Annotated in this window: 52 protein-coding genes and 2 pseudogenes (1 of these 54 running past the window's edge); 35 read left to right on the forward strand and 19 right to left on the reverse strand. The window is 72.5% G+C overall.

Features of this window, described 5'->3' with window-relative positions:
* Together ACFVXJ_RS28200 and ACFVXJ_RS28205 are read left to right on the forward strand one after the other, a co-directional pair.
* A pseudogene (locus tag ACFVXJ_RS28200) lies at positions 1 to 117 on the forward strand (IS5/IS1182 family transposase); the annotation flags it as partial.
* 80 nt (positions 118 to 197) lie between these two features.
* Complete coding sequence (locus ACFVXJ_RS28205; RefSeq protein WP_389665903.1) at positions 198 to 1,148, forward strand: UbiA family prenyltransferase; 951 nt, start codon at positions 198 to 200, stop codon at positions 1,146 to 1,148.
* Positions 1,149 to 1,215: 67 nt separating this feature from the next.
* Here ACFVXJ_RS28205 and ACFVXJ_RS28210 read toward each other — a convergent pair whose 3' ends face one another.
* The gene (locus ACFVXJ_RS28210; protein ID WP_389665905.1) at positions 1,216 to 1,920 is read right to left on the reverse strand and encodes a LuxR C-terminal-related transcriptional regulator; all 705 of its coding nucleotides are present in this window, start codon (positions 1,918 to 1,920) and stop codon (positions 1,216 to 1,218) included.
* A 367-nt stretch (positions 1,921 to 2,287) separates the two neighbouring features.
* Between ACFVXJ_RS28210 and ACFVXJ_RS28215 the strand changes: the two genes are divergently transcribed.
* Together ACFVXJ_RS28215 and ACFVXJ_RS28220 are read left to right on the forward strand one after the other, a co-directional pair.
* Positions 2,288 to 3,550 carry a serine hydrolase domain-containing protein gene (locus ACFVXJ_RS28215; RefSeq protein ID WP_389665907.1) on the forward strand — a complete coding sequence of 421 codons (1,263 nt, stop codon included), beginning with the start codon at positions 2,288 to 2,290 and terminating at the stop codon, positions 3,548 to 3,550.
* Positions 3,551 to 3,617: 67 nt separating this feature from the next.
* A complete protein-coding gene (locus ACFVXJ_RS28220) occupies positions 3,618 to 4,109 on the forward strand; it encodes a GNAT family N-acetyltransferase (protein WP_389665909.1) in 492 nt (163 codons plus the stop codon).
* 118 nt (positions 4,110 to 4,227) lie between these two features.
* Here ACFVXJ_RS28220 and ACFVXJ_RS28225 read toward each other — a convergent pair whose 3' ends face one another.
* Positions 4,228 to 5,907 carry a bifunctional 3'-5' exonuclease/DNA polymerase gene (locus ACFVXJ_RS28225; protein ID WP_389665911.1) on the reverse strand — a complete coding sequence of 560 codons (1,680 nt, stop codon included), beginning with the start codon at positions 5,905 to 5,907 and terminating at the stop codon, positions 4,228 to 4,230.
* 379 nt (positions 5,908 to 6,286) lie between these two features.
* On the opposite strand from ACFVXJ_RS28225, the gene ACFVXJ_RS28230 reads away from it, so the two are divergent.
* From ACFVXJ_RS28230 to ACFVXJ_RS28240, 3 genes are all read left to right on the forward strand, one after another.
* Complete coding sequence (locus tag ACFVXJ_RS28230; RefSeq protein ID WP_389665913.1) at positions 6,287 to 7,459, forward strand: DUF2786 domain-containing protein; 1,173 nt, start codon at positions 6,287 to 6,289, stop codon at positions 7,457 to 7,459.
* A gap of 131 nt (positions 7,460 to 7,590) precedes the next feature.
* Positions 7,591 to 9,642 (forward strand): FUSC family protein, encoded by a 2,052-nt coding sequence (locus tag ACFVXJ_RS28235; protein ID WP_389665915.1) that lies wholly within the window; start codon positions 7,591 to 7,593, stop codon positions 9,640 to 9,642.
* 140 nt (positions 9,643 to 9,782) lie between these two features.
* The gene (locus ACFVXJ_RS28240; protein ID WP_190185982.1) at positions 9,783 to 10,028 is read left to right on the forward strand and encodes a DUF397 domain-containing protein; all 246 of its coding nucleotides are present in this window, start codon (positions 9,783 to 9,785) and stop codon (positions 10,026 to 10,028) included.
* A 119-nt stretch (positions 10,029 to 10,147) separates the two neighbouring features.
* Here ACFVXJ_RS28240 and ACFVXJ_RS28245 read toward each other — a convergent pair whose 3' ends face one another.
* The gene (locus ACFVXJ_RS28245) at positions 10,148 to 10,636 is read right to left on the reverse strand and encodes an ATP-binding protein (RefSeq protein WP_389665917.1); all 489 of its coding nucleotides are present in this window, start codon (positions 10,634 to 10,636) and stop codon (positions 10,148 to 10,150) included.
* A gap of 374 nt (positions 10,637 to 11,010) precedes the next feature.
* Between ACFVXJ_RS28245 and ACFVXJ_RS28250 the strand changes: the two genes are divergently transcribed.
* The 5 genes and pseudogenes from ACFVXJ_RS28250 to ACFVXJ_RS28270 all read left to right on the forward strand — a co-directional run bounded on the left by ACFVXJ_RS28250 (position 11,011) and on the right by ACFVXJ_RS28270 (position 15,844).
* Positions 11,011 to 11,889, forward strand: a complete 879-nt coding sequence (locus tag ACFVXJ_RS28250) for a helix-turn-helix domain-containing protein (protein WP_389665918.1) — start codon at positions 11,011 to 11,013, stop codon at positions 11,887 to 11,889.
* Positions 11,890 to 11,981: 92 nt separating this feature from the next.
* On the forward strand, positions 11,982 to 13,439 hold the full coding sequence (locus tag ACFVXJ_RS28255; RefSeq protein ID WP_389665920.1) for an aldehyde dehydrogenase family protein: 1,458 nt from the start codon (positions 11,982 to 11,984) through the stop codon (positions 13,437 to 13,439).
* Between the two features lie 116 nt (positions 13,440 to 13,555).
* Positions 13,556 to 14,098, forward strand: a pseudogene (locus ACFVXJ_RS28260) (DinB family protein).
* Positions 14,099 to 14,181: 83 nt separating this feature from the next.
* A complete protein-coding gene (locus tag ACFVXJ_RS28265; RefSeq protein WP_389665922.1) occupies positions 14,182 to 14,940 on the forward strand; it encodes a MerR family transcriptional regulator in 759 nt (252 codons plus the stop codon).
* Positions 14,941 to 15,136: 196 nt separating this feature from the next.
* A complete protein-coding gene (locus ACFVXJ_RS28270; RefSeq protein WP_389665924.1) occupies positions 15,137 to 15,844 on the forward strand; it encodes a VTT domain-containing protein in 708 nt (235 codons plus the stop codon).
* Between the two features lie 86 nt (positions 15,845 to 15,930).
* Here the strand turns inward: ACFVXJ_RS28270 and ACFVXJ_RS28275 are convergent, their stop codons facing one another.
* Both ACFVXJ_RS28275 and ACFVXJ_RS28280 read right to left on the reverse strand, forming a co-directional pair.
* Positions 15,931 to 17,571, reverse strand: a complete 1,641-nt coding sequence (locus tag ACFVXJ_RS28275; protein WP_389665926.1) for a threonine/serine exporter ThrE family protein — start codon at positions 17,569 to 17,571, stop codon at positions 15,931 to 15,933.
* Positions 17,572 to 17,779: 208 nt separating this feature from the next.
* Positions 17,780 to 18,274, reverse strand: coding sequence for an inorganic diphosphatase (locus tag ACFVXJ_RS28280; protein WP_030031597.1), 495 nt, complete (start codon positions 18,272 to 18,274; stop codon positions 17,780 to 17,782).
* Between the two features lie 162 nt (positions 18,275 to 18,436).
* Here ACFVXJ_RS28280 and dacB point away from each other — a divergent pair, with 162 nt between their 5' ends.
* The 6 genes from dacB (at position 18,437) to folE (ending at position 26,101) form a co-directional block, all read left to right on the forward strand.
* Positions 18,437 to 19,861, forward strand: coding sequence for a D-alanyl-D-alanine carboxypeptidase/D-alanyl-D-alanine-endopeptidase (gene dacB / locus ACFVXJ_RS28285; protein ID WP_389665928.1), 1,425 nt, complete (start codon positions 18,437 to 18,439; stop codon positions 19,859 to 19,861).
* A gap of 50 nt (positions 19,862 to 19,911) precedes the next feature.
* On the forward strand, positions 19,912 to 21,075 hold the full coding sequence (locus ACFVXJ_RS28290; RefSeq protein ID WP_389665930.1) for a zinc-dependent metalloprotease: 1,164 nt from the start codon (positions 19,912 to 19,914) through the stop codon (positions 21,073 to 21,075).
* A 285-nt stretch (positions 21,076 to 21,360) separates the two neighbouring features.
* Positions 21,361 to 22,470 carry a tRNA lysidine(34) synthetase TilS gene (tilS, locus tag ACFVXJ_RS28295; RefSeq protein ID WP_389665932.1) on the forward strand — a complete coding sequence of 370 codons (1,110 nt, stop codon included), beginning with the start codon at positions 21,361 to 21,363 and terminating at the stop codon, positions 22,468 to 22,470.
* Between the two features lie 69 nt (positions 22,471 to 22,539).
* A complete protein-coding gene (gene hpt / locus ACFVXJ_RS28300) occupies positions 22,540 to 23,100 on the forward strand; it encodes a hypoxanthine phosphoribosyltransferase (protein WP_136216392.1) in 561 nt (186 codons plus the stop codon).
* Positions 23,101 to 23,340: 240 nt separating this feature from the next.
* The gene (gene ftsH, locus ACFVXJ_RS28305) at positions 23,341 to 25,371 is read left to right on the forward strand and encodes an ATP-dependent zinc metalloprotease FtsH (RefSeq protein ID WP_389665934.1); all 2,031 of its coding nucleotides are present in this window, start codon (positions 23,341 to 23,343) and stop codon (positions 25,369 to 25,371) included.
* Between the two features lie 121 nt (positions 25,372 to 25,492).
* Positions 25,493 to 26,101 carry a GTP cyclohydrolase I FolE gene (gene folE, locus ACFVXJ_RS28310; RefSeq protein WP_389665936.1) on the forward strand — a complete coding sequence of 203 codons (609 nt, stop codon included), beginning with the start codon at positions 25,493 to 25,495 and terminating at the stop codon, positions 26,099 to 26,101.
* Between the two features lie 42 nt (positions 26,102 to 26,143).
* Here the strand turns inward: folE and ACFVXJ_RS28315 are convergent, their stop codons facing one another.
* From ACFVXJ_RS28315 to ACFVXJ_RS28340, 6 genes are all read right to left on the reverse strand, one after another.
* A complete protein-coding gene (locus ACFVXJ_RS28315; RefSeq protein ID WP_389665938.1) occupies positions 26,144 to 26,632 on the reverse strand; it encodes a DUF3180 domain-containing protein in 489 nt (162 codons plus the stop codon).
* A 53-nt stretch (positions 26,633 to 26,685) separates the two neighbouring features.
* Positions 26,686 to 27,294, reverse strand: coding sequence for a 2-amino-4-hydroxy-6-hydroxymethyldihydropteridine diphosphokinase (gene folK, locus ACFVXJ_RS28320; RefSeq protein ID WP_389665939.1), 609 nt, complete (start codon positions 27,292 to 27,294; stop codon positions 26,686 to 26,688).
* On the reverse strand, positions 27,291 to 27,650 hold the full coding sequence (gene folB, locus ACFVXJ_RS28325) for a dihydroneopterin aldolase (protein ID WP_136216387.1): 360 nt from the start codon (positions 27,648 to 27,650) through the stop codon (positions 27,291 to 27,293). Before folB ends, folK begins: the two co-directional genes overlap by 4 nt.
* Positions 27,651 to 27,780: 130 nt before the next feature.
* Complete coding sequence (locus ACFVXJ_RS28330) at positions 27,781 to 28,224, reverse strand: nuclear transport factor 2 family protein (protein WP_136216386.1); 444 nt, start codon at positions 28,222 to 28,224, stop codon at positions 27,781 to 27,783.
* A gap of 28 nt (positions 28,225 to 28,252) precedes the next feature.
* A complete protein-coding gene (gene folP, locus ACFVXJ_RS28335; protein WP_389665942.1) occupies positions 28,253 to 29,122 on the reverse strand; it encodes a dihydropteroate synthase in 870 nt (289 codons plus the stop codon).
* A 213-nt stretch (positions 29,123 to 29,335) separates the two neighbouring features.
* Positions 29,336 to 31,192 (reverse strand): phosphatidylglycerol lysyltransferase domain-containing protein, encoded by a 1,857-nt coding sequence (locus ACFVXJ_RS28340; protein ID WP_389665944.1) that lies wholly within the window; start codon positions 31,190 to 31,192, stop codon positions 29,336 to 29,338.
* Between the two features lie 153 nt (positions 31,193 to 31,345).
* Between ACFVXJ_RS28340 and ACFVXJ_RS28345 the strand changes: the two genes are divergently transcribed.
* Positions 31,346 to 32,455, forward strand: coding sequence for an alpha/beta hydrolase (locus ACFVXJ_RS28345; protein WP_389665945.1), 1,110 nt, complete (start codon positions 31,346 to 31,348; stop codon positions 32,453 to 32,455).
* A 148-nt stretch (positions 32,456 to 32,603) separates the two neighbouring features.
* Here the strand turns inward: ACFVXJ_RS28345 and ACFVXJ_RS28350 are convergent, their stop codons facing one another.
* On the reverse strand, positions 32,604 to 33,566 hold the full coding sequence (locus ACFVXJ_RS28350) for an ABC transporter ATP-binding protein (RefSeq protein ID WP_389665947.1): 963 nt from the start codon (positions 33,564 to 33,566) through the stop codon (positions 32,604 to 32,606).
* 170 nt (positions 33,567 to 33,736) lie between these two features.
* On the opposite strand from ACFVXJ_RS28350, the gene ACFVXJ_RS28355 reads away from it, so the two are divergent.
* From ACFVXJ_RS28355 to ACFVXJ_RS28370, 4 genes are all read left to right on the forward strand, one after another.
* Entirely contained in the window at positions 33,737 to 34,465 is a 729-nt protein-coding gene (locus tag ACFVXJ_RS28355) for an ABC transporter permease (RefSeq protein ID WP_389665949.1), read from the forward strand.
* A gap of 3 nt (positions 34,466 to 34,468) precedes the next feature.
* Entirely contained in the window at positions 34,469 to 35,140 is a 672-nt protein-coding gene (locus tag ACFVXJ_RS28360) for an ABC transporter permease (RefSeq protein WP_389665950.1), read from the forward strand.
* A 107-nt stretch (positions 35,141 to 35,247) separates the two neighbouring features.
* Entirely contained in the window at positions 35,248 to 36,234 is a 987-nt protein-coding gene (locus ACFVXJ_RS28365; RefSeq protein ID WP_389665952.1) for an ABC transporter substrate-binding protein, read from the forward strand.
* 112 nt (positions 36,235 to 36,346) lie between these two features.
* Positions 36,347 to 37,414: a hypothetical protein gene (locus ACFVXJ_RS28370; RefSeq protein WP_389665954.1), complete on the forward strand. Its 1,068-nt coding sequence runs from the start codon at positions 36,347 to 36,349 to the stop codon at positions 37,412 to 37,414.
* Positions 37,415 to 37,449: 35 nt separating this feature from the next.
* Here the strand turns inward: ACFVXJ_RS28370 and ACFVXJ_RS28375 are convergent, their stop codons facing one another.
* The gene (locus ACFVXJ_RS28375) at positions 37,450 to 37,665 is read right to left on the reverse strand and encodes a hypothetical protein (RefSeq protein ID WP_389665956.1); all 216 of its coding nucleotides are present in this window, start codon (positions 37,663 to 37,665) and stop codon (positions 37,450 to 37,452) included.
* Positions 37,666 to 37,733: 68 nt separating this feature from the next.
* Entirely contained in the window at positions 37,734 to 38,876 is a 1,143-nt protein-coding gene (locus tag ACFVXJ_RS28380) for an NADH-quinone oxidoreductase subunit D (protein ID WP_361317676.1), read from the reverse strand.
* A gap of 31 nt (positions 38,877 to 38,907) precedes the next feature.
* On the opposite strand from ACFVXJ_RS28380, the gene ACFVXJ_RS28385 reads away from it, so the two are divergent.
* Together ACFVXJ_RS28385 and ACFVXJ_RS28390 are read left to right on the forward strand one after the other, a co-directional pair.
* Complete coding sequence (locus tag ACFVXJ_RS28385) at positions 38,908 to 39,399, forward strand: PH domain-containing protein (RefSeq protein ID WP_389665958.1); 492 nt, start codon at positions 38,908 to 38,910, stop codon at positions 39,397 to 39,399.
* The gene (locus tag ACFVXJ_RS28390; RefSeq protein ID WP_389665960.1) at positions 39,396 to 40,757 is read left to right on the forward strand and encodes a PH domain-containing protein; all 1,362 of its coding nucleotides are present in this window, start codon (positions 39,396 to 39,398) and stop codon (positions 40,755 to 40,757) included. The genes ACFVXJ_RS28385 and ACFVXJ_RS28390 overlap by 4 nt, the downstream gene beginning before the upstream one ends.
* A gap of 31 nt (positions 40,758 to 40,788) precedes the next feature.
* Here the strand turns inward: ACFVXJ_RS28390 and ACFVXJ_RS28395 are convergent, their stop codons facing one another.
* Positions 40,789 to 41,466, reverse strand: coding sequence for a response regulator (locus ACFVXJ_RS28395; protein WP_389665962.1), 678 nt, complete (start codon positions 41,464 to 41,466; stop codon positions 40,789 to 40,791).
* Between the two features lie 10 nt (positions 41,467 to 41,476).
* Positions 41,477 to 42,679, reverse strand: a complete 1,203-nt coding sequence (locus ACFVXJ_RS28400; RefSeq protein WP_389665964.1) for a sensor histidine kinase — start codon at positions 42,677 to 42,679, stop codon at positions 41,477 to 41,479.
* A gap of 107 nt (positions 42,680 to 42,786) precedes the next feature.
* On the opposite strand from ACFVXJ_RS28400, the gene ACFVXJ_RS28405 reads away from it, so the two are divergent.
* The gene (locus ACFVXJ_RS28405) at positions 42,787 to 43,821 is read left to right on the forward strand and encodes an SAM-dependent methyltransferase (RefSeq protein ID WP_389665966.1); all 1,035 of its coding nucleotides are present in this window, start codon (positions 42,787 to 42,789) and stop codon (positions 43,819 to 43,821) included.
* A gap of 101 nt (positions 43,822 to 43,922) precedes the next feature.
* On the opposite strand, the gene ACFVXJ_RS28410 is transcribed toward ACFVXJ_RS28405, so the two are convergent.
* The 3 genes from ACFVXJ_RS28410 to ACFVXJ_RS28420 all read right to left on the reverse strand — a co-directional run bounded on the left by ACFVXJ_RS28410 (position 43,923) and on the right by ACFVXJ_RS28420 (position 48,502).
* Complete coding sequence (locus ACFVXJ_RS28410; RefSeq protein ID WP_389665968.1) at positions 43,923 to 45,482, reverse strand: M28 family metallopeptidase; 1,560 nt, start codon at positions 45,480 to 45,482, stop codon at positions 43,923 to 43,925.
* A 207-nt stretch (positions 45,483 to 45,689) separates the two neighbouring features.
* Positions 45,690 to 46,814 carry a DUF5937 family protein gene (locus ACFVXJ_RS28415; RefSeq protein WP_389665970.1) on the reverse strand — a complete coding sequence of 375 codons (1,125 nt, stop codon included), beginning with the start codon at positions 46,812 to 46,814 and terminating at the stop codon, positions 45,690 to 45,692.
* Positions 46,815 to 47,377: 563 nt separating this feature from the next.
* Positions 47,378 to 48,502 (reverse strand): threonine aldolase family protein, encoded by a 1,125-nt coding sequence (locus ACFVXJ_RS28420; RefSeq protein WP_389665972.1) that lies wholly within the window; start codon positions 48,500 to 48,502, stop codon positions 47,378 to 47,380.
* 109 nt (positions 48,503 to 48,611) lie between these two features.
* Between ACFVXJ_RS28420 and ACFVXJ_RS28425 the strand changes: the two genes are divergently transcribed.
* From ACFVXJ_RS28425 to ACFVXJ_RS28465, 9 genes are all read left to right on the forward strand, one after another.
* A complete protein-coding gene (locus ACFVXJ_RS28425) occupies positions 48,612 to 49,631 on the forward strand; it encodes a Rossmann-like and DUF2520 domain-containing protein (protein ID WP_389665974.1) in 1,020 nt (339 codons plus the stop codon).
* A complete protein-coding gene (gene panC / locus ACFVXJ_RS28430; RefSeq protein ID WP_389665975.1) occupies positions 49,628 to 50,638 on the forward strand; it encodes a pantoate--beta-alanine ligase in 1,011 nt (336 codons plus the stop codon). The genes ACFVXJ_RS28425 and panC overlap by 4 nt, the downstream gene beginning before the upstream one ends.
* Entirely contained in the window at positions 50,635 to 52,377 is a 1,743-nt protein-coding gene (locus ACFVXJ_RS28435; protein WP_389665977.1) for an L-aspartate oxidase, read from the forward strand. The genes panC and ACFVXJ_RS28435 overlap by 4 nt, the downstream gene beginning before the upstream one ends.
* Complete coding sequence (gene nadC / locus ACFVXJ_RS28440) at positions 52,374 to 53,363, forward strand: carboxylating nicotinate-nucleotide diphosphorylase (protein WP_389665978.1); 990 nt, start codon at positions 52,374 to 52,376, stop codon at positions 53,361 to 53,363. Before ACFVXJ_RS28435 ends, nadC begins: the two co-directional genes overlap by 4 nt.
* 3 nt (positions 53,364 to 53,366) lie before the next feature.
* Positions 53,367 to 54,176: a type III pantothenate kinase gene (locus tag ACFVXJ_RS28445; RefSeq protein ID WP_389665980.1), complete on the forward strand. Its 810-nt coding sequence runs from the start codon at positions 53,367 to 53,369 to the stop codon at positions 54,174 to 54,176.
* Positions 54,177 to 54,328: 152 nt separating this feature from the next.
* Positions 54,329 to 54,520, forward strand: coding sequence for a DUF397 domain-containing protein (locus ACFVXJ_RS28450; RefSeq protein WP_361317642.1), 192 nt, complete (start codon positions 54,329 to 54,331; stop codon positions 54,518 to 54,520).
* Positions 54,521 to 54,592: 72 nt separating this feature from the next.
* Positions 54,593 to 55,252: a hypothetical protein gene (locus ACFVXJ_RS28455; RefSeq protein WP_389665982.1), complete on the forward strand. Its 660-nt coding sequence runs from the start codon at positions 54,593 to 54,595 to the stop codon at positions 55,250 to 55,252.
* Between the two features lie 76 nt (positions 55,253 to 55,328).
* Positions 55,329 to 55,496 carry a hypothetical protein gene (locus tag ACFVXJ_RS28460; RefSeq protein WP_361317638.1) on the forward strand — a complete coding sequence of 56 codons (168 nt, stop codon included), beginning with the start codon at positions 55,329 to 55,331 and terminating at the stop codon, positions 55,494 to 55,496.
* A gap of 108 nt (positions 55,497 to 55,604) precedes the next feature.
* Positions 55,605 to 55,904, forward strand: the 5' portion of a protein-coding gene (locus tag ACFVXJ_RS28465; protein ID WP_389665984.1) for a BlaI/MecI/CopY family transcriptional regulator. Its footprint extends 132 nt past the window's final position; 300 of the gene's 432 nt are visible here — the first part of the coding sequence; it begins with the start codon at positions 55,605 to 55,607; the stop codon falls past the right edge of the window.

Raw genomic sequence — 55,904 nt, forward strand, 5'->3', positions numbered from 1 at the left:
GTATTCGCCCGGATGAAGACCTGGAAGATCCTCCGCGACTGCCGCCTCAAGGGCGACGGAGTCCACCACGCCATGCTCGGCATAGCCCGGATGCATAACCTCGCCCTCGCCGGATAAACGAGCGGCCCACTCACGGCCCACGACGTCAGAGCCGCCCCGAAGATCATTTACGGGACAACCCTTAGGCTGCGGCCGTGATGAATTCCGCCGCTTACCCGAGCCTCCCCGTCGCGGCTCGTATGACGGGGCTCCGACGGCATACCGCGGCACGGACGGCGCGTCTGTGCTGGGCCGAGGCACGCCCGTCGGTACAGCTCGTCTTCCTGCTGCGGTTCGCGGTCGGGACGGTGTCCGCCCCGGGGCTGCCGCAGGCCGCGGGCCGGGTCGTGCTCGGCATGGCGGCCTGGTGGTGCGCCGTGGCCTGCGCGTACCTGCTCAACGGGGTGACCGACGTCCGCGAGGACCGCGCGAACGGCTCCCGGCGGCCGATCGCCCGGGGCGACCTCCCGGTCCGGACCGCCGCGGCGGTCACGGCCCTGCTGGCCGTCGCCGCGCTGGTCCTCGGAGGCCTCGCCGGGTCCGGGGTGTTGGGGTGGGTGGTGGGTTTCCTGCTGCTCGGCTGGGCGTACTCGGCCTCCCCGGTGCGGGCGAAGGAGTCGAGCGCGCTCTGCGCGGTGGTGGTGTTCGGTCTGGGCGCGACCTCGTACGCGGCCGGGGTCGCGGCGGCCGGTTCCGGGTGGACCGCGACCGGAGCGGTGTTCGGCTGCGTGATGGCGGCCTGGATGGCGCTGGTCGGCTCCGTGGTCAAGGACCTGGGCGATGTCGGCGGGGACGCGGCCGGTGGGCGGCGCACGGTGGCGGTCGTCCGGGGGGTGGCGGCGGCGCGGGCCTTGGCCGTGGCGGGCGCCGTACTGGTCGCGGCGGCCGGCGCCGCGGCGGCCGCGGTGTGGGCCCCGCTCGCACTCGTGGGGACGGTGCCCGTGGCGGCCGGGGCGGTGTGGGTCGTGTTCCGGGTGGTGCGGGACGGCCGGCGGAAGAGCGCCGGCCGCGAGCAACGGCGCGGCGCCTACCGGGCGTTCATGGTGACGCAGTACGTCGCGAACCTGCTGATGCTGGTCGCGTTCGGCGCCGCGCTAGCCGCCGGGTGAGCCGCGGGCGCGGGAGGCACGACCGGGTGGGGTGTGGCTTCGTGCGCCCGGTTCCGGTGCCGGACGGTCAACCCTGGCCCGGGAAGGCCTTGTTCAGGGCCTGCACCCGGGAGCCGGCGCCGAGCTTGCGGTACGCGTTGTGCAGATGGCGCTTGACGGTCGCCTCGCTGATCTCGAACCGGCGGCCGATCAGCCGGTTCGTCAGTCCCGCGCGGACCGCCTCCAGGATCTGCCGCTCCCGCAGCGTCAGCAGGTCGAGGGCTTGCGCGTCCGGAACGTCCGTCGATACGTCGGAACCCCGATCGGGCGCGGCGGCCTCCGGGGCGGACGGCCGCTGTGCCTCCTCGTAGCCCCGGATGCCCTGGTACAGCCGGCTCCCGGCAGCGGCCCGGAAGGCGGTGCTCACCGTCTGCGCCGCCGTGTGCCGCTGCTCGGCCGCCACCAGGCCGACGGCTTCGCCGACGGCGAGCTGCATGGACTGCCAGAGGACCTCCGCCGCCCGCACCGACTCGGACACCGGTACCTGCTGGACGACGCGATGGGCTCCGAGCAGCCGGGAGTACTCGCGGACCCCCGGGGGCTCCGCGTGCTCGCCGGCCTCCAGGGCCTGCGCGCACTCGGACACGATGTTCTCCGCCTGATGGCGGCACTGCCGCCAGATGTCCTCGCGGGACACCAGTGGGCTGCCGAGTCGTCCCAGCGCCGTCCGGTACGCCTCGATGATCTCGGGTGTGGCAGCACGGAGCTGCTGGGCAGCCGCCTGATGACCCACTGGTGTCTCCTTCCGGCCACGAAGCGTCGTGGCCGCCCGTCCCGGTGACGCTCTGGCGTGTGATGGCGTGGGGCAAGCTAACACCCGATCGGTGCCCCGGAAAGAGAAGATCCACTTGGTGGGATCGGGGGTCACCGCGCGTAGTCGTCCCTGGCTGTGATGCCGGGGGCGAGTCGCCCCTACTTCTTCGAGCCGGCCACCCAACGGCCCGCCGCCGGCCCACCGTTCGCGGGTTCGACCGATGGTCTATGGCATGTCGGGCGCGGCCAGACCCGGCGAGCCGGTGGCTGGTTCCGGTCGCCGGGGCAGGGGTGGCGGGCTAGGTTGGGTTGGTGGTGCTCGGGGGTCTCGTGGTAGGAGGCCAGGCATGACGAAACGGTGGCGCGGTGCGGCGGTCGGTGCGGCCGCGGTGGGGCTGGTGGTGGTACCGCTCGGAGTGAGCGCCGGTTACGCCTGGGATACGGCGGCTTCCCCGGCGTCCCCCGCTTCCCCCGCTTCCGTGACGCGTACGACGCCTCAGCCGTCGCCCTCGGCCTCCTCGGCGTCCGACGAATTCGCCCAGCTCACCCCGGCCGTGACACGGCAGTTGGACGAGGCCGTCCTGAAGGTGATGAAGGAAGCCAAGGTCCCCGGGGTGATCGTCTCCCTCTCCGCACCCGGCAAGGGCACCTACGAGCGCGCCTTCGGCGTGGCCGACAAGGCGACGGGTGCCCCGATGAGACCGAACCTGAACATGAGGATCGGCAGCGAGACGAAGACGTTCACGGTCACCGCCCTGTTGAAGCTGGTCGACGAGGGCAAAATCGGGCTTGACGACCCCATCGACAAGTACGTCGCCGGGGTTCCCAACGGCCACCGGATCACCCTGCGTCAACTCGCCGAGATGCGCAGCGGCCTGTTCAACTACTCGGCGGACCCCGGCTTCTACAAGGCGCTGACCACCAACCCCCGGCGCGCGTTCACCCCGCAGGAGCTGCTGGCGTACTCCTTCAAGCATCCGGTGATGTTCGCGCCGGGAGCGCAGTTCTTCTACTGCAACACCAATCTGATCCTGCTCGGGTTGGTGATCGAGAAGGTCAGCGGGGACAAGCTCTCCGACTACGTCCGAGACAACGTGATCGAACCCGCCGGGCTGCACCACACCCTGTTCCCCACCGGAGCGGAGTTCCCGAACCCGCACGCCCAGGGCTACACGAACCAGACGGCCTCCGGGAAGACGGAGGACGCGGCGGACTGGAACCCGTCCTGGGGTTGGGCCGCCGGGGCGATGATCTCCGACCGCGACGACCTGAGGACGTGGGCGAAGGTGCTGGCCACCGGCACCCTGTTGACACCGCAGACCCAGGCCGAGCGGTTGAAGGTCCTGAGCGCGGACAACGTCCCGGACTCCGGTTACGGGCTCGGCATCTTCAACGTCGAAGGGTGGATCGGGCACAACGGCTCGCTGCCCGGCTACGAGTCCCTCACCATCTACCTGCCCGGCCCGCAGGCCACGCTGGTGGTGCTCCTCAACACCGACATCACCTACCAGGGGTCCGAGCCCAGCACCCTGTTCGGACAGGCGATCACCAAGACGGTGACGCCGGAGCACGTCTTCGACCTGCCCGCCCAGCCCGTGACCGGCCACTGAACCCGCTCCCGCTCAACCGCTCCCGCCGAGCCCCCTCCCGCTGAGTCCCCTCCCGCACAATGGCCGCATGAACGAGGAGACGGTGAGACGGATGGACGAGCGGGACGACCGGTTGCGGTTGCGGGTGGCCGGTGCGGCGGACGTCGCGGTGGCCGCGGAGCTGTTCCGCGGCTACCTCGACTTCTACGAGGTGAAGGTCGACGACCCCGACGCCCCGGGCGCCTTTCTCGCCGAACGCATCCGGGGCGACGAGTCGCTGGTCCTGCTGGCCGACGTCCCGGGGGTCGGAACGGTCGGCTTCGCCCAGGTCTACCGGACCTTCGCGTCACTGCTGCTGCGACCCATGTGGATCCTCAGCGACCTGTACGTGGCCCCCTCGGGCCGTCGCACCGGCGCGGGCCGGGCCCTGCTGCGCGAGGTGCTGCGGCGGGCGGCGGAGGCCGGGGTCGCGGGCGTCCAGTTGGAGACGGCCTACGACAACCACATCGCGCAGGGGTTGTACGAGTCGGAGGGGTTCGTCCGGGAGGGGTACCACATCTACTTCCACGACCTCGGCTGAGAACGCGTGAGGCCGTGACGAACCGCCTGTGAATCAGGCGTGTTTCACGTGAAACATCCGGGCGGGACCCCTGGGAAGACCGCGACCGCCGGGGCGACCGCCCGGACGACCACCGGGCTCACTTCGCGTCGGCGTAGCACTCCACGACGGCGGTGCTGAACGGGAACCGGACCGGGGTGTCGCCGAAGGTGATCCGGCCGGCCAGATCACCGGCGGCGCGGATGGCGTGGGCGACGGCCTCGGCCTCATCGGCGGGGCAGTGCACGATCACCTCGTCGTGCTGGAAGAAGACCAGCTCGGCCCGGAGCCCGGCGGCGGCGAGGGACTGCCGCAGGGCGGCGAGCATCAGCAACGCCCAGTCGGCGGCGCTGCCCTGCACGACGAAGTTGCGGGTGAAGCGGCCTCGGGCGCGGGTGTCGGTCGAGGCGTAGCCGGGGGTCCAGGCGCCGTCCTCCCGGTCCTGCGGGATGCCTGCCTCACCGTCGTCCTCGGCGGCGCCGGCCGGGGGCGGGCAGGTCCGGCCGAGCCAGGTGCGCACCAGTCGACCCTCCTCACCCGCCTTCGCGGCGTCGTCCACGTACGCCACGGCGAGGGGGAACCGGCGGCGGAGCGCGGCCAGGTTCTTGAGGCCGTCTCCGGAGGTCTGTCCGTAGACGGCGCCGAGTACGGCCAGCTTGGCCTTGTCCCGGTCGCCGGAGAAGCCTTGGCGCGAGATGGCGGTGTAGAGGTCCTCCGGGCGGCCGGCCACCTCCATGAACGCGGGGTCGCGGGAGATCGCGGCGAGTACCCGGGGTTCCATCTGGTCGGCGTCGGCGACGACGAGGCGCCAACCGGGGTCGGCGACGACGGCCCGGCGGATCACCTTGGGGATCTGCAAGGCGCCGCCGCCGTTGGTCACCCAGCGGCCCGTCAGGGTGCCGCCGGGGATGAACTCGGGGCGGAAGCGACCGTCGTGGACCCAGTCCCCGAGCCAGGACCAGCCGTGGGCGGTGTAGATCCGGTACAGCTTCTTGAACTCGATGAGCGGGGCCACAGCCGGGTGGTCGAGGCCCTGGATCTCCCAGCGGCGGGTGGACTTGAGCCTGATCCCGGCCTCGGCGAAGGCCTTGATGACATCGGCGGGCAGCTCGGGGTGGACACGGCGGCCGAACGCGGTGGAGATCTGGTCGGTCAGCTCCGCGAGGCGCCGGGGTTGGCCGCTGCCGGCGTAGCGCTCGCCGAGCAGTTCGGTGAGCAGGGCCCGGTGTACGTCGGCCCGCCAGGGCAGTCCGGCCCGGTGCATCTCGGCGGCGACGAGGAACGCGGCGGACTCGGCGGCGGTGAGCAGGCGCGTGCGGTCGGGGTGGGCGGTGGCGTCGTGGCGTCGGGCCTGGTCGGCGTGGACGGCGATGAGCGCGTCGAGGGGGACGGGGGCGGGGCGCGGATCGAAGAGGGAGTCCTGCGTTCCGGGTTCCGCGGCGCGGGCCGGGGGGTCGGGCGGGACCGGCAACCCGCTCAGTCGGGCCCAGGCGGCCGCGGCGGAGCGGGGTTCGCCGAAGCGGCCTTCGTGGCGGAGGAGCAGTTGTTCGGCGTCCTCGACGTCGTAGCACCGCTCGACCCGTACGCCGGCGGTGAGGAGGCGGGGGTAGACGGCCGTGGTCGACTGCCAGACCCAGCGGGTGTCCTCGGGCGCGGCGCGGACCGCCTCGGCGGGGTCGCGCACGCGCAGGGGCGGGGGTCTGGTGGGGGTCAGGGGGGCGGCGTGCCACCAGCCGTCGGCGTCCTCGGCGAGGGCCCAGCGGGGGGTGTGCGCGGTCATGAGTGCGAGTGTCCCACCGGGGGGTGACAGTGGCGCTGCGCGGCTCCGGCTGCGCCGGGCTTTCGGGGCTCCGCCCCGGTCCCCGCGCCTCAATCGCCGGCGGGCTGGGTTTGTCCGGGTCCCGGCGGGGCTGGGGGGTGGGTGCGCCGGGGCGGGGGAGTTTGCGGGGTGCGGCGGTGTTGCGCTCCGCGGCCCCGGCTGCGCCGCACTTTCGGGGCTCCGCCCCGGACCCCGCGCCTCAATCGCCGGCGGGGCTGGGTTGGCCGAGCGCCTCAATCGCCGGCGGGGCCGGGTTTGCCGCGCGTCTCAATCGCCGGCGGGGCCCGGGTCGGTAGGGCCCCGGGGGGAAGGGGGTTGGGGGGCGTGCCAGGCTGAAGGGGTGAAAGACATCGTCGACCGCGCCTGCGGAGCCGCTCTCTATGCCCAGGACGACGCCGCGCTGGATACCGGGGCCTCGTTGCTCGCCGCCGACGGCGCACGCTGGAGCGGGGTCGCGGCGGAGTTGGTGGCGCGGGGGGAGACGTACGTACGGCAGGCGTGGGAGCGGGGTTGGCGGCCGGCGGACGTGCTCCGGTTGGTCCGCCGCGAGCTGGAGGAGCGGCACGTACGGATCACCGCCGACCTGATCGCGGCCGAGGCGCGCCGGTACGCCCGGCTGCCGGAGCGGTGGACGGACGCCGAGGTGTGGTGGTCGCAGGACGACCGCTACGGCGACCGGCTGGCGCAGCGCGAGAAGACGGACCGGTTCACGCTGGCGACGGCGGTGCTGGAGGTGTTCCGGCTGCTGATCCGGCTGCCGTCGATCGAACCCGTCGGCCCGCTCCCGGGCGATCCGACCGACCTCGCCGAGCACGCCCACATCGAGCCGCGCATGCTCGGCCGGATCCGCGCCCTGCTCGCCAAGGCCGAGGCCACCACCTACCCGGAGGAGGCGGAGGCGCTGAGCGCGAAGGCCCAGGAGCTGATGGCCCGGCACACCGTCGACGAGGCCCTGCTCGCCGCCGCCGGCGCGGGCGGGGGGCCGGCCCGGACGCCCGGCGCCTGCCGGATCGGTGTCGAGCCGCCGTACGAGGAGGCCAAGGCGGTCCTGCTCGACGCGGTGGCCACCGCCAACCGCTGCCGCGCGGTGTGGAACAGCGGCTTGTTCTTCTCGACGGTGGTCGGCTTCGAGAGCGACCTGGAGGCGGTGGAGCTGCTGTACACCTCGCTGCTCGTGCAGGGCACGGCGGCGATGACCCGCGCCGAGGCCGCGCAGCGCTCCGGCGGACGCAAGCGCACCAAGACCTTCCGGCAGTCCTTCCTGCTCGCCTACGCCAGCCGGCTCGGCCACCGGCTCGCCGAGACGGCCGAGCACACCGCCTCGGAGGCGCCCGCCAACCTGCCCGCCCTCGTCGCCCGCGATGTCGCCGTCACCTCCCGGGCCGAGGAGATGTTCCCGAAGACCACGACCACCCGCCTGCGCGGCGCCACCGACCACGCGGGCTGGGAGGACGGCACGGCCGCCGCGGACCGCGCCCATGTGGCCGGGCGCCGACACCCCCTCCCCGGCTGAGCCAACGCCTCCCCCGCCCCTGTCCTCCTCCGCCCCGGCCCTGTGTCTTTTCCCGCCCCCGCCCTGGCTGCCCCCGCTGACGTCCGCGCCGCGAGCCCGCCGGCCGAGCCCGCCCCGTTACGCTCGCTCCCATGAGCTGGCTCCGGGCGCTGAAGGACACCGCCCGGGCCGGCATGAAGGTCGAGCGGGCCCGGCTGGAGCCCCTCGTCGCCGTGCGCGCCGCGGCCGGGCTGGCGATCGTCATCGGGATCGGGTTGGCCCTGCTCGGGCCGGGCGCCGCCGCCAGTTCCGCCTTCGGGGCGTTCACCGCCGCCATCGCCACCTTCCAGCAGAGCTGGCGCCCGCGACCCGTACTGGCTCTGGCCTCCGGGCTGACCCTGGCCGTGTCCACCTTCATCGGCTACCTCGTCGGCTCCCGCGACACGCTCGCGTTCCTGGCCCTGCTCGCCGTCTGGACCTTCGCCGCGGGCATGCTGTGGGCGGCCGGCCCCACCGCCGGGATCATCGCGTCGGGCAACGTCGCGATCATGCTGGTCACCGTCACCCTGCCGACGTCCGTCCCGCAGGCCGCCGGACACGCCGCGGTGATCGCCGCCGGCGGTGTCGTGCAGGCGCTGCTCATCGTCCTGTTCCCGGTCCGCCGTTGGGGCGCCCAGCGTGACGCCCTCGCCGACGCGCTCGCCGCCGAGGCCGACTACGCCCGCCGGCTGCGCCGCGACCCGCTCGCCTCCTTCGACCCACAGCCCCTGATGAAGGCGCGGGACGCCGCCACCGTCACCGTCCGCCAGGCCCGCCGGCGGCCCGCCGAGCTGCACGGGGCGCGGGGTCTCGCGGAGCGGATCCGTCCGGTGTTGGCCTCGCTGGCCGACCCGGTGGTCGGGGCCCCCGCCGAAGGCCCGGCGCGGGAGCGGGTGTCCGAGCTGCTCGCCGCCGCCGGGGCGGTGCTCGACGCCGCCGCCCGGGCGATCCGGCACGGGGAACCGGTCCGGATTCCGGCGCCCGCCCTGTCCGTGCTGAAGTCCCCGGACCAGGGCGACCTGCTCCGGGGCGCCCCGCTGCGCGCCGCGCGCCGACTGGCCGCGCTGCTGGACGACGTACTGGAGACCGCCGAGCCCGGGTCCGGCCGGACCGCCGACCCGGGCGCCGCGATGCTGCGGCCCACGCTGCCCGCCCTGGTGCCGCTGGTGGTGAAGGCGGTACGGGCCGAGCTGCGGTCCGGGTCACCGGTGCTGCGGCACGCCGTGCGGGTCACGGCCGTCACCTGCGCGGGATACGCCATCGGTCGGGCGCTGCCCTTCGGGCACGGCTACTGGGCGCCGATGGCCTCCGTGATGGTGATGCGCCCCGACTTCTCCCAGACGTGGTCCCGGGCGGTGGCCCGCTTCGGCGGCACCCTCGTCGGGGTGTCCGTCGCCACCGCGATCGTGCGGCTCGCGCAGCCGGGGATGTACCTCTCCGGTCTGCTGGCCGTGCTCTGTGCGGGCCTGATGTACGCGCTGATGCGCACCGGTTACGTGGTGGCCCAGGCGTGTGTCTCCGCCTACGTGGTGTTCCTGCTCGGTATGGGCGGGCTGCGCTGGGACCAGACCGTGCCCGACCGGGTCGCCCTCACCCTCGTCGGCGGGGCCCTGGCCATGGCCGGGTACGCGCTCTACCCGGCCTGGGAGACCCCGCGGCTGCGCACCCGCCTCGCCGACTGGTTGGCGGCCGTCGGGCGGTACGCGCAGGCGGTGCTCACCCAGTACGCCGATCCGGGCGGCGCGCGGCGCGATGACGTCCGGCGGGCGCTGCTGGCCACCCGGGACGCGCGGATCGCCTGGCAGGAGGCGCTCGGTCGGGCGGAGGGCGAGCCGGTGCGCCACCGGGGGCTGTCCCGCGCGGCGGCCGACGGCGCGGCGGACGCCCTGGCCGCGCTGGGCCGGGCCGTCATGCTGCTGGAGGCACACATCCCGGACCGGGCCCACGCCCCCGTCCCGGGTGCGGCCGCGTTGGCGGCGGCGGTCCGCGCCGACACCGAGGCGGGCGCGAAAGCGGTGCGGGAACGGCGGGTGCCGGCGTGGGAGGAGGTGCGGGGCGTGCTCGCCGATCCCGGGTGGGAGGCCCAGGAGTCCGGGGTGCTGCGGGCGGCGGCACGACACGTGCTGGAGGCACTGGAGGAGCTCTCCGAAGCCCTGCGTGCCTGATCAGCGGGGGTGCGCGGGCAGCATTCGGCTGACGGGTGATCACAACGGCACCCTCCGTGCACGTGCATCTGCCCATGCAGCAGTGCTCGAACACAGCTATGATCCGGTGCAGTTGACATCTGCACTATCGGGGGCTTCCTGTGGACCACGCGTACAACGGGATGGCAGCTGCAGAACTCACTTCCTTGTTTGGGCTGACCTGGCAGAAGAGCAGACACAGCAATTCGCAAGGTTCCTGTGTCGAGTTCGCCAAACTGCCGGGCGGCGACGTCGCGATGCGCAACTCGCGCTTCCCGGACGGCCCGGCGCTCATCTACACGCCGGCCGAGATAGTGGCGCTGCTGCTGGGCGTCAAGGACGGCGAGTTCGATCATCTGGTCATCTGACCCGTCGATCGTCCGGAACCAGGTACAGCGCCATATCGGCCATGCACGTGCACCGGCCGGGATTGATCGCAGAGATCAATCCCGGCCGGCGGGCGTCTTCCGGTCGGCGCGCCGGCGCCTCAGTCGTGCAGCAGGAACAGCGCCCAGACGACCTTGCCGGTCAGTCGCCCCGCGAGCGGGTGCCAACCCCAACTGTCGCTGTACGAGTCCACCAGGAACAGCCCGCGCCCGGACTCCAGGTCGCAGTTCTCGTCGGTCCGCTCGGGCGAGAACGCGCCGCCGGGCCGGTCCTCGCTGGGGTCCCGCACCGCGCACACCAGCCGGGTGCTCCACCGCATCAGGTGCAGCCGTACCGGAACGTCCGGGTCCGGGGCCGTTGCCCGGGCGTCGTCCGGCAGGGCATGGCGCAACGCGTTGGTGACGAGTTCGGACACCACCAGCGACACGTCGTCGAAGCGTTGGTCGAGGCCCCACTGGGACAGCGTCGAGCGGGTGAACGAGCGCGCCCCGCGCACCGCTTCGAAGCGGGCGGGCAAGGCGCAGGAAGCGGACCCCGAGACGGCCGTGGGGTCGACCGGGGGCAGCCCCTGCCGTAACGGCTCGAGCATGGTCGATCCATTCGTCCCCATGCGAGGCACTCCCGGGATTCGCGGACGGAGCGGCGTCTCCGGCCAGAAAGAACTGCGGGGTGGGTCCGGCGCCGGCGCGAAGTGCACGCAGGTGCGCGGGGACCATCGTTCCGAATGCCGAAGCCGGATGCAAGGGCAGATGCACGTGCACGCGCCGGACCTGTCCCGTCCGTGATGGTTCTTGCTCATTTCTTCCTACGCATACTTACGGACTTATTTTCCGGGACGCCGGATTCCGTTACAGAACGAGTACGGGCGGGTGCGTTTTGGTGGCAGACTGCGGCCCCTGGGGTTCGGGGGCCCCGGCGACGCAGCACGCAGACGACAGCGCTGACCACGCGCACACCATTGCGATGGGGAGGGCAGGACTAGTGACCGCAGAAGCCAGCGGTTCCGTGGTGCGCCGCATCCTCCTGGGCTCACAGCTCAGGCGACTCCGAGAATCCCGCGGCATCACCCGTGAGGCGGCCGGCTACTCGATCCGCGCATCCGAATCGAAGATCAGCCGCTTGGAGTTGGGAAGGGTGAGCTTCAAGGCCCGGGACGTCGAAGACCTCCTGACGCTCTACGGAGTCACGGACGGCGCGGAGCGGGAGTCCCTCCTGGGGCTGGTTCGCGAGGCCAACGCCGCGGGCTGGTGGCACAGTTACGGCGACGTGCTGCCCGGCTGGTTCCAGACGTACATCGGTCTCGAAGGCGCCGCCTCCCTCATCCGTATCTACGAGGTCCAGTTCGTCCACGGGCTGCTGCAGACCGAGGCGTACGCCCAGGCCGTCGTCAAGCGCGGCATGCCGGGCGCCACGGCGGCCGAGATCGACCGCCGCGTCGCGCTGCGCCTGGAGCGCCAGAAGGTCCTCGTCTCCGAGAGCGCCCCCGTCTTCCACGCCGTCCTCGACGAGGCCGCGCTGCGCCGCCCGTACGGCGACCGCGCCGTGATGCGCGGTCAGTTGGAACACCTGATCGAGGTGTCCCAGCGCCCCAACGTCCAGCTCCAGGTGATGCCCTTCTCCTTCGGCGGCCACGCCGGCGAGAGCGGCGCGTTCACCCTGCTGCGCTTCCCCGAGTCCGACCTCCAGGACATCGTCTATCTGGAACAGCTCACCAGCGCGCTCTACCTGGACAAAGACGAGGAAGTGGCGCAGTACGCGCGGGCGATGGAGCGGCTCCAGGCGGACTGCCCCGACCCCGACCAGACCCGCGATCTCCTGCGCGGTCTCCTTCAACTGTCTTGATTCGCACGTAGTATGACGTCTGATCAGTGCATGACGACGACCGATCGGTCTCCGGTGCAGCGCACGGGTGCGCGCTCGCAGTAAGGGATGGCATGTCCATATTCGACGACCTGGCCCACCAGTACATCGACGGCGAATGGCTGCCCGGGGCCGGTTCGTGGGACATCATCGACGTCAATCCCTACAACGGCGAGAAGCTCGCGGCGATCACCGCGGCCACGGTCGACCAAGTGGATCAGGCGTACCGCGCCGCCGAACGCGCGCAGCGCGAGTGGGCGGCCACCGGCCCCTACGCGAGACGCGCCGTCCTGGAGCGGGCCCTGCGGATCACCGAGGACCGCCGCAAGGAGATCGTCGAGGCGATGATCGACGAGCTCGGCGGGACCCGTCCCAAGGCCGAGTACGAGGTCCACCTCGCGATGGAGTTCATCCGCGAGGCGATCCAGTTGGCCATCCGCCCCGAAGGGCGGATCCTGCCCTCGCCGGTCGAGGGCAAGGAGAACCGCGTCCAGCGCCTCCCGGTCGGCGTCATCGCCGTGATCAGCCCCTTCAACTTCCCGTTCCTGGTGACCATGAAGTCGGTCGCCCCGGCGCTCGCGCTCGGCAACGCCGTCGTGATCAAGCCCAACCAGAACGCCCCGGTCGTCGGCGGCGGGGTCATCGCCAAGATCTTCGAGGACGCGGGGCTCCCGGCCGGACTGCTGAACGTCCTGGTCACCGACATCGCCGAGATAGGCGACGCGCTCCTCACCCACCCCGTCCCCAAGGTCATCTCCTTCGCCGGCTCCGACCGGGTCGGTCGGCACGTCGGCGCCGTCGCCGCCCGCCACTTCAAGCGGACCGTCCTGGAACTCAGCGGCAACAGCGCCCTGGTCGTCCTCGACGACGCCGACCTCGACTACGCGGTGGACGCGGCCGTCTTCAGCCGCTTCGTCTACCAGGGCCAGGTCTGCATGGCGGCCAACCGGATCCTCGTGGACGCCTCCGTCGCCGAGGAGTTCACCGAGAAGTTCACCGCCCGGGTGCGGAGCCTGAAGACCGGCGACCCGCACGACGCGGACACCCACATCGGCCCCCTGATCAACTCCTTCCAGGCCGACGCCCTGACCGCCCTCGTGGACCGCGCCGTCGAGGAGGGCGCGCAGGCGCTCGTACGCGGTTCTACGCGCGGCAACCTCGTCGAACCGACGGTGCTGGCCGGGCTCCCCGAGGACTCCCCGCTGTTGGGCCAGGAGATCTTCGGGCCCGTCGCGCTGCTGGTCGTGTTCGACGGCGAGGACGAGGCCGTGCGCCTGACCAACGCCACGCCCTACGGGCTGAGCGGCGCCGTGCACACGCGGGACGTGGAGCGCGGCGTGCGGTTCGCCGGGCGGATCGAGACCGGGATGATCCACGTCAACGACTCCACCATCGGGGACGAGCCGCTGGCGGCGTTCGGCGGCGAGAAGGCTTCGGGGCTCGGCCGGCTGAACGGCGAGGCGACGGTGGAGGCTTTCACCACCCAGAAGTGGATCTCCGTCCAACACGGCCGGACGCACTTCCCCTTCTGACCCTTCTGATCGTCGGCAAGCCGGCCCGTTGCGGACAGCAGCTGACCGCAAGGCTCCGTAGCGTGTTCCCTGTCAGCAGGAGACGGGAAGACACATCCCTACGGAGGCGGTTCAGCATGGTCACGCACGTTCCCGCGGAGTCCTACGGCGATGAGCGCGGCGCGCTCCTGTCCTTCGTCGAGGCCCAGCGCGGCGGCATCCGCCGTTCGGTGCTCGGGCTCACCGAGGAGCAGGCGGCGAGCCGTCCGAGCGCGAGCGAACTGTCCCTGTCGGGGCTGCTCAAGCACTCGGCGGAGTGCGAGCTCAACTGGCTGCGGATGGCGCAGCAGCGGCCGAACGAACGGCAGCGCACGCAGGAGACCTGGGGCGACTCCTTCCGGCTGGTCGGGGAGGAGACGGTCGGGGAGGTCCTCGCGTTCTGGGACGACGTGGCGGCGCAGACGGCCGATTTCGTCGCGGGTCTGGACAGCCTGGACGAGACGTTCCCGCTGCCCGACGCGCCGTAATTCCCCAAGGACGGCAAGGTGTCGATGCGCTGGATGCTGCTGCACCTGGTCGAGGAGTTCGCCCGGCACGCCGGCCACGCCGACATCGTGCGGGAGTCCCTGGACGGCAAGACGGCCTTCGAGCTGGTGGCCGAGGCCGGGACGGCCCGGTAGGCCTCCGCCGGGGTCGGGACTTGCACCTCACGTCACGTGAGGGCCCACAGTGAAGGGCGTACCCAACCAGAGGAGCGGAAGCGATGGGCTACTCCGTGGGCCAGGTCGCCGGTTTCGCCGGAGTCACGGTGCGCACGCTGCACCACTACGACGAGATCGGCCTGCTCGGTCCGAGCGGGCGCAGCGGGGCGGGGCACCGGCGGTACGACGACGCCGACCTCGACCGGTTGCAGCGGATCCTGTTCTACCGGGAGCTCGGCTTCCCGCTCGAAGAGGTCGCGGTCCTGCTGGACGACCCGGACTCGGACCCGAGGGAGCACCTGCGCCGGCAGCACGCCCTCCTGTCCGACCGGATCGACCGGCTCCAGCGGATGGCCAAGGCCGTTGAGCACGCCATGGAGGCGCGGCAGATGGGAATCAACCTCACCCCCGAGGAGAAGTTCGAGGTCTTCGGGGACAAGGACCCGGAGCAGTACGCGGAGGAGGCCGAGCGGCGCTGGGGCGGCACCGACACCTACCGGGAGTCGCAGCGCAGGGCGGCCTCGTACACGAAGGACGACTGGAAGCGGATGCAGGGCGAGGTCGCCGACTGGGCGGCCCGGTACGCGGCCCTGATGGAGGCCGGGGAGGCCCCCGACGGCGAACGGGCCATGGACATGGCCGAGGAGCACCGCCTGCACATCTCGACGTGGTTCTACACCTGCACGTACGAGATCCACACCGGGCTGGGCGAGACGTACGTCTCGGACGAGCGCTTCAAGGCGTTCTACGACGGCATGCGGCCCGGGCTCGCGGAGCACCTCCGGGACGCGATCCTGGCGAACGCCCTGCGCTCCCTGTGATCCGCGCCGGCACCGGCGCGTGACCGGCGTCGGCACCGGCATGTGAGCCACACCGCCCCCTCCGGGTCCCTGGAACCCGGTGGGGGCGGTGTGCGTTCATAATTGAAACCACCCGTTTGGAACCACCCGTGTTCGAAACCACCCGTGACGCGCGCCGCGCAGCGGACATCCCCCGATCCAGGAGAGCCCGGAACTCGTGTACACGCTTGCGCTCGCCCCTGAGTGGTTGTCGCCGGAGTATCTGATCGGGCAGTTCGGCCTGATCGGCACCATGGTCATCGTCTTCGCGGAATCAGGTCTCTTCGCGTTCCTGCCCGGCGACTCCCTGCTGTTCACGGCGGGCCTGTTCACCGCGAGCGGTGACATCAGCAAGCCGCTGTGGTTGGTCTGCACCCTGATCGTGGTTGCCGCGATCCTCGGTGACCAGGTGGGCTACCTGATCGGCAAGTTCTTCGGCCCCAAGCTGTTCAGCCGGCCCAACTCCAGGATCTTCAAGCGGGAGAACCTCGACGCGGCGCACGACTTCATGGACAAGCACGGCCCCAAGGCCATCGTGCTCGCCCGGTTCGTCCCGATCATCCGGACGTTCGCGCCGATGGTGGCCGGCGCGGGCGCGATGAAGTACCGCACCTTCCTGGTGTTCAACGTCATCGGCGGTATCGGCTGGGGCGCGGGCGTGACCGTCCTCGGCTACAACCTGGGCCAGTTCGACGTCATCAAGAACAACATCGAGACGATCTTCATCGGCATCGTGCTGATCTCGGTGATCCCGGTGATCTTCGAGGTGCTCAAGGCGCGCAAGCACAAGAAGGCCGCGGCTGCCGAGGCGTCCGCCGCGGTGGGCGGCCGGCGGGCCGGCGAACCCCCGGTCTCCGCCCCGCGCGGTCGCCACGCCAAGCGCTGATCCACCCGCGTACGGGCGCCCCGGAGGACACGAGCCTCCGGGGCGCCGTCATGTGCGCACCGCGCGGCCACCCGGCGTCGGCTGCCTCAGAAGCCGCGGGTCCGCTTCGCCGCCCGGCGGGTGGCGGCGCTCGCGGCGCCCGGGATGCGCATGAACAGCCGTGACGTCTCGGACCCCAGGTTGACGCCGATCGCGATGGCCAGGGCGATGGCCGCGGCGTTCACGAGCGAGCCGAGGCCCTCGCTCAGCCGGTTCTCGGCGATCAGCAGCAGCCCGTAGTACGTCGCCGAGCCCGGCAGCAGCGGGCCGATGGCCGCCGTCGTGTAGGGCAGCGCGGAGGCGAAGCGGTAGCGGGAGAAGAGCTGCCCGAACAGGCCGACGAGTCCGGCGGCGATGGCCGTGGACGGCACCGGCGGGATGTTGCCCGCGTAGTGCAGGGCCCCGTACGTCACCCAGGCCACCGCGCCGTTCAAGGTCACGATCCACACCGTGGAGCGTTCCTGCTGGAGCAGGATCGCGAAGGTGAACACCAGCACCATCGAGGCCGCGATCTGGATCAGCGGGCGCTGCGTGATCAGCAGCACCTCGTCCGGGTTCGGCTTCGCGTGCAGCTGGAGCCCGACATACAGCACCACCAACACGCCCATGATGATGCCGATGAACAGGTACATGACCTCCAGCAGGCGGGCGGAGGCGGTGATGTAGTAGCCGGTCAGTCCGTCCTGCACGGCCGCGACCAGGGCCCGCCCGGGAAGCAGCGCGAACAGCCCACCGGTGATGACGGCGGAGGCCCGGAGGTCGATGTCCGCCAGCTTCAGCGCCACCCCGATCGCGGCGGGCGGCATCGCGGCCACCACGAACTGGTAGAACTCCGGCAGCCCGCGCCCCGCGCAGAGCCACGCCAGCCGGTCGCCGAGGACCGCGCCGATCGCGGCGGCGAGGAACACCAGCACCCCACCGCCGACGAGCGTGGACGCGGCGCCGGCGAGCAGCCCGGCGGCGGCGGTGAGCATCCAGCCGGGGTAGGGGTGCCGGTTGCGGCGGATCTCCGCGAGCCGCCGGTACGCCTCCTCCAGGGAGACGTCGATCTCGTGGGCGCTGATGTCGTCCACCAACCGGAAGACGGCCGCGAGCCGGTTGTAGTCGGTGCCGCGGCGGCGGACGGTCCGGCTCGCCGAGACGGGGTCGCCGACCAGGGAGGGCTGGTGGGTGATGGAGAGCATGGTGAAGGTGACCGTGGGCTCGCAGCGGTCCAGCCCGTAGCTGCGGGCCACCGCGAACATGGCGGCCTCGACGTCCTCCGCCCCCTCGCCGCCCGCGAGGAGCAGCTCGCCGATGCGCAGCGTGAGGTCGAGTACGCGGCCCACGGCCGGCCCGGCCTCGCTCTGCTTCTGCACCGGCTCCGGCACGGGCCGTACGTCCACCGGCATGCGCAGCATCGTGCGCATCCGGTCCTGCCACGGGGACTCCGGCATGCGGGACACCGGGAAGCCGTGGCCGGGGGTGTACGCGGGCGGGGAGTGCCGGCCGCTGTAGGTGGCCGGAGGAGCGAAAGCGGAACCCTCGGGCTCGGCGGGTTGCGCGGCCATGCCGTCGGGGAACGCGAACTCCGAGGTGGGCTGGTCCTCTTCCGGCGCGTCGGTCCCTGTCCCGGGCGGCCGGGCGAAGGCGCTGTGCGCCTCGTCGGACGTGGGCTTCTTGTCCTCTGCCCGGTCGGCTTCCGCCACGCGTCCTCCAGTCAGCGATCACCAGCGGTATCAGTATGCGGAATCGGTTCCTCCCCGGCGAAAGCGGAACCCCCCCCGGCGTCCGCAGGGGCAGCCCCGGGCCCCGGGTCCGGACACGACAACGGGCGGCACCCCCCTCTGGGGGGCACCGCCCGCGGTGTCACAGGGGCGGCGGGAGATCCCGCTCACCCACGTCCGAGCACAGGGCTCAGTGGTGGCCGCCCTGGGCCTCCAGGCGCTTGTACGACGCCTCGATCTCGGCCTCGGCCTCGGCGCGGCCCACCCAGTTGGCGCCCTCGACCGACTTGCCCGGCTCCAGGTCCTTGTAGACCTCGAAGAAGTGCTGGATCTCCAGGCGGTCGAACTCGGAGACGTGGTGGATGTCGCGCAGGTGCTCGACGCGCGGGTCGGAGGCCGGCACGCACAGCAGCTTGTCGTCGCCGCCCGCCTCGTCGGTCATGCGGAACATGCCGATCGCGCGGCACTTGATCAGGCAGCCCGGGAAGGTCGGCTCGTCCAGGATGACCAGGGCGTCCAGCGGGTCGCCGTCCTCGCCCAGGGTGTTCTCGACGAAGCCGTAGTCCGCCGGGTAGCTGGTGGAGGTGAACAGGCGACGGTCCAGACGGATCCGGCCGGTCTCGTGGTCCACCTCGTACTTGTTCCGCGAACCCTTGGGGATCTCGATGGTGACGTCGAACTCCACGTCCTGCTCCTCCATGATCAGCTCATTGCTACGAGACTGCGTTGATTCACCTGCGTGCGCGTCCGCCCCGGCCCTGCCGGGTGGGGTGCCATGCTCGCGGCAAGACGCAATGGTTAAGTGTCCCTCACGCATATGTGTGATCGCGAAAGGGGCTGGTCCGAGGTGCCTCCGGTCAAGACGTGGCAGCTCATCGCGGGGTCGGCCGTGGCCGGCCTCGCCCTGTCGGCCGTGACGGTGGGCGCCGCGGGTCCGTGGGACTCCGGCCAGCGTAAGGCCGAGCGGGACAGGGCCGCCTCCTGGAGCCTCACGGGTGGCGCAGATCACGCGGCGGGATCGCTGCCGCAGCCCGCCCCGAGCGCGCCCGGGGTACTCGCCGGGATCGGCCCGGGCACCCTCCACAAGGCCGGAGCGTCGAATTCCGGTGGACTGGCGGAGGCGCTGGAGCCCCTGTTGGCCGATCCCGCTCTGGGGACCCTCCGTACCGCCTCCGTCGTGGACGCGGCGACCGGCGAGGTGCTGTACGAATCCGGGTCGCGCGACGCCATGACCCCCGCGTCCACCGTCAAGATCGCCACCGCCTCGGCGGCTTTGGCCGCCCTCGGCCCGGAGTACCGCATCCGCACCACGGTGGTCCCCGGGGCCGGGCCGGGACAGGTCGTCCTGGTGGGCGGCGGCGACCCCTCCCTCACCGCGAAGAAGAAGAGTCCCGCCGGGTCCGGCGGCAGCCTCGTCGCCCTCGCCGCCGACACCGCCCAGGCGCTCAAGGCCGGCGGCACCGACTCGGTGACCCTGGGCTACGACGACTCCCTCTACACCGGCCCGGCCCGCCACCCCATCGGCGAGAACGTCAACCTCGCCCCCGTCAGCGCGCTCATGGCCGACGAGGCAAGACCCGACGACTCCTCCTCGGGCCCCGTGGAGCGGAGCAAGGACCCCGCCGGGGACACCGCCCGCGCGTTCGCCGCCCTGCTGAAGGAACGCGGCATCAAGGTCACCGCCGACCCCGCGAGAGCCAAGGCGCCCGGGGGCGCCCAGCCACTGGCCACCACCCTGTCCACCCCGCTCGGCGGCCTCGTCGAGCGGATGCTGACCAACAGCGACAACGACATCGCCGAGGCCCTCGCCCGTCAGACGGCCCTCGCCGCCGGGCAGCCCGCGAGCTTCGAGGGCGCCGAGAAGGCCGTCACCGACAAGCTCGCCTCCCTCGGGGTCGACACCGCCGGGGCCCGCTTCGCCGACGGCAGCGGGCTCAACCGCGCCGACAAGGTCAGCAGCGGCCTGCTCACCGGCCTCCTCGTCCGGGCCGCCGACCCGCAGCGCCCCGCGCTGCGGCCGGTCCTCACCGGACTCCCCGTCGCCGGGTTCACCGGCACCCTGCGCACCCGCAACGCCGGCGCCTCCCAGGCCGCCGGCCTGGTCAGGGCCAAGACGGGCACCCTGACCGGGGTGAACTCCCTCGCCGGGACCGTCGTCGCCCCCTCCGGCCGGCTGGTCGCCTTCGCGTTCCTGAGCGCGAACGGACCCGACGGCGCGACCGCCGAGCGGGCCCTGGACAAACTGGCCGCCACGGTCGCGACGACACCGTAGCCGGCGTCGAGGGGATCCCGCGGGCGGGCCGGTCCACGTACGGTTGACGCATGACGAGCATCGGTGGTGCGGAGATGGTCGACTGGAACCTCGCGGTGGCGACCGCGACCCGGCTGGTCCGGCCCGGTCCGGAGGTCACCAGGGACGAGGCACGGGCCGTGGTGGCGGAGCTGCGCGGGCACGCCAGGACCTCGGAACGGCACGTGCGCGACTTCACCCGGATGATGGGTGCGCTGCCCGAGGGGACCACCGTCCACGACACGCCGGTCCTGGTCGTCGACCGGGCCGGCTGGGTCAGGGCCAACGTGGCCGGTTTCCGGGAACTGCTGGCCCCGCTGCTGGCCAAGATGCACGAGCGCCGCGGCAACACCCCCGGCGGCGCCGTGTTCGGCGTGGTCGGCGGCAAGGTCACCGGCGTCGAGCTGGGCATGCTGCTGAGCTTCCTGGCCTCCCGGGTGCTCGGCCAGTACGAGACCTTCGCGCCCGCGACGCTCGACCTGCCGGGCTCGGCCCAGGGCGGCGGCCGGCTACTGCTCGTCGCCCCGAACATCGTGCACGTCGAGCGGGAGTTGGCGGTCGACCCGCACGACTTCCGCCTGTGGGTGTGCCTGCACGAGGAGACACACCGTACGCAGTTCGCGGCCGTCCCGTGGCTGCGCGCCCACCTGGAGGGCGAAATCCAGACGTTCCTCGGAGCCACCGAGATGGACCCGATGACCGTCCTGGAACGGCTGCGCGAGGCCGCCCAGTCCTTCGCCGGCGCCCGCCCGGACTCCGAGCAGGGCGACGAGGGCCGCTCGCTGGTCGACCTCGTGCAGACCCCCGAGCAACGGGAGGTCCTGGCCCGGCTCACCGCCGTGATGTCGCTGCTGGAGGGCCACGCCGACTTCGTGATGGACGGCGTGGGCCCCGAGGTGGTGCCCTCGGTGGCCGAGATCCGGGAGAAGTTCCAGCAGCGCCGGGCCAGCGGCGCGGGCCGCCTCGACGCCGCGTTGCGCAAGCTGCTGGGCCTCGACGCGAAGATGCGCCAGTACCGCGACGGCGAGCGGTTCGTCCGCGCCGTCGTCGGCCAGGTCGGGATGGAGGGCTTCAACCGCGTCTGGACCTCGCCGAACACACTGCCCACCAAGGCGGAGATCGCCCGGCCCGCGGACTGGGTGGCACGCGTCCACCGCAAGGGGAGCGAGGGGCGCGACGGGAGCGAAGGGGCGTGAACCCGGGCGCGGCGCGGGGCGCGTTCCCGCGTCGGGCAGGTGTGAACTTGTCTCGTTGGGGGAAGCAGCATCACCCTTCCGAGGGACCGTGGGCCGTGGAAGGGCGTGCGATGCTCAGGGAACGGCTCGGTTCTGTCACCATCGACGCACTCTGAGTGACAACAGGAGTGACGGCCGGAATCCCGGGGTCCGCCCGGGGAACCCGGCGGTACCGGGCAGACCGAAGACACCCTGCGCACCACCCCACGCCTCCGAGGCATCCGAACTCCACGAAGGGCACCGGACATGGGTCCCCATCCTGCGGTCGCGGCGATACGCCTGGCGGTCCGCCGCGTACTCCACGACGTCCTGACCGACCTGACCGACCTGACCGACCGGAGCGCGAACGGCGCTGCCGCCCACGGCCCCACCCGCCGTCACCCGGCAGTGCCCCGGAACCGGTCCGGTGCGACCCCCGCCGCCGCGGACGGCACCGCGCCGCTCGTCCTGGTCGCCTGCTCGGGCGGCGCCGACTCCATGGCGCTCGCCTCCGCCCTCGCCTTCGAGGCCCCCAAGCTCGGCCTGCGGGCCGGCGGGGTCACCGTCGACCACGGGCTCCAGGTCGGCTCCGACCTGCGCGCCGCCGAGGTCGTCTCCCGCATGACCGCGCTCCGCCTGGACCCGGTGGAGTCCGTCGCCGTGCGCGTCGGCCGCGACGGCGGCCCGGAGGCCGCCGCGCGCGACGCCCGCTACGCCGCCCTGGACGAGGCGGCGGACCGGCTCGGGGCCGTCGCCGTGCTGCTCGGCCACACGCGTGACGATCAAGCCGAAACCGTCCTGCTGGGCCTCGCCCGCGGCTCCGGCATCCGCTCGCTCTCCGGCATGGCGGAAGTGTCCGGCGGCCCCGGCCGCGGCCACCGCTACCGCCGCCCGTTCCTCCAGATCGACCGGCAGACCGCCCGCAAGGCCTGCATGGTCCAGTCCCTCCCCGTCTGGGACGACCCGCACAACATCGACCCCGCCTACACCCGCTCCCGGCTGCGCCACGAAGGACTGCCCGCCCTGGAGAAGGCGCTCGGCAAGGGGGTGGTCGAGGCGCTCGCCCGTACCGCCCAGCTCTCCCGCGACGACGCCGACGCCCTGGACGCCTGGGCCGCCGACGCGGAGACCCGCGTACGCGACGACGCCGGCCGCCTGGAGTGCGCCAAGCTGTACGCCCTGCCGCCGGCCGTCCGCCGCCGGGTGCTGCGCCGGGCCGTGGTCGCCGCCGGGTCCCCCGCGGGCTCGCTCTTCGCCCGTCACATCGAGGAAGTGGACCGCCTCATCACCGGATGGCGCGGTCAGGGCGCCATCAACCTGCCCGGCCGGGTCGAGGCCCAGCGGCAGGGTGGCAGACTTGTCATCCGGCAGGGCTGATTGGTGCTGAAACGCGGCTGAGTCCTCCGGGGGCACCCACCTCCGGAGTCCCGGCCGACGACGAAAGTGATGCGGGTGGACGAGAAGGACATGGGCGACGACCTCCAGTCGGTGCTCATCACCAAGGAAGAGATCGACGCGAAGCTGGCGGAGCTGGCCGCGAAGATCGACGCGGAGTACGCGGGCAAGGACCTGCTCATCGTCGGTGTGCTCAAGGGCGCCGTGATGGTGATGGCGGACCTGGCGCGCGCCTTGTCCACCCCGCTCACCATGGACTGGATGGCGGTGTCGTCCTACGGCGCCGGGACCCAGTCCTCCGGCGTCGTGCGGATCCTCAAGGACCTGGACACCGACATCAAGGGCAAGCACGTCCTGATCGTCGAGGACATCATCGACTCCGGGCTGACCCTGTCGTGGCTGCTGTCGAACCTGGGCTCCCGCGAACCGGCCTCCCTGGAGGTCGTCACGCTGCTGCGCAAGCCCGACGCCGCGAAGGTCGCCATCGACGTCCGGTGGGTCGGCTTCGACATCCCGAACGAGTTCGTGGTCGGCTACGGCCTGGACTACGCGGAGAAGTACCGCAACCTGCCGTTCGTCGGCACGCTCGCCCCGCACGTCTACGGCGGCTGACCGGCCGCACGGGCCGTGCGGTGAACCCCGCGCCCGCCCCCCGGGGAACCTCAGGGAAACCTGCGGCCCCCCGGGGAACCTGGCGGCCCTTCCCGCCGTTGGACCAGGGGAAGACGGGTCTGTCAGCCGTCCCACGAGGCCGCGGGTGACAATTCAGGGGTACATTCCGAAGAACAGTCTTTACTCACAGCAGCATTTACCTACGGGCAGGAGGGACGGGGCGCCTGGCGCCCCGTATGGATGGACGTGAAGCGATACTTCCGTGGGCCGGTCATGTGGATCGTGCTGGCCGTCCTCGCCGTGGTCGTGTTGATGAACGTCGTCGGCTCCGGCGGCGGCTACAAGTCGGTGGAGACCAGCGAGGTCATCAAGGCGATCAACAGTGGCCAGGTGCAGAGCGCCAAGCTCACCACCGGTGACAGCCAGATGATCAAGATCGAGCTCAAGAAGGACCAGAAGCTCGGCAACAACGACGGCACCAAGTTCCAGGCCAACTACATCGGGGACCAGGGCGTCCAGCTCGCCCAGAACCTCCAGACCAAGTACGAAGCCGGTCAGATCACCGACGGGTACACCGTCTCGCCGGACAAGACCAGCCCGTTCCTGAGCGTGCTGTTCTCGCTGCTCCCGTTCGTCCTCATCGTCGTCGTCTTCCTGTTCCTGATGAATCAGATGCAGGGCGGCGGCTCCCGGGTGATGAACTTCGGGAAGTCCAAGGCCAAGCTCATCACCAAGGACACCCCGAAGACGACGTTCGCCGATGTCGCGGGCTCCGACGAGGCCGTCGAGGAGCTCCACGAGATCAAGGAGTTCCTCCAGGAGCCGGCGAAGTTCCAGGCCGTCGGCGCCAAGATCCCCAAGGGCGTGCTGCTGTACGGCCCGCCCGGCACCGGCAAGACCCTGCTCGCGCGTGCCGTCGCGGGCGAGGCCGGTGTTCCCTTCTACTCGATCTCCGGTTCCGACTTCGTCGAGATGTTCGTCGGTGTCGGTGCCTCGCGCGTCCGCGACCTGTTCGAGCAGGCCAAGGCCAACGCGCCGGCGATCGTCTTCGTCGACGAGATCGACGCCGTCGGCCGGCACCGCGGTGCGGGTCTCGGCGGCGGTCACGACGAGCGCGAGCAGACCCTCAACCAGCTGCTGGTCGAGATGGACGGCTTCGACGTGAAGGGTGGCGTCATCCTGATCGCCGCCACGAACCGTCCCGACATCCTCGACCCGGCGCTGCTGCGCCCGGGCCGCTTCGACCGGCAGATCGCGGTCGACCGCCCGGACATGCAGGGCCGTCTGGAGATCCTCAAGGTCCACCAGAAGGGCAAGCCGGTCGCGCCGGACGTCGACCTCTCGGCCGTCGCCCGCCGCACCCCCGGCTTCACCGGTGCCGATCTCTCCAACGTTCTGAACGAGGCCGCGCTGCTCACGGCCCGCTCGAACAAGAAGCTGATCGACAACAGCATGCTGGACGAGGCGATCGACCGCGTCGTGGCGGGCCCGCAGAAGCGGACCCGGATCATGTCGGACCGGGAGAAGAAGATCACCGCGTACCACGAGGGCGGCCACGCCCTGGTCGCGGCGGCCTCCCCGAACTCCGACCCGGTCCACAAGATCACGATCCTGTCCCGCGGTCGGGCCCTGGGTTACACCATGGTCCTGCCCGACGAGGACAAGTACTCGACCACGCGCAACGAGATGCTCGACCAGCTCGCGTACATGCTGGGCGGGCGCGCGGCCGAGGAACTGGTCTTCCACGACCCGACGACGGGCGCGGCGAACGACATCGAGAAGGCCACCGCCACCGCGCGGGCCATGGTCACCCAGTACGGCATGACCGAGCGGCTGGGCGCGATCAAGTTCGGCGGCGACAACACCGAGCCGTTCCTGGGCCGCGAGATGTCGCACCCGCGGGACTACTCGGAAGAGGTCGCGGCGCTGGTCGACGAAGAGGTCAAGAAGCTCATCGAGACCGCGCACAACGAGGCGTGGGAGATCCTGGTCGAGAACCGGGACGTCCTGGACAACCTCGTGCTCGCGCTGCTGGAGAAGGAGACGCTGGGCAAGGAGGAGATCGCGGAGATCTTCTCCACGATCGTGAAGCGCCCGGCCCGTCCGGCGTGGACCGGTTCCGCCCGCCGCACCCCCTCCACCCGTCCGCCGGTGCTCTCTCCCAAGGAGCTCCAGCTGACGAACGCGGCGAACGGCGTCTCGGCGGCCGGCTCGCCGGCGGTGTCGGTGGAGAAGGCCCCCGAGGTCTCTCCGGAGGACCGCACCGAGTAGTCGGTGCAGCGGGCCGGCCCCACCGGCCCCGGAATGCATGCCGCGCCCCCCGGGTTCTAGCCTGGGGGGCGCGGCACTTTCACCTGCCCGCGAGCGCTGTGCACACAGGAACGAGGAAGACATGACCGACCCAGTGACCCTGACCGGCGGCGAGGGCACGATCGGCGCGTTCGACGAGAAGCGCGCCGAGGCGGCCGTGCGCGAGCTGCTGATCGCGGTCGGTGAGGACCCCGACCGCGAGGGCCTGCTGGAGACGCCGGCGCGGGTGGCGCGGTCGTACAAGGAGATATTCGCCGGCCTCTGGCAGAAGCCGGAGGAGGTCCTGACGACGACGTTCGACCTCGGCCACGACGAGATGGTCCTGGTGAAGGACATCGAGGTCATGTCGAGTTGTGAGCACCACCTCGTGCCCTTCCACGGCGTCGCGCACGTCGGCTACATCCCGTCGGCGGACGGCAAGATCACCGGCCTGTCGAAGCTCGCCCGCCTGGTGGACGTGTACGCCCGCCGCCCGCAGGTGCAGGAGCGGCTGACGACGCAGGTCGCGGACTCGCTGATGGAAATCCTGGAGCCGCGCGGCGTCATCGTGGTCATCGAGTGCGAGCACATGTGCATGACCATGCGCGGAGTCCGCAAGCCCGGCGCGAAGACCATCACCTCGGCGGTCCGCGGCCAGCTCCGCGACCCCGCGACGCGCAACGAGGCCATGAGCCTCATCATGGCCCGCTGACCACCCCGCGGCCGGTCCGGTCCGGAACCGGCCGCGGGGTGGTCAGGCCCGGGCCGCGGAGTGGGGGTTGGTGTCGTCGTCCTCGGGGAGCTTGAGGACGTGCTCCACGAACAGGGCCGCCGCGATGACCGCCGCGCCCGCCAGGACGCAGCCGCCCGCGTACCACGCCTGGTCGCGGCGGGCGGGGACATCGAGGGAGTCGGTCAGCAGGAACACGCCGACACCGCCGTACATACCGGCGACCAGGGCCGCGACCAAGGCGCTGGCCTGCGCGAAGACGACCGCGCGGGCCGCCATCAGGGGCTCGACCCCCTTGGCGCCCGGGCGGCGCTCGCGCTGCGCCTTGAGGCGGGTGCGCATCGACAGTCCCGTCGCGAACAGGATCGCCGCGATCACCGCGAGGACGATCGGCGCGGCCAGGGGGACGCCCGGCAGGTTGCCGTACGCGTTCCACAGCCTGGCGCCCGCCCAGGACAGCACCCCGGCGACCACGAAGATGGCCGCCAGGACCGCCGGCCTCAGTTGCTTCACGTGCCCGTTCCCCGCTTTCTGAGCCGTTTCGTCAGCAGTGAACAGGCTAACGACTACTCGGGGAGGTGGAGTTCCAGGTCCGGGCGCGGCGCGACGCCGCTCAGGCCGATTCCGGCCAGCAGCGCGGAGACCGCTCCGTGGCCCGAGAGCTGCGCCTCGGGGTCGATGTCGTGCCAGGGCGCGAGCACGAACGCCCGCTGGTGGGCCCGGGGGTGCGGGAGGGTGAGGACCGGGTCGTCGGAGACCACGTCGGCGTACGCCACGATGTCGACGTCGATCGTGCGCGGCCCCCAGCGCTCCTCGCGGACGCGGTCGAACGCCTCCTCGATGGCGTGCCCGCGCTCCAGCAGGGAGGAAGGCGGCAGGGTGGTCTTCACGCTGATGACGGCGTTGAGGTACGAGGGCTGCGAGCCGGGCGCGACGCCCCAGGGCTCCGTCTCGTAGACGGGGGAGACGGCCTTGACCCGCAGGCCCGGGGTGTCGCCGAGGGCGTCGATGGCGCCCTGGAGGGTCTCCAGGCGGTTGCCGAGGTTCGCGCCGAGCGCGACGACGGCCCATTTCGGGTTGGACAGGGTCGTGTCCGCCGCGTCGACCGTCTCCACCACCGAGGCGGGAACGGGCTGCACGGTGGGGTCGCTCTGGGCGTTGAGTCCGTTGTTCATGCGCGGCTCCGGGTGATCGTGATGGTCACGTCGTCGAACGGGACGGTGATCGGGGCGTCCGGCTTGTGGACGACGACCTCGACCTGCGCCACCGCTTCGTGCTTGAGGCACTGCTGGGCGATCCGCTCGGCGAGGGTCTCGATCAGGTCGACCGGCTCTCCCTGGACCACGTCGACGACTTCCTCGGCCACCACTCCGTAGTGCACGGTCTTGGCCAGGTCGTCGTCGGCCGCCGCGGGACGGGCGTCGATGTGCAGCACCAGGTCGACGATGAAGGTCTGGCCTTCCTCGCGTTCCCGGGGGAAGACGCCATGGTGCCCGCGAGCCTTGAGGCCGCGCAGCGCGACACGATCCACGCGAATCACTCCTGTTTCGTAGGTGCTTCCGGTCCCGGGACTCCCCGGGGCCATGGGCCTACGCCGAGTGCGGTCGGCGTCGTCCACCTTCGAATTTACCTGCGATAAACCTCCGGCCCCGCCCATGGGGTCAGTCCGTGTCCCCTTCGTCCTCATCTTCGGAGTCCGTAAGGACCGGTGAACCGTGGTGGGACCACAGCCGCCAACCCTCGGATGTGCGTCGGAACACATTCGTGGCGACGACCAGCTGACCGACCAGCGGGCCCAGCTCACCGCTGTCCTCGGCGGGGCCGCCGCTGAGGATGTTCTCGGTGCAGGTGACCAGGGCGGTGTCGCCGAGGACGGCCACCTTCGTATCGGTGAGGAAGAACTGGATGTACTCCGTGTGGGACATGATCAGGGCGTACGAGCGCAACACCTCGCCGCGCCCGGAGAGCACCGGCCAGCCGGGGTGCACGCAAGAGATCTCGTCCTCCAGCCAGAGCGCCGACAGCGCGTCGAAGTCCCCCTGCTCCATGGCCTCGTAGAAGGCGGTGTTGATCTCTTCGACGGCCTCGATGTCGGTACGGCTCACCGTGCCCCTTCCAGGTCGGTCTGACGGATCACAGTGCCCCTTCCACGGCGCGGGCCACCCGAACCGCGTCGGCGGTCGCCCGTACCTCGTGGACCCGTACCGCCCAGGCGCCCTGGTGGGCGGCGATCGCGGACACGGCGGCCGTGGCGGCGTCCCGTTCCCGGGCGGGCGGCGGGGCGGCGTCGGCCCCGGCCAGGACTCGTCCGAGGAAACGCTTCCGCGAGGCGGCGACCAGCAGCGGGTAGCCGAGCTCCCGCAGCTCGCGCAGGTGGGCCACGAGGGCCAGGTCGTGCTCGGCGTTCTTCGCGAAGCCCAGGCCCGGGTCGACCACGAGCCGCTCGGGTGCGATGCCGCCGGCGACGACGGCGTCGACGCGGTCGCGGAGTTCTGCGGTGACCTCGGCGAGGACGTCCCGGTAGACGGCGAGGCTGTTCATGTCGGCGCTGAAGCCGCGCCAGTGCATGACCACGAAAGGCACCTCGGCGGCGGCCACGGCCGGGATCATGCCGGGGTCGGCCAGTCCGCCGCTGACGTCGTTGACCAGGCGTGCGCCGGCGGCGACGGCCCGCGCCGCGACCTCGGCGCGCATGGTGTCAACGGAGACGACGACCCCCTCGGCGGCCAGGCCGCGCACCACGGGGACCACGCGGCGCAGCTCTTCCTCGGCGTCGACGCGGGTGGCGCCGGGGCGGGTGGACTCGCCGCCGACGTCGACGAGGTCGGCGCCCTGGGCGACGAGGTCGAGGCCGCGCTTGACGGCGGCGGTGGTGTCGAACCAGCGGCCGCCGTCGGAGAAGGAGTCGGGGGTGACGTTCACGACGCCCATGACCGCGCAGCGGTCCCACTCCGGCAGGCCCGTCACCCGGCCCCTGGCGGTGGCCCCGTGGTTGGTGTTCATAGCTCAAGGGTAGGGCCCGGGCCCTGGCCGGGCGGTGGCCGGGACGGGCGCCGGCCGGGTCCGCCGCCGGCGCCCTCGCGGGCCGCGGCGGCCTTCGCGGTCGGGCCGCCGCCCTTCACGGCCGCGGGCGCCGACCGTGCCGCGCCCGCCGTGGGCGCCGGCCGTGGCCGACGCGGGCGGGCCGCCCCGGGCCGGGCGCCCCGCTCCCGCCGGCTACGCCACCCGGACCTCGCGCTCGCCCGCCTGGGCCGGGACCGTCGCGTCCTCGTGCGTGTGGGCGCAGGGGCGGACCGGCTTGGGCCGCCGGCGGCTCTCGAAGAGCCGAGGCAGGGCCAGGGTCACGAAGCCCTCGGCCTGCATCACGGCGAAGCCGATGCGGGGCAGGTCGCGGGTGTGCCGGTAGACCATGAAGCGCGGCTCCCAGCGGGGCCGGAACTTCTCGTTGAACTTGTAGAGGGACTCGATCTGGAACCAGCGGGACAGGAAGACCAGCAGGCCGCGCCACATCCGCAGCACCGGTCCCGCGCCGATCTTCTCGCCGCGGGCGAGGGCCGCGCGGAACATCGCGAAGTTCAGCGAGACCTTCTCGATCCCGAGGTCCGGGCAGGCTCCGAGGGCGGCGACGATCAGCAGCTCGTTCATGCCGGGGTCGGCGGCGCGGTCACGGCGCATCAGCTCCAGCGACATGCCGTCCTTGCCCCAGGGCACGAAGTGCAGGATGGCCTTGAGGTCGCCGAACGGGCTGGTGTCGCCCTCCTCCACGCGGTGCGCGGTGGCGATGAAGCAGTCCCCGTCGCCCGGGTCGCCGACCCGGCCCAGCGCCATGGAGAAGCCGCGCTCGGTGTCGGTGCCGCGCCACGCCTCGGCGGCGCCGCGGACCTGCTCCAGCTCCTCCTCGGTCAGCTCGTCGACCCGACGGACCTTGGTGGTGTAGCCGTTGCGCTCGATGCGCTTCACCATCTGGCGGACGTTGCGCATGGCGCGTCCGGAGAGGGAGAAGTCTTTGACGTCGACGATCGCCTCGTCGCCCAGTTCCAGGGCGTCGAGCCCGGTCTCGCGGGTCCAGACCTCGCCGCCGGTCTCGCTGCAGCCCACGACGGCCGGGGTCCAGGAGTGGGCCTTGGCCTCCTCCATGAACCGCTCGATGGCGCCGGGCCAGGCCTCGACGTCGCCGACCGGGTCGCCGGAGGCGAGCATCACGCCGGACACGACGCGGTAGGTGACGGCCGCCTTGCCGCTGGGGGAGAAGACGACGGCCTTGTCGCGGCGCAGCGCGAAGTGGCCGAGGGAGTCCCGGCCGCCGTGCTTGGCCAGCAGCTCGCGCAGCTTGGCCTCGTCGTCGGCGGTGAGCCGGGCGGCCGGGTGCTCGGGGCGGAAGGCCAGGTAGATCGTGGTGACGGCGGTCAGCATGCCGAGCGCGCCGAGTGAGTAGCCGACGGTCCAGGAGACGCGGCCCGAGTAGGCGACCGGGCCCTCGAAGCCGAAGAGCCCGTAGACGACGTGCGTGATCTGCTCGTACAGGCCGGGGTTGCCGACGACCTTGTTCGGGTGGACGTTGACGATGACCAGGCCGAGGCCGATGGAGCCGGCGCTCATCAGGACGAAGTTGGCCAGCGCCTTCCAGCGGCTGCGCGGGTCCGGCAGCGCCTTGAATTCACCCTGGTGGCGCACCAGCAGGCCGAGCAGCACCGCCGCGATGACCACGCCGATGAAGGAGTGCCGGTATGTGAATTGCGCCACCGCGCCCGCGGGCAGCAGGACGACCGCGGCCCGCCAGGCGCGCCGCTTGCACCGCTTGAGGCCGTGGGCCAGCAGCAGGATCAGTACGCCCGCGCTGATGGACAGCGCGGCGGCGAACGGACCCAGGGAGCCGGGCAGCACCTCGGTGAACGAGTGGAACCGGCTGTGCCGGAATCGCGGGAAGACGCCCGCCGCGATGTCCAGAAGGCCGACGATCATGACGGCCGTACCTACCAGGCCGGGCACCGACTCCGGCTTGGGTCCGCGGAAGATTCGGCGGACCGCCTTCGGAACCTGTCCCGACTTATCGCCATCTATCCTGCTAGACATCGCTTCCCGTTGCTCCGCGAGAGATCATATGGCCGAAGGCCGCGACAGCCTCCGGAGTGTGGTGCGTCCCCTAGGACGACATCAAGGGCGAGCGGGTTCACTCTTCCGTCGAGAAAAAACCAGCCCTGCCATCAGAAAGTCGACTGACTGCTCATGGGTCTCACCAGTAATACGGTTCTGGTCCTGGCCATCATCCTCGGTGTGCTGCTGTTCGCGGCCACGGTGTGGTTCTGGCCGCGGCTCTCGGGCCGCACCTGGCGCGCGATGCTCGGCCGAATCGGCCTCCTGCTGGTGACCCAGCTGGCGCTGTTCTCGGCGGTCGGCCTGGCAGCGAACAAGTCCTTCCTCTTCTACGGTTCCTGGGCCGACCTGTTCGGCCAGCAGACGTCCATGGGCAAGGTCGTCGACCACTCGATGAGCAGCAGGGACATCAAGGTCGTCGACAAGCAGAGCCTGGACGTCCCCGGTGGCGCCAAGCCCCAGGTGGCCGGTCAGATCCTGAAGGTTGCCATAAGCGGCCCCAAGTCGAAGATAACGAGCCCCGGGTACGTGTGGCTGCCGCCGGAGTACTTCCAGCCGCACTACAAGAACAAGACCTTCCCGGCCTCCGTCGTGTTGACGGGCTACCCGGGCACGGCCGAGAACCTGATCAAAGGGCTGAACTACCCCATGACGGCCTTCAAGCAGGCCAAAGCGGGCAAGATGCAGCCGATGATCCTCGTGATGCTGCGCCCGACGATCGCCCCGCCGCGTGACACCGAGTGCGTGGACATCCCGGGCGGCCCGCAGACCGAGACCTTCTTCGGGCAGGACCTGCCGCAGGCGATCCAGTCCACCTTCCGGGTGGGCAAGAAGCCGCAGAACATGGGCTTCATCGGGAACTCCACGGGCGGCTACTGCGCGCTGAAGATCGCCGCGCACTACCCGCAGACCTTCGGCGTCGGTGTGGGCCTGTCCGCGTACTACCAGGCCGCGGACGACCCGACGACCGGTGACCTGTTCAAGGGCGACGACAAGCTGAAGAAGCGCGCCGACGTCCTGCACAGCGTCGAGCACAAGAAGCCGACCGGTACGTCCTTCCTCGTCACGACCAGCGAGAAGGGCGAGGACAACCTGGGCGACACCAAGAAGTTCATCAAGCTGGTCAAGGGCTCGGACCGGGTCTCCTCGATCGTCCTCGACAGCGGCGGCCACAACTTCAACACCTGGCGTCGCGAGATCGCGCCGATGCTGGTGTGGGTGAGCGGTCGGATGCAGGCCTGAGCGGTATGACCCGGGCCGCCGGCGGGAATCCGGCGGGTGCAAGGCAGGAGAGTGACGGGCCCCGACGGCCGGTCACTCTCCTTTTCGTTTCCCCCGCCCGCAGCCCGCGGCCCGCAGCCCGCGGCCCCCCGCCTGCGGCCCGCGGCCCTCACGCCTCCTGGAGCCGGGCCCGGCGCAGGGCCCGGTGTACGGCCTCGGGGGTCAGTACGCCGAGCAGCGCGCCGGAGTCCGGGTCCTTGACCCCGATCCGGCCGGAGTCCTCCTGGAGCAGCGCCGCGAGCGCCTCGCGCAGCGTGGCCCCCAGCGGCACCTCGACGGCCGGGGCGGCATCGCCCGCCGGGGTGAGGTCGGCCGTGTCGACGGGGGTGACCGCGAGCCGCTTCAGACCCCGGTCGGCGCCGACGAAGGAGGCCACGTACGCGGTGGCGGGCGACGCCAACACCACGGCCGGGCGGGCGAACTGCTCGATGGTGCCCGTGCCGTAGACGGCGATGCGGTCACCGAGCCGGATCGCCTCCTCCAGGTCGTGGGTGACCAGCAGGATCGTTTTGCGGACGGTGCGTTGGAGTTCCAGGAACTCGTTCTGGAGGCGTTCGCGCACCACCGGGTCCACCGCGCCGAACGGTTCGTCCATCAGCAGCACGGGCGGGTCGGCGGCGAGCGCGCGGGCCACGCCGACGCGCTGGCGCTGGCCGCCGGAGAGCTGCTGCGGGTACCGGTCGCCGTACACCGACGGGTCCAGTCCGACGAGTTCGAGCAGCTCGGCGGCGCGGGCGCGGGCCTTGGCCTTGGGGGTGCCGATGAGCTGCGGCACGGTGGCCGTGTTCTCCAGCACCGTCTTGTGGGGGAAGAGCCCGACCTGCTGGATGACGTAGCCGATGCGGCGGCGCAGCTCGACGGGATCGGCGGCGGAGATGTCCTCGCCGGCCAGCAGGATGCGGCCGGAGGTCGGCTCGATGAGCCGGTTGACCATCTTCATGGTGGTCGTCTTGCCGCAGCCGGAGGGGCCGACCAGCGTGACCAGCTCACCCTCCGCCACCTCGAAGGACAGGTCCTCGACGGCCGTGGTCCCGTCGGGGTAGCGCTTGGTCACATGCTCGAATCGGATCACCTCGCCATCTTTCCTCACCCGGCGGGCAAGGTGTGTGAAGGGTGTGTTGCCCGAGTGCGAAGGATTCAGGCCATTGTCGGTGCCGGGGGTTAGGGTCGGTTCCGGCCGGGTCCCCACACGGTGGACCCTTGATCGAAAACGTATGCGCCCGGTGAGGGGAGGTGAGCGGCGTGGACAACCGGAACTGCCTCGTGGCCAACGACTGGTTCTGCTGGGACTACGTCACCTCCCGCTCCCAGGAGCTCACCGACGCGACCGTGCAACACGTGTGGATCACCGCCGTCTCGGTGCTGATCGGTCTCCTGGTCTCGGTACCGCTCGCGCTGCTGGCCCGCCGGGGCCGCCATTGGGCGGCTCCCGTCCTCGGCCTGACCACCCTGCTCTACACGGTCCCCTCGCTCGCCATGTTCTCGCTGCTGCTGCCGTTCTTCGGGCTGTCGGCGGCGCTCGTGGTGACCGGCCTGGTGCTGTACTCGCTGACCATCCTGGTCCGCAATGTGATGGCCGGGCTCGCGGCCGTGCCCGAGGAGGTACGGGAAGCCGCGCGGGGTATGGGGTACGGCCCGGGGCGGCTGTTGTGGCAGGTCGAGCTGCCGTTGGCGCTGCCCGCGCTGCTGGCCGGGGTGCGGATCGCCACCGTGTCCACCGTGGCGCTGACGACCGTCGGCTCCATCGTGGGCAAGGGCGGGCTGGGCAACCTCATCGCCCCCGCCGTGAACAGCTCCTTCAAGGCGCAGGTGCTCACGGCCTCCGTGCTGTGCGTGCTGCTCGCACTGGCGGCGGACCTGCTGCTGCTCGGCGTGCAGCGGCTGCTCACGCCGTGGACCCGGGCGGACCGGGCGCCGCGCAAGGCGGCGGCGCCCGATGTGCCGGTGTCCGTCCCGGCCGAGGGGGCCTGAGCCATGGGTGTACTGGGCGGGGCGTGGGACTGGTTGACGGACGGCGCCAACTGGGCCGGCGAGAACGGCGTCTGGCACCGGCTCGGCGAGCACGTGTTCGTCAGCGGGGTCGCGTTGGGCGTCGCCTGCGCGGTGGCGCTGCCGCTCGGGCTGTGGCTCGGGCACCTCGGCAAGGGCGGCGCCCTCGCGGTGAACGTGTCCAACGTCGGGAGGGCCGTCCCGGTCTTCGCGGTCCTGGCCCTGTTCATGGTCTCGCCGCTGCGCAGCGCCGGCTATCTGCCGACCGTCATCGCGCTCGTGCTGTTCGCGATCCCACCGCTGCTGACCAACGCGTACGTGGGCATGCGCGAGGTGGACCGCTCGGTGGTCGAGGCGGCCCGGGGCATGGGGATGTCCGGGAGCCAGCTCTTCCTAAGGGTGGAACTGCCGCTGGCGCGGGGGCTGGTGATGACGGGCCTGCGCTCGGGCGCCGTCCAGGTCATCGCCACCGCCACGATCGCGGCGATGGTCGGCCAGGGGGGCCTGGGCCGGATCATCACCGCCGGGTTCAACACGTACAACACCGCGCAGGTGGTGGCGGGCGCCGTGCTCGTGGCGCTGCTGGCCCTGCTGGTGGAGGGGGCGCTGGTGGCGGCGGACCGGTTGTTGCCGCGCCACCCGCCGGCGGCCCGCTGACCGTCCCGGTGCCGCCGCGGCCCCCGTCGTCCTGTCCGCCGCCGCCCTGCCGTCCCCCCGTGACTTTCGATTCTTTCCGTCCGCCCCACTCCTTGGAGGAGCCCCACATGAGCAAGTCCCTGCACGTCCTCGGCGCGGTGCTGGGTGCGGCCGCCCTGGCCGCATCGCTCACCGCGTGCGGCGGCGACAGCCTGGAGAAGTCGAAGGACGGCGGCTCGGCCTCCTCGTCGTCCTCGAAGGGCGACGCCAAGGGCAAGCTGGTGATCGGCGCGGCCGGTTTCACCGAGTCCAACGTGCTGGCGGAGCTGTACGCGCAGGTCCTCGGCAACGCGGGTTACTCCACCTCCGTCACCACCGTCAACAACCGTGAGCTGTACGAACCGTCGCTGGAGAAGGGCGAGATCGACGTCGTCCCGGAGTACGCGGCCACCCTCGCGGAGTTCCTGAACGCCAAGGTCAACGGCAAGGACGCGCCGAAGGACAAGCCGGTCGCGTCGAGCGACGCCACGGCGACGGTGGCGGCGCTGGAGAAGCTCGCGACCCCGCTGGGCCTCAAGGCGTTGCCGGCCGGCTCGGCGGTCGACCAGAACGCTTTCGCGGTCACGAAGGAATTCGCCGCGAAGAACAACCTCAAGACCCTTTCCGATCTCGGCAAGTCCGGACTCAAGGTGAAGATCGCGGCCGGTGACGAATGCGCCGTCCGCCCCTTCTGCCGGCCGGGTTTGGAGACGACATACGGAATTTCGGTCTCCGGTATTGACCCGAAGGGCGTGGGCACCCCGCAGGCCAAGCAGGCCGTCAAGGACGGCGTGGACCAGCTCGTGCTGACCACGACCACCGACGCCACGCTCGACAGCTACGGCCTGGTCCTGCTGGAGGACGACAAGAAGCTCCAGAACGCCGACAACGTCCTGCCGGTGGTCAACGCCAAGGACGCCGGCGCCCCGGAGGTCGCGGCGGCGCTCGACGGGCTCACCAAGACGCTGACGACGGCCGACCTCGTCGACCTCAACCGGAAGGTGGACGCGGAGCGCGCGAAGGCCGCCGATGTCGCCAAGGCGTACCTGGAATCCAAGGGTCTGCTCAAGAAGTAGCGCCGCACGAAGATCAGTTACGCGTTTGATGTGGAAATGACGGGTAACCGCCTGGTAAGAGATTGCCGGGCGGCTACCCCACACCACGTCTACGCCCTGTAAATTTCAGGCCATGCCCCGTGGACGCCACCGCAATCCAGAACCTCTGCACCGTCTGCTCACGCCGACTGCCGTCGCCGGTGTATCCGTGGCCGGTGCCGGCGCGGCCTGGCTGCTCGCGGAACCGGTGGCGCTGCGCCTGCTCGTGGCCCTCACGGCAGCCGCGGGCGTGGCCGGCGCCGTCGTCATGCGCTCCTGGGACCGCTCGGCCGGTCGCCGGGTGGCGGAGCTCGCTCGCGAGCGGGTCAAGGACGAGTGGAAGACGGAAGAGCGGATAGCCGAGCTCGAATCCGATCTCGAGGAAGCCCGTGTGCTGCGCGCCAAGCTGGACGCCAAGCTGCGCGCCAAGCGGGTCGAACTGGCGGGCCTGCGCAGCGAACACGCCGCACTGCTGCGCCGGTACGCGACCGCCGAGACGGAGCGCGCCGGCGCGCTGGAGCGGCGCAGGCTGCTCGCCATCGAGGCGGCTTCGGGATCGGCCGGGCCGAAGGAACTCCCGGCGGTGTCGCAGGAGCGCGACGGCAGCGGGGCGCCCACGGCCGTCGGCTACGCGCGGGCCAACGCGGCGATGGCCGCGCTGGTGCGCAAGGCGGAGCAGCGGGCCGCGGCGTCGGGCGCCTCGGGCGCGTCAAGCGTCTCGGAGGCGGCCGGGGCCGCAGGGGTCGTGGGGGCGTCCGGGGATGCCGCTGCGGCGGCCGGCTCCGGCGGTCACGGCCGTACGGCCGCGGGTGCGGCGGGTGCGCAGCTTCCGGCCCGGCGGCTCGCGGCGACGGTGGCCCCGTACGCGGCGCCCCGGCGGCCGGCCTCGCGCGTCGAGGGCGGCTTCGACTTCTTCGGCACCAAGACCGCCGCCCAGGCCCGCGCCGTCATCGAGTCCGTGCAGAACGAGGACCTCGCGGACGTCGTCGGCGCGGAGGTGCTCGCGGTGCACAAGGCGGAGTCGACCGGACAGAGCGACGCCGAACCGGAGTTCAAGGCCCCGACCGCCGAACAGCGGGCGCTGGGCCAGGTCATCGACCTGACGGCGCACGACGAGACCGAGCCGGTCGACGTGGCCCGCCTGCGCAGCGCCATTTCGTAGGACGTGCCCGCGGCCCGATCCCGGACCGCGGCGGGTCAGAACAACGGAAGCTGCCCCGGGTGCGGGCCCAGGACGAAGCCGTCCAGGGTGGGGGCGGAAGCGCCCAGCACCACGCGGGCGCGGGAGCCGGGGCAGGACACCAGCCCGCCGCGCTCCCGGCCGGCGGGCGGGTCGTGGCGGGCGATCCGCCCGGCCGTCACGGCGCAGTCGCGGCCACAGGCGGGACAGGCCCGCCGGGGGGAGTGGGACATGCCCCCAGTCTGCACCCCGCCACCGACAACCGGCCCCGGCATCCGGGCCGGCACCCCGCCCCGGCGGGCTACTTGTCGATGTCGCCGACCACGAAGAACAGCGAACCCAGGATCGCCACCATGTCCGCGACCAACTGCCCGGGCAGCAGTACCGCCAGCGCCTGGATGTTGTTGAAGGACGCCGAGCGCAGCTTGAGCCGGTACGGGGTCTTCTCGCCCTTCGAGACGAGGTAGTAGCCGTTGATGCCGAGGGGGTTCTCGGTCCAGGCGTACGTGCTCCCCTCGGGCGCCTTCAGCACCTTGGGCAGGCGCTGGTTGACCGGCCCGGGCGCCAGTTCCGCCATCCGGTCCAGGCAGGCTTCGGCGAGGTCGAGCGCGTTGTGCGTCTGGTCGAGCAGGACCTCGAAGCGGGCCAGGCAGTCGCCCTCGGTGCGGGTGACCACCTTGAGGACGTCCTGCAGCTCGCCGTAGGCCAGGTACGGCTCGTCGCGGCGCAGGTCGAAGTCGACGCCGGAGGCGCGGGCGATCGGGCCGGAGACCCCGTACGCGTGCACGGCCTCGGCCGACAGCACGCCCACCCCGCGCGTGCGTCCGCGGAAGATCTCGTTGCCGTGGACCAGCTTGTCGTAGACGTCCATGCGGGTGCGGACGTCGGCGACGGCGGCGCGGGCCCGGCCGAGCCAGCCGGCCGGCAGGTCCTCCTTGAGGCCGCCGACCCGGTTGAACATGTAGTGCATCCGGCCGCCGGAGATCTCCTCCATGACGGCCTGGAGCTCCTCGCGCTCGCGGAACGCGTGGAAGATCGGAGTGATTCCGCCCAGTTCGAGCGGGTACGACCCGAGGAACATCAGGTGGTTCAGCACCCGGTTCAGCTCGGCGAGCAGGGTCCGCATCCACACGGCCCGCTCGGGGACCTCCATGCCCAGCATCCGCTCGACGGCCATGACCACGCCCAGCTCGTTCGAGAACGCCGACAGCCAGTCGTGGCGGTTGGCCAGCATCACGATCTGCCGGTAGTCGCGGGCCTCGAAGAGCTTCTCGGCGCCGCGGTGCATGTAGCCGACCACCGGCTCGGCGCTGACGATGCGCTCCCCGTCCAGGACGAGGCGCAGGCGCAGCACGCCATGCGTGGAAGGGTGCTGCGGCCCGATGTTGAGCACCATGTCGGTGCTCTCCGCCGCTCCGCCGATGCCGACCGTGGTCTCCGTCATGGCCGCATTGTCTCAGCCCTACGCTGTGCGCATGGAAACCGGGACAACGGGTGAGACGAGCCTCCCCGACTGGGTGGGATTGCCGGGCGGCCTGCTCAGGCTCCGCCGACTGCTGCTGACGTTCTGGGCGGTGCTCCTCGCGGTGGTGACGGGGGTCGTACTGGGGCTGGCCGTCGGCCCGGCGTGGGCGGCCTGCGGCGCGGTGTGGCTGGGCGCGCTCGCGTGGGGCCGGGTGCTGCTCGGGCGGAACTGGCGGTCCTGGCGGTACGCGGAGCGGGCCGATGACCTGCTGATCAGCCGGGGGGTCCTGTGGCGCACCCAGACCGTGGTCCCGTACGGGCGGATGCAGCTGGTGGAGGTGACCTCGGGGCCGCTGGAGCGGCGCTTCGGGCTGGCCTCCGTACAACTGCACACGGCGGCCGCGGCGACCGACGCGAAGATCCCCGGGTTGGTGCCGGAGGAGGCCGAGCGGCTGCGCGATCGGCTGACGGAGCTGGGCGAGGCCCGATCGGCCGGCCTGTGAGCACGGCGGACGCCGAGGGCGCCGAGGGCGTGAAGCCGCCGGCACCGGCGGCGGTGCCGGCGGCCCCGGCGGACGAGCGGCGGCTGCACCCGCTGACCCCGCTGTTGCGCGCCTGGGTGCCGATCGCGGCGATCATCGGTGTGGTCGCGCAGCAGGGCGACCGCGCCGAGGAGTGGATCACCGAGCTGCCCGTGTCGTTCCGCTTCCTGGTGCTCGTCGCGCTGCTCCTCGTCTTCGGTACGTACGGGCTGCTGAGCTGGTGGTTCACCCACTACGCGGTCACCGACACCGAGCTGCGCATCCGCAGCGGGCTGCTCTTCCGCCGCACCGCCCACATCCGGCTCGACCGGGTCCAGGCGGTGGACGTCACCCGGCCGCTGCCGGCCCGGCTCGCCGGGGTCGCGAAGCTGCGGATCGACGTCATCGGCGCCGAGGACAAGGACGAGCTGGCGTACCTGGCCGAGCGGGACGCCGCCGCGCTGCGCGCCGAACTCCTCGCGCGGGCCGCCGGATTCGCCCCGGCCGAGGCGGTCGCGCTCGGCGAGGCCCCGGAGCGCGCGCTGCTGCGGGTCGGGGCGCGCGAGCTGGTGGCCTCCCTGCTGCTGAGCCTGGGGGTGCTGGCCGCGGTCGCCGGGGGGCTGCTCGTACCGGTGGTGGTGTGGTGGTTCAGTGCCAACCCCTGGGCGGCCGCGGTCGCGCTGCTGCCGTTGCTCGGCTGGGCCTGGAGCGGCAGCGCGGGCCGGTTCCTCGCCGAGTACGACTGGACGGTCGCGGAATCCCCCGACGGGCTGCGGCTCGACCACGGGCTGGCGGACCGGGTGCACGAGACGGTGCCGCCGGGCCGGGTGCAGACCGTCCGGATCGTCGAGCCACTGCTGTGGCGGTGGCGGGGCTGGGTCCGGGTGGAGCTGGCGGTGGCGGGCTCGAAGAACGACGTCCTGGTGCCGGTGGCCGCGCGGGCCGCCGCGTACGAGGTCATCGCGCGGGTGCTGCCGGGCGTGGACCTGGCGGCCCTGAGCTTCGACCGCGCCTCGCGGTCCGGCGCGCGGTGGGTGGTCCCGATCTGGTGGCGGGGCTACGGCGTGGCCGTCTCCGCGGAGGTCTTCGCCGCCCGGCGGGGGCTCCTGTGCCGCCGTACGGAGATCGTCCCGCACGCGAAGGTACAGAGCGTCCGGCTTACCCGGGGGCCCTGGAAACGGCTGCACGGCGTCGCGGACGTCCACGTCGACACCGGCGCCGACGGCACGGTGACGGCCCGCCTGCGCCCGTCCCCCGAGGCCACCGGCCTCCTCCACGCCCAGGCGGACCGCTCCCGCACCTCCCGCGCGACATCCCGCCCGGACCGCTGGATGACCTGACGGCGCCCGGCCCCCGCCCCCCGGCCCCGGGTCAGGCGGTTGGGCCGCCGCCGGCGCGGACCAGGCCGGATTCGTAGGCCAGGACGACCACTTGGACGCGGTCACGCAGGCCCAGCTTCGTCAGGATGCGGCCCACGTGCGTCTTCACCGTCGCCTCCGACAGGACCAGGCGGGCGGCGATCTCGCCGTTCGAGAGGCCCTGTGCCACCAGCAGCATGACCTCCCGCTCCCGCTCCGTCAGCCGCTCGATCTCCTTGTTGCGCGGCTCCTGGGAGGTCGACGGCAGCATCGGGGCGAACCGGTCCAGCAGTCGCCGCGTCGTCGACGGCGCCACCACCGCGTCGCCGCTGTGCACCGAGCGGATCGCGGCCAGCAGCTCCGCCGGCGGGACGTCCTTGAGCATGAAGCCGCTCGCGCCCGCCTTGAGGCCCGAGAAGGCGTACTCGTCCAGGTCGAAGGTGGTCAGGATGATCACCTTGGGGTGTTCGTCGGGCTCACAGATGCGCCGCGTCGCCTCGACCCCGTCGAGCTTCGGCATCCGGACGTCCATCAGCACCACGTCCACCTTCGTGGCCCGCAGCACCTCCAGCGCCTCCAGACCGTCACCGGCCTCGGCGACGACCTCCATGTCCGGCTGGGCGGCGAGCACCATCCGGAAGCCCGTGCGCAGCAGCACCTGGTCGTCGACCAGCATCACGCGGATGGACATCAGTTACCTCTTACCTCTTCTTGAGTGGGAGGAGCGCGCTGATCCGGAAACCGCCGCCGGGCCGCGGCCCGGCCTCCAGCGTGCCCCCGACCATACCGATGCGCTCCCGCATGCCGATCAGTCCGTGCCCGGCGCCGTCGGCGCCGCCGTCCTCGTACAGTTCGTGGGCCGCGCCCCGCCCGTCGTCCTCGACCAACAGGCCGAGCCCGTCGTCGAAGTAGACCAGCCGGACGCTCGCCTTCGCCTCCGGGCCCCCGTGCTTGCGCGTATTGGTCAGTGCCTCCTGCACGATCCGGTACGCCGTCAGCTCCACCCCGCTCGGCAGCCGCCGCGGCGCGCCCTCGACCGCGAAGTCGACGTCGAGCCCGGCCGTGCGGACCTGCTCGACCAGGACCTCGATCTGCTCGACGTCCGGCTGCGGCACGTAGTCCTCGGACTCCTGCGGCTCGCCGGTGCGCAGTACGCCCAGCAGCCGCCGCATCTCGGCCAGCGCCTGCCGGCCGGTGCCCGAGATGGTCTGGAGCGCCTCCTTGGCCTGTTCCGGTGCCACGTCCATGACGTACGCGGCGCCGTCCGCCTGGACGACCATCACCGAGACGTTGTGCGCGACGACGTCGTGCAGCTCGCGGGCGATCCGGGCGCGCTCGGCGGCGACGGCCACCTTGGCCTGCGCCTCGCGCTCCCGCTCCAGCCGCTGGTTGCGTTCGACGAGTTGCGCGTAGTAGGCGCGGCGCGTGCGCAGGGAGTCGCCCAGCACCCACGCCAGGGCGAAGGGGACGACCGCGAAGAGCGTGAAGAAGAAGTTGTCGCTGGTGTCGCCCTTGTCGACGTGGAAGCGCAGGGCGTACAGCGGCGAGGCGATCAGGCCGAGGGCGAACGCGAAGCGGGACAGCCGGCGGGAGATCTCCCCCGAGGCCGCCACGGTGTAGAGGATCACCAGCATGCCGAAGTCACCGTTGTGCACCTCGACCCCGACGGCCAGCTGATAGGCGCCCGTGGCCACCGCCAGCCAGAACATCTGCGGCGTCCACTTGCGGCGCAGCGCGATGACGACGCCCATCGCGAGCACCGAGGGGACGATGAGCAGCCGTTTCCCGGTGCTGTAGTGGTCGGCGGACGCCAGGTCCAGCAGCGCGATCCCGCACAGGAGGACGGCCCAGAAGGCGTCCACCCCGGTCGGGTGTCTGCGGAGGAAGTCGTAGAGGCGCTGCACGTAACCCAGCGTAGGCAAAGGAGACAGGTGCCGGAGTCAACCACAGGGGCGATCCGTACGAAGGGGGCGTACTCCCCAAGGTGGAGGGTCGGCTTAGCCTGTGGGGGATGAACGCTCAGGGTGAGGGGATCGGGCCGGTCCGCTGGTCGACGGCCATGGAGCGCGCGCTGTACGGGCCGGGCGGTTTCTACGTGGACCCGCGCGGCCCCGGGCCCGCCGGGCACTTCCGTACCTCCGTGCACGCCTCGCCGCTCTATGCGGGCGCCGTGGCCCGGCTCCTCCTCCGGGTGGACGAGGACCTCGGCCACCCGGAGGGGCTGGACCTGGTCGACGTGGGGGCCGGGCGCGGGGAGCTCCTGACCGGGGTGCTCGCAGCGCTGCCGGCGGCGACGGCCGCGCGGGTGCGGCCCTACGCCGTGGAGCGCGCGGGCCGGCCCGAGGGGCTGGACCCCCGGGTCCGCTGGGTCGCCACGCCGCCCCAGGGGACCACCGGGCTGCTGTTCGCCAACGAGTGGCTGGACAATGTACCGCTGGACGTCGCCGAGGACGGGCGGTACGTGCTGGTCGCGCCGGACGGTACGGAGACCCCGGGCGGCCCGCTGGAGGGCCGGGACCGCGCCTGGCTGGACCGGTGGTGGCCGGGCACGGGCCGGGCGGAGATCGGCCGCGCCCGGGACGAGGCGTGGGCGGCGGCCGTCGCGACCCTCGACCGGGGCCTGGCGGTCGCCGTGGACTACGCGCACACCCGCGAGGCCCGGCCCCCGTACGGCACCCTGACCGGCTTCCGCGGCGGCCGTGAGGTCCCGCCGGTCCCCGACGGGAGCTGCGACATCACCGCGCACGTCGCCTTCGACGCCTGCGCGGGACCGGGCGCGGAGCTGCTCACCCAACGGGAGGCGCTGGCATCACTCGGCGTCTCGGGCGCCCGCCCGCCGCTCGCAATGGCGTCGAGCGACCCGGCGGGGTACGTGCGCGCGCTGGCCTCGGCGGGGGAGGCGGCCGAACTCACCGCTCGCGGCGGCCTCGGGGACTTCGGGTGGCTGGTGCAGCCGGTGGGCCTGGACGGGGCGGGCGGCTCGGACGGCGTGGGCGGCTCGGGTGGCTCGGGTCGGCCGGCCGGACTGGGGCTCCGGCCGCGCTGACGCCGCGCTGACCCTCGGGCGGGCGGGGCGGGGGCGGGGCCGGAGCCCCGCCCCCACAGCCGGGCCGACGCCGGGTGGCGCCGCCCGGCCGGAGCGCCGGACTACTGCGTGACGCCGTGGTCGTGGCCCTCGCGCAGGCCCCCGCCGCTGCCGGACGCGCCGCCACCCGCGGGGGCGGCGACGACCGGCCGGGCGAGCGGGGCCAGGTCGTAGGCGTAGTGGCCGACCGCGTTCGCGATCACGTCGACGTTGATGTCGAGCGCCTTGCGGTCGATGTTGGCGAGGGTGTCGCCCTTCGCGTGGTAGTTCACGTCGTAGGCCACGCCCGCCTGGCCGCCGAACTTGGCCGCCTGCTCGGCGGTCTTGATGCCCTCGGCGCCCGTGTCCGTGCCCCCGGACGCGATCCCGGCCTCGATGAAGGGGCCGTAGTCCGAGCGGCCGGTGAAGTCCGAGCCCTCGTGCGGGATGTTCCGCGAGTCGAGGAAGTCGGTGATGCCCTTCTCCAACTGGGCGGAGCCCTCGGGTCCGGGACCGGAGCCGACCTTGTCCGAGTCGTCGCCGTCGTAGACGAAGTAGGCGGCGTTCGGCGAGGCGATCATGTCGAAGTTCAGGTAGAGCCGGATCTGCTTCTTCTGCGCGTCCGTCAGGCCGCCCACGTACGCCTCGGAGCCGAGCAGGCCGAATTCCTCGGCCGACCACCAGGCGAACTTGACCTTGTTCTTGATGTGCTTCTGGCTGCTCGCGAGGCGCTGTGCGACCTGGAGGATGCCGGCCGAGCCGGAGCCGTTGTCGTTGATGCCGGGGCCGGCCGCGACCGAGTCGAGGTGCGCGCCGAGGAAGACGGTGTTGTTCTCGTCGCCGCCGCTGGTCTCGGCGATGACGTTGTACGTCGTGCGGTTCTCGCGGAGCTCGCGGAGGTCCAGGGTGACCTCGACCGGTCCGGCCGCGGCCTCGGCCGCGAGCTTCTCGCCCTCCGTCCGGCTGACGCCGCCGGTGGGGACCTTGCCGGCGTCGGCGGTGCCGAGGGTGCCGTTCAGCGCGCCCTCGGTGTTGTTGTAGATGATCGCGCCGACCGCGCCGGCCGCCGCGGCGTTGGCCTGCTTGACGGCGAAGGCGCAGCCGCCGCGCTTGACGAGCGCGATGCGGCCGGTGAAGGCGCCGGGGGCGAAGTCGCCCGGCTCGCAGCCGTTCGTGCCGTCCGCGTCGACGGGGACGACGGCGACCCGCGCCGTGACGCCATCGGCCGGACCGCTCGCGGTGTATGTCATCAGCTTGATCGGGACGTCACGAGGGGCGGCGCCCTTCACCTTCAGGGTCTCGGCGATCGTCTCGACGTACACGAAGTCGAACGCGTTCTTCGTGACCTTGTACCCGGCCGCCTTCATGACGGCTTCCACGTACTGGGCGGACTGCACGTGGCCCTTCGAACCGGCCACGCGCGTGCCGTTGTTGTAGTCGGCGATCGACTGGAAGACCTTCAGATGGTTCTCGGCGCCCTTGCCCGTCGCCTCCTTGACCAGCTTCCTCGCCAGCGCGTCGCCCTGGGCGGCGTCGCTCTGCGGGCTGCCGGCGGCGGCGGGTCCGGCGAGCAGCAACGGGGAGGCGAGGGCCAGTGCGGCAAGGGCGGCGGTGGTGGCTGCGGCTATACGGCGTGAGGGCATGAAGGTCCTTTCATGACAACAGGGGCAGGCAGGCTGGGCGGTGGACGCACGGTAAGCAGCGAAGCGTCGCTGTCGCCAGACCTTTCACTGCTTCCGGTTTGTGAAATCCGGATATCGGTGCGTCCGCGCCGTCGTGTTCCGGCCGGCGTGCCACCGTCCGGTGGGTTACCGGGTGCCCGATACCGGCTACCGGTTACCGGCTACCGGTTACCGCAGGATCCCCTCGATGAAGTCCGAACCGATGCGGGCCACCGCCGAGAGGTCCAACTGGTGCTGCGCGTAACGGCCTTGGCGACGGGTGTGCAGCAGGCCGGCCTTCTTGAGCGCGGCGAGGTGGCGGGAGACCTCCGGGGCGGATATGCCGTGCACGGTCGCCAACTCGCCCGTGGTGTACGGGGCTCGGGCCAGGCTGCGGCACAACCGCATCCGCATGGGGTGCGCGAGGGCGTCCATGCGGAGCCGCAGCAACTCCACCGAGCCGGGCGCGGAGGCCGGTTCGGGGGAGCCGAGGGGGTAATGCAGGACCGGGCGCCAGCCGGGGGCGTGCAGCACGAGGAGGTGCGGCCGGCCGAAATTGGTGGGTATCAGGACCAGGCCCGGGCCGACGCGGGGGTCGGTGGCGGTGGTGGACCCGTTGACCATCTTGTCGGCGGTGATGGTGGTCCCGGCCTCGTCGACGCTGAGCGCCGCCGAGACCTCCCGGAGCACCGCGGGCAACCCCTTGCGGCGCAGCACCTCGGTCTTGTGCCGGGCGTCGGCGACCTGCTGGGGGCCGATCCGTTGCCAGGTCTCGGCGAAGAACGCCTCGTCGCAATCCTCCAGGAGGCGACGCAGCCAGCCGCGGACGGCGGCGGTGTCGTCCAGCAGCCGCAGGGAGAACCGCAGCTGCGCCGGGCCGCGGGCGGCGGCGGCCTCCAGGACCTTGGCGCGGGAGGCGGGGTCCTTGAGGGGGGAGGGCGCGCCACCCTCGTCGTAGAGCGCGAGCCAACAGTGTTCGAGGGCTGCCGTCACGAAGCGCTCGTCGTCGAGGCGGTCGAGTACGTCGAGCTCCTCGGCCAGGGTCGCGGCGGGCAGGCCGGTGCCGCCGGGGGTGCCGGCGAAGGGCATGAAGATGTCGGAGAAGGAGCCGCGCCACAGGAAGTCGGCTTCGAGCAGCCGGTCGGCGAGGCAGGGGTCGAGGGCGGTGGTGGTGGCGGTGGCCCAGGACGCGAGGTGCGGGTGGTGGGCGGGCTGGGAGAGCGCGTGCAGGGCCATGCAGAGTTCCGCGAGGGGGGAGGGCGCGAAGCGGATGCGCTCCGCGGGGAGCCCGGCGATGTCGATGGTGACGCTCATCGCCCCATTCTCCCGGTGCCCTTCGCCCCCGCCCCCCGCACCGGTCCGTCCGAGCGACACCCCGCCCGGGGCGCCGGCGGTGTGGCTCCGCCCCGGCGCCGGCAGTGTGGGGCTCCGCCCCGGTGGCGGCCGGTTGGGCGGCTGGCGCCGATCGGTCTGCGGCGGTGTTGGGCTCGGCCCGGGCCGCACCTCAAGCGCCGGCGGGGCTGAGTTGGTTGGGCTCGGCCCGTAACGGGTGGGGGCCGGGGTGCTGACCGGGTCGGCTGGGCATTTCAGCCTCGCCGGCGATTGAGGCGCGGGGGTCCGGGGGAAGGCCCCCGGCAGCGGCGCCGCACCTGGGCACGACGGGGTCCCGGGCCGGGCCGGGCGGCGCGCGGCCCCGGCTGCCCCGCCCGGACCGGGCCCAGACGGGGGCGTAACCCCCGCCCCCGCCCGGGTTGCCCCGCGCCCCGGTCCGGGCCGGGCCCGGGGGGCGTAACCCCCGCCCCCCGCCCGGGTTGCCCCGCGCCACCGCCCGGACCGGGGTCCGTAAACCCCCGCACCGCCCCCGCCCCCGCCGGAGGCTAGAGGTGGGAGGTGAAGTCCGCGACCGCCGCGCGGACGTCCGCCGGGGTCCAGGCAAGGCCCGGGGCGGTGATTTCCAGTTCCGTCAGGGAGACACCCGGCGGCCCGCCGGGAGACCACCGGCGGAACAGGACGCGGCCCGTCTCCTCCGCCTGCCGCAGGCCCGCCTCCGTGAGCCGCTCGGCCTCGTACGGCAGCCACACCTGGAACTGGTGCGTGTGCGGCACCTCCGGATGCACCCGGAACCACGGCAGCCCCGCCTCCGCGAAGCCCTCCCGCAGCGCCGCCGCCACCACCCGCGCCCCGGCCACGTACGACGGCAGCTCAGGCAGGACCCGCTCCAGTCCGGCCAGGCCCGACAGGGCCTGCGGGAACTGCCGGAAGATCTGGCCCCCGTACCGGTGCCGCCAGACCCTGGCCTCCGCGACCAGCGACGCGGAACCCGCCAGCACCGCCCCGCTCAGCCCCCCGAGCGACTTGTAGAGGGACACGTACACCGAATCCGCCAGCCCCGCGATCTCCGACAGCGGTCGCCCGAAGTGCACCGTGGACTCCCACAGCCGCGCCCCGTCGAAGTGCACCACCGCGTCCCGCTCCCGCCCCGTCTCCACCAGCGCGACGAGCTCCTCCCACGTCGGCAGCAGGAACCCCGCCTCCCGCAGCGGCAGCTCCAGCATCAGCGTGCCGAACGGCTCCGGCAGCTCCGCGACCTCCCGCGCCGTCGGCTGCCGCGCCTCCCGCGGCGGGTACACCGTCCGCAGCCCGGACACCGTCGACAGCGCGCCGTCCTCCCACAGCTCGGGGTGGCTCATCGGGTGCAGGGCCACCACCGGGTTCCCGGTCCGCCCGGCCCAGCACCGCAGCGCGACCTGCTGCGCCATCGTCCCGCTCGGGAAGAACGCCGCGTCCGCCATGCCCAGCAGCTCCGCGACGCGCCGCTCCAGCCGGCCGACCACCCCGTCGCCGTACACGTCCACGCCCTCGTCCGGGTCCGCCTCCGCCAGTCCGGGCAGCGCCGCCAGCAGTTCGCCCACCGTCGGCTCCAGCAGGCTCCGCGACAGCACCCGGTCGGCCCCCCGCCACGCCGCCACCAGCCGCTTCGTCCGGTCTTCGTCATCCGTCATGCCCCGATCATCGCCCGGCCGCCGTCGGTCCGGCCGACACGCCCAGGGGCTAGCATGGCGGCGTATCGTCCGGTACCCCCCGCGGACTGGAACGGAAGGCAATCCCCGCGTGAACGCACCCCATCAGACGGAGCCCCGGGATCCGTCCGACCGCCCTGCCCGGCTCGCCGTGGGCGTCGTCGGCGCCGGCCGCGTCGGCCCCGCGCTGGCCCGCGCCCTCCAGCAGGCCGGACACCGCCCCGTCGCCGTCTCCGGTGTCTCCGACGCGTCCCGCCGCCGGGCCGCCCGGATGCTGCCCGACGTACCGCTCGTCCCGGCCGGGCAGGTGCTCGAACACGCCGACCTGGTGCTCCTCACCGTCCCGGACGACGCCCTGCCCGCCCTGGTCGAGGGCCTCGCGGAGACCGGCGCGATCCGCCCCGGACAGCTCCTCGTCCACACCTCCGGGCGCTACGGGACCGCCGTGCTGGACCCCGCCCGCCGTGCGGGCGCCCTGCCCCTGGCCCTGCACCCCGTGATGACCTTCACCGGTACCGAGGTCGACGTACAGCGCCTGGCCGGCTGCTCCTTCGGGGTGACCGCCCCCGACGAGCTGCGGCTCGCCGCCGAGGCGCTGGTCATCGAGATGGGCGGGGAACCGGAGTGGATCGCGGAGGAGGACCGTCCGCTCTATCACGCCGCCCTCGCCCTCGGGGCGAACCACCTGGTCACCCTGGTCGCCCAGGCCATGGAACTGCTCGGCAAGGCCGGTGTCGAACACCCGGACCGGATGCTCGGCCCGCTCCTCGGCGCGGCCCTGGACAACGCCCTGCGCTCCGGTGACTCCGCCCTCACCGGCCCCGTGGCCCGCGGGGACGCCGGTACGGTCGCCGCGCACGTCGCGGAGCTGCGCAGGCACGCCCCCGCCGCCGTTCCCGGCTACCTCGCGATGGCCCGCACCACCGCCGACCGCGCCCTCGCGCACGGCCTGCTCAAGGCGGAGCTCGCCGAGGACCTGCTCGGCGCCCTCGCGGAGACCGGGACCGCCCCGCCGGCCGGCCCCCGTACCGATCCGGCCACCGATCCGGGCACCGACCCCGAAACCGACCCCGCGACCGACCGCGACGACCCCGAGGGCGACGGCCGATGACCGAGCACCCGCTGCTGCTGAACACCGCCGAGGCGCTGCACCGCCTCCCGCGCACCGGCCGCCGCGCCGTCGTCATGACCATGGGCGCCCTGCACGACGGCCACGCCACCTTGGTCCGCACCGCCCGGGATCTGGCCGGCCCCACCGGCCAGGTCGTCGTCACCGTCTTCGTCAACCCGCTCCAGTTCGGGGCGAACGAGGACCTCGACCGCTACCCCCGCACCCTCGACGCCGACCTCGCGATCGCCCGCGCGGCGGGCGCGGACGCCGTGTTCGCCCCGGCCGTCGACGAGGTCTACCCCGGCGGCGACCCGCAGGTGCGGATCAGCGCCGGCCCCATGGGCGGGCGCCTGGAAGGGGCCACCCGCCCCGGCCACTTCGACGGCATGCTGACCGTCGTCGCCAAGCTGCTCCACCTCACCCGCCCCGACCTGGCCCTCTTCGGCCAGAAGGACGCGCAGCAACTGGCCCTGATCCGCCGGATGGTCACCGACCTCAACTTCGCGGTGGACGTCGTGGGCGTGCCCACCGTCCGCGAGGAGGACGGCCTGGCCCTGTCCTCCCGCAACCGCTACCTCTCCGCCGCCGAGCGCCGCACGGCCCTGGCCCTGTCCCGCGCCCTGTTCGCGGGCCGCGACCGGCTCGCCGCCCAGGCCGCGCTGCGCGCCCGCGCCGTGGCCTCCCCGGCCAGCGACCAGCGGGCCACCGCCCTGGCCCGGCTCGGCGAGATCCGCGCCTCCGCCGACGCGCACGCCGTCTCGGTGGCGGTCTCGGCCGCCGGGGCCGGTCTGCCCGACGCCGTGCGGGCGGCCGCCCGGCACGTCCTGGACGAGGCGGGCCGCCAGGACCCGCCGCTGGCCCTGGACTACCTGGCGCTGGTGGACCCGCAGGACTTCACCGAGGTCGGCCCCGACTTCACCGGTCAGGCCGTGCTGGCCGTCGCCGCGAAGGTGGGCACGACCCGGCTGATCGACAACATCCCATTGGAGTTCGGAGCACACACGTGAGCACCCCAGGCACAGGCACCGCCGGCACCGGCATACGGCTGCACGCCCCCGCCCCCGGCTGGGCCGTCGACGCCGACGTCGTGGTCGTCGGCTCGGGCGTGGCGGGCCTGACGGTGGCGCTGCGCTGCGCCGCCGCGGGCCGCCGTACGGTCGTGGTCACCAAGGCCCGGCTCGACGACGGCTCCACCCGCTGGGCCCAGGGCGGCATCGCGGCCGCCCTCGGCGAGGGCGACACCCCCGAGCAGCACCTGGACGACACCCTGGTGGCCGGCGCGGGCCTGTGCGACGAGGCCGCCGTCCGGCTCCTCGTCACCGAGGGCCCGGACGCCGTACGCCGCCTCATCGAGACCGGCGCCGTCTTCGACACCTCCGCCGAGACGGGCGAGATCGAGCTGACCCGCGAGGGCGGCCACCACCGCCGCCGCATCGCGCACGCCGGCGGCGACGCGACGGGCGCCGAGATCTCCCGGGCCCTGGTCGAGGCCGTCCACGCGGCCGGTATCCGTACCGTCGAGAACGCGCTGGTCCTGGACCTCCTCCAGGACGCCGAAGGCCGTACCGCCGGCGTCACCCTGCACGTCATGGGCGAGGGCCAGCACGACGGCGTCGGCGCCGTCCACGCCCCGGCCGTGATCCTCGCGACCGGCGGCATGGGCCAGGTCTTCTCCGCCACCACCAACCCGTCCGTCTCCACCGGCGACGGCGTGGCCCTCGCCCTGCGCGCCGGCGCGGAGGTCTCCGACCTGGAGTTCGTGCAGTTCCACCCGACGGTGCTGTTCCTGGGTCCGGACGCCGAGGGCCAGCAGCCGCTGGTGTCGGAGGCGGTCCGCGGCGAGGGCGCCCACCTGGTCGACGCCGACGGGGTGCGCTTCATGGTGGGGCAGCACGAACTCGCCGAACTCGCCCCGCGCGACATCGTCGCCAAGGGCATCATGCGTCGCATGCAGGAGCAGGGCACCGCCCACATGTACCTGGACGCCCGGCACTTCGGCGCCCGGATGTGGGAACAGCGCTTCCCCACCATCCTCGCCGCCTGCCGCGCCCACGGCATCGACCCGGTGACCGAGCCCATCCCGGTCGCGCCCGCCGCCCACTACGCGTCCGGCGGCGTCCGCACCGACCTGCACGGCCGCACCACCGTCCCCGGCCTGTACGCCTGCGGCGAGGTCGCCTGCACCGGCGTGCACGGCGCGAACCGGCTCGCCTCCAACTCACTGCTGGAGGGCCTGGTCTTCGCCGAGCGGATCGCCGAGGACATCGTCGCCCACCCGCCGGCCGTGGGCGGCCCGGTCGTCCCCGTCCCCTCCACCGGCCCGCTCCAGCCCGCCGGGGCGCGCTACGAGGTCCAGCGGATCATGACGGACGGCGCGGGCGTCCTGCGCTCCGCCGACTCCCTCGCCGGGGCCGCCGCCGCGCTCGAAGACCTGTACGCCGCCGCGCTGAACGACCTGGAGGCGCACGGCAAGACCGCCGAACCGGGCGTCGACACCTGGGAGGCCACCAACCTGCTGTGCGTGGCCCGGGTCCTGGTCGCCGCCGCCCGGCGGCGCGAGGAGACCCGCGGCTGCCACTGGCGCGAGGACCACCCCGACCGCGACGACGCGAACTGGCGGCGCCACCTCGTCGTACGGCTCTCCGCGACCGAGAAGCGGGCCCTGGTCGTCACCCCCACCGACTCCGCGGACTTCCCGTCCGTACGGCACCCCCTCATCTCCGACAGCATGGAGCAGTCAGCGTGAGCACGCACGAGCACGACCACCGGCACGACGAACTTCCCCTCCTCGACTCGGCGGAGGGCGGCTGCGGCGACGACTGTGCCTGCGGTGACGGCGAGGAGTCCGGCCTGGACCCGGCGCTGGCCCAGCTGTTGACCGACGCCGGCCTGGACCCGATCGAGGTCGAGGACATCGCGCACATGGCGCTGTCCGAGGACCTGGACGGCGGGGTCGACGTCACCACCGTCGCCACCGTGCCCGAAGAGGCCGAGGCCGTCGCCGACTTCGTCGCCCGCGAGGACGGCGTCGTGGCCGGCCTGCGCGTCGCCGAGGCCGTCTTCTCGATGGTGTGCACCGAGGCGTTCGAGGTGGAACGGCACGCGGAGGACGGCGACACCGTCAAGGCCGGCCAGGTGCTGCTCTCCGTCCGCTCCCGCACCCGCGACCTGCTGACCGCCGAGCGCAGCGCCCTGAACATCCTGTGCCGGATGTCCGGCATCGCGACCGCCACCCGCCGCTGGGCCGACGTCCTGGAGGGCACGACGGCCAAGGTCCGCGACACCCGCAAGACCACGCCCGGGCTGCGCGCGCTGGAGAAGTACGCGGTGCGCTGCGGCGGCGGCGTCAACCACCGCATGTCCCTCTCGGACGCGGCCCTGGTCAAGGACAACCACGTGGTCGCGGCGGGCGGCGTCGCGCAGGCGTTCACCGCCGTCCGCGAGGCCTTCCCGGAGGTCCCGATCGAGGTCGAGGTGGACACCCTGGAGCAGATCGGCGAGGTCCTGCAGGCGGGCGCCGACCTGATCCTGCTGGACAACTTCACGGTGGCCCAGACGGCCGAGGCCGTCGCTCTCGTCGCGGGCCGCGCCACCCTGGAGTCCTCGGGCCGGCTCACCCTGGACACCGCCCGCGACTACGCCCTGACCGGCGTGGACTACCTGGCGGTGGGCGCGCTCACGCACTCCGCGCCGATCCTCGACATCGGCCTCGATCTGCGCGAGGCGGTGTAACCGGTGCTCCTCACCATCGACGTGGGCAACACCCATACGGTCCTGGGCCTGTTCGACGGTGACGAGATCGTCGAGCACTGGCGGATCTCGACCGACCCGCGCCGGACGGCCGACGAGATGGCCGTCCTGATGCAGGGCCTGATGGGTACGCACCCGATGCTCGGCACCGAACTGGGCGACGGCATCCACGGCATCGCCATCTGCTCGACGGTGCCCTCGGTGCTGCACGAGCTCCGCGAGGTCACCCGCCGCTACTACGGGGACGTCCCGGCGGTGCTGGTGGAGCCCGGCATCAAGACCGGCGTGCCGATCCTGATGGACAACCCCAAGGAGGTCGGGGCGGACCGCATCATCAACGCGGTCGCGGCCGTCGAGCTCTACGGCGGGCCGGCCATCGTGGTCGACTTCGGTACGGCGACCACCTTCGACGCGGTGTCGACGAAGGGCGAGTACGTGGGCGGGGTCATCTCCCCGGGCATCGAGATCTCGATGGAGGCGTTGGGCGTCCGGGGCGCCCAACTGCGCAAGATCGAGCTGGCCCGCCCGCGCAACGTGATCGGCAAGTCCACGGTCGAGGCGATGCAGTCGGGCGTGGTCTACGGGTTCGCCGGGCAGGTGGACGGCGTCGTCGCGCGCATGGCCAAGGAACTGGCCGGCCCGCACGGCGACCCGGACGACGTGCGCGTCATCGCGACGGGCGGCCTGGCCCCGATGGTCCTCGGCGAGTCCTCGGCGATCGACGAGCACGAGCCGTGGCTGACGCTGATCGGCCTGCGGCTGGTCTACGAGCGCAACGCGCCGAACTTCGACTGACCCCCTCGACGCCGGTGTCCGGCCCCGCCCCCCGGGGCCGGCCCCGCGTCGTCGTGCGAGGAGTTTTCCCGAAAATGGCCGGAAAGGCCGGCCGGCGGGGATACGGTCCCACCGGGAAACACCCGAACCCTTCCCCGGCGGAGGAGACCACCATGACCGCGACCGCTCGGCTCACCTGGCAGAAGTCGTCCTACTGCGGCGACGGCGACACCTGTGTCTACGTCGCCTCCGCCCCCGGCGTCCTGGTCCGCGTCGCGGACCGCGCCGACCCCGCCCACCTGGTGATGGCCACCACCCACGCCGCCTGGGCCGCTTTCCTGGAAGCGGTCAAAGCGCAACCCTGAGCGGGGCGGCCCGGCGCGCCGGGAAGAGGCGACATCGGGGGATTTTGTCCGATTAGCGCGTATCTTCGCCCCATGCCCACGCCCTACGGTTCCCGCGGCGGCATGGCGTTCAGCGCTGCTGAGCTGCACCTGCTCAGGCGTTCGCTCGCCCACGCCCTCCCGTCCTCCACGGCCCCCCTGACGGCCGGCGAGGTCCAGGACTGCCTGCGCCTCGCCGCGTCGGTGGACGACGCGGTGCAGGAGGCGGGGCGGCTCAGAGCGTTCCTCCTCGCCGACCTGGCCCGCTACAGAGCCGCCCTGCCGGGAAGCCTGCCCGGCTACCTGGAACTGCTCCAGGACGCCCTGGCCGCCGGCTACGAGCCCGTCCCCGACGACCTCGCGGCGCTCCGGGCGCTGCGCGCCAACCCGGTCGCCGCCGCGGTGCTGGAGCGGGCCCAGACCGTCGCGGAGCGCTCCGTACGCCGCCGGCTCTCCACCACGCCCGCGCCCCGGACCCGCCTGCTGGCCCTGGCGGGCGGTCGCGAGGAGGAACGGCGCCCCGACCGGCGCCCCGACCCGCGGCCCGCCCCGAAGCCCGCCGAGCGGCCCGCGGAGAAACCCGCCCCGAAGCCCGCCGAGCCGGGCGGGAAGCCGGCCCCGCACCCGGAGCGGCCCATCCCCACCCCGGGCGAGGTCTTCCCACCCCGCCGCAAGCCCGCCCCGCCCCCCGCCGACGGCCGCGCCGTCGGCTAGGCCGCAGCCGCAGCCGCGGCCGCGGCCCGCGACCCGGCACACCGTCCCGGCCGCGGCACTGGCTACGCTGGTGGGCATGGACTACGTTTCCGCGATCGTGCCCCCCCTCGTGATGGCCGTGTTCTTCATCTTCCTCGTCAAGACGATCGTGAAGAGCCAGGGCGGCGCCAACAAGGCAAAGGAAGACGCGGCGGTCGACGCCGTTCTCGCCCGCGCCGAGGCGGCCCGACAGACCGGCAACTGACCCGGAGAACCCCTTGGGGGCCCCGACTTCGTCGGGGTCCCCACATTTGTCGCGCGTTGTCGTCCGAATAGTCGGGCAATTCCCCACAAGCCGCACTATCGTGCTGTTGTGCCTCGCCCCCTGGGAGAACTCGAAGACGCCGTGATGACACGGGTGTGGCAGTGGAACCGCCCGGTCACCGTTCGTGAAGTCCTGGAAGACCTTCAGCAGGAACGGTCCATCGCGTACACCACGGTCATGACCGTTATGGACAATCTCCATCAGAAGGGCTGGGTCCGCCGGGAAGCCGAAGGCCGCGCCTATCGCTATACGGCGGTCTCCACCCGCGCCGCCTACTCGGCCGCACTGATGAACGAGGCGTGGTCGACCAGTGACAACCCGGCGGCCGCCCTCGTGGCCTTCTTCGGC

The organism is Streptomyces sp. NPDC058279 (genome assembly GCF_042881255.1).
Lineage (GTDB): Bacteria > Actinomycetota > Actinomycetes > Streptomycetales > Streptomycetaceae > Streptomyces.

Bases quoted from the DNA above. Each gene is read 5' to 3' on its own strand.
- ACFVXJ_RS28205 (WP_389665903.1), top strand. From the start codon at position 198: ATGAATTCCGCCGCTTACCCGAGCCTCCCCGTCGCGGCTCGTATGACG.
- ACFVXJ_RS28215 (WP_389665907.1), top strand. From the start codon at position 2,288: ATGACGAAACGGTGGCGCGGTGCGGCGGTCGGTGCGGCCGCGGTGGGG.
- ACFVXJ_RS28220 (WP_389665909.1), top strand. From the start codon at position 3,618: ATGAACGAGGAGACGGTGAGACGGATGGACGAGCGGGACGACCGGTTG.
- ACFVXJ_RS28225 (WP_389665911.1), bottom strand. From the start codon at position 5,907: ATGACCGCGCACACCCCCCGCTGGGCCCTCGCCGAGGACGCCGACGGC.
- ACFVXJ_RS28235 (WP_389665915.1), top strand. From the start codon at position 7,591: ATGAGCTGGCTCCGGGCGCTGAAGGACACCGCCCGGGCCGGCATGAAG.
- ACFVXJ_RS28245 (WP_389665917.1), bottom strand. From the start codon at position 10,636: ATGCTCGAGCCGTTACGGCAGGGGCTGCCCCCGGTCGACCCCACGGCC.
- ACFVXJ_RS28250 (WP_389665918.1), top strand. From the start codon at position 11,011: ATGGGGAGGGCAGGACTAGTGACCGCAGAAGCCAGCGGTTCCGTGGTG.
- ACFVXJ_RS28255 (WP_389665920.1), top strand. From the start codon at position 11,982: ATGTCCATATTCGACGACCTGGCCCACCAGTACATCGACGGCGAATGG.
- ACFVXJ_RS28265 (WP_389665922.1), top strand. From the start codon at position 14,182: ATGGGCTACTCCGTGGGCCAGGTCGCCGGTTTCGCCGGAGTCACGGTG.
- ACFVXJ_RS28290 (WP_389665930.1), top strand. From the start codon at position 19,912: ATGACGAGCATCGGTGGTGCGGAGATGGTCGACTGGAACCTCGCGGTG.
- tilS (WP_389665932.1), top strand. From the start codon at position 21,361: ATGGGTCCCCATCCTGCGGTCGCGGCGATACGCCTGGCGGTCCGCCGC.
- hpt (WP_136216392.1), top strand. From the start codon at position 22,540: ATGCGGGTGGACGAGAAGGACATGGGCGACGACCTCCAGTCGGTGCTC.
- ftsH (WP_389665934.1), top strand. From the start codon at position 23,341: ATGGACGTGAAGCGATACTTCCGTGGGCCGGTCATGTGGATCGTGCTG.
- folE (WP_389665936.1), top strand. From the start codon at position 25,493: ATGACCGACCCAGTGACCCTGACCGGCGGCGAGGGCACGATCGGCGCG.
- folK (WP_389665939.1), bottom strand. From the start codon at position 27,294: ATGAACAACGGACTCAACGCCCAGAGCGACCCCACCGTGCAGCCCGTT.
- folP (WP_389665942.1), bottom strand. From the start codon at position 29,122: ATGAACACCAACCACGGGGCCACCGCCAGGGGCCGGGTGACGGGCCTG.
- ACFVXJ_RS28340 (WP_389665944.1), bottom strand. From the start codon at position 31,192: ATGTCTAGCAGGATAGATGGCGATAAGTCGGGACAGGTTCCGAAGGCG.
- ACFVXJ_RS28345 (WP_389665945.1), top strand. From the start codon at position 31,346: ATGGGTCTCACCAGTAATACGGTTCTGGTCCTGGCCATCATCCTCGGT.
- ACFVXJ_RS28360 (WP_389665950.1), top strand. From the start codon at position 34,469: ATGGGTGTACTGGGCGGGGCGTGGGACTGGTTGACGGACGGCGCCAAC.
- ACFVXJ_RS28365 (WP_389665952.1), top strand. From the start codon at position 35,248: ATGAGCAAGTCCCTGCACGTCCTCGGCGCGGTGCTGGGTGCGGCCGCC.
- ACFVXJ_RS28370 (WP_389665954.1), top strand. From the start codon at position 36,347: ATGCCCCGTGGACGCCACCGCAATCCAGAACCTCTGCACCGTCTGCTC.
- ACFVXJ_RS28375 (WP_389665956.1), bottom strand. From the start codon at position 37,665: ATGTCCCACTCCCCCCGGCGGGCCTGTCCCGCCTGTGGCCGCGACTGC.
- ACFVXJ_RS28380 (WP_361317676.1), bottom strand. From the start codon at position 38,876: ATGACGGAGACCACGGTCGGCATCGGCGGAGCGGCGGAGAGCACCGAC.
- ACFVXJ_RS28385 (WP_389665958.1), top strand. From the start codon at position 38,908: ATGGAAACCGGGACAACGGGTGAGACGAGCCTCCCCGACTGGGTGGGA.
- ACFVXJ_RS28395 (WP_389665962.1), bottom strand. From the start codon at position 41,466: ATGTCCATCCGCGTGATGCTGGTCGACGACCAGGTGCTGCTGCGCACG.
- ACFVXJ_RS28405 (WP_389665966.1), top strand. From the start codon at position 42,787: ATGAACGCTCAGGGTGAGGGGATCGGGCCGGTCCGCTGGTCGACGGCC.
- ACFVXJ_RS28410 (WP_389665968.1), bottom strand. From the start codon at position 45,482: ATGCCCTCACGCCGTATAGCCGCAGCCACCACCGCCGCCCTTGCCGCA.
- ACFVXJ_RS28415 (WP_389665970.1), bottom strand. From the start codon at position 46,814: ATGAGCGTCACCATCGACATCGCCGGGCTCCCCGCGGAGCGCATCCGC.
- ACFVXJ_RS28420 (WP_389665972.1), bottom strand. From the start codon at position 48,502: ATGACGGATGACGAAGACCGGACGAAGCGGCTGGTGGCGGCGTGGCGG.
- panC (WP_389665975.1), top strand. From the start codon at position 49,628: ATGACCGAGCACCCGCTGCTGCTGAACACCGCCGAGGCGCTGCACCGC.
- ACFVXJ_RS28450 (WP_361317642.1), top strand. From the start codon at position 54,329: ATGACCGCGACCGCTCGGCTCACCTGGCAGAAGTCGTCCTACTGCGGC.
- ACFVXJ_RS28455 (WP_389665982.1), top strand. From the start codon at position 54,593: ATGCCCACGCCCTACGGTTCCCGCGGCGGCATGGCGTTCAGCGCTGCT.
- ACFVXJ_RS28460 (WP_361317638.1), top strand. From the start codon at position 55,329: ATGGACTACGTTTCCGCGATCGTGCCCCCCCTCGTGATGGCCGTGTTC.